The following is a 57,671-nucleotide window of genomic DNA, read 5'->3' as shown; positions in this document are numbered from 1 at the left end:
ATCGACCAGGGCAGGACCGATCTGGATTGCAAGCTTTTTCTTGAAATGCTCGTAGTTGTACGCGGTCTTTGATACTCCGGTACCCAAAGAGACCATAAACACATCATTAATCTGTGTGCTGTTGAATGCTTTTAACACTTCTAGAAGACCACAGATCGAAGGATTCTGCGCAAATACACCACCATCAATGAGCGGATATCGGGTGTTGGATATCGAATATATTTCGGCAACGGGAAAAAAGGTCGGAGCTGCCGAGGTGGCCTTACAGACATCTTTCAGATAGAAATCGCGTGCCTCACCGTGCGTTATGGCCTTTTGCTGTCTGAAAAAATGATTTTTGCGTAATTCAATATTATAAGCCGTTATGATACATGGTTTGATCAGATGGCTCAAGCGTGCATTTTGAAAATATTTGTCTAGAATATTTGATAAAGCCACTGAAGAATACAATTCACTGACCAGACCAAATCCACCCAGAAAACGTCGCCATTTGGAGGTGTGGAAGATCTCTGTCCCGTGATTGACAAATAGGTTTAGAGCGTCGCGCGCTGAAAACTTCGGATGTGTGGGGTTTCCTTCTTCGGGGTAGAGCAAGATGCTTGTCAGGATACCGCCACTGCTCGTGCCGGCGATAAAGTCAAAATAGGAAGCGATCCGTGCATTGGGATCCATTGTCTTTTTTTGTAATTTCTCCTCCAGAGCCACCAGTATCATAGCTGGAATAATTCCCCGAATACCACCACCGTCAAGGGCAAGTATGCTCTTCATACGCTAAAGCCATTTTAATTCAAGATACGTAAATATAGAAAATGTTCTCAATTTAGCACATCCATTTGGAGGCTGGGTTTTTGTAATAAAATCATCATACTATCGAAAGCACGAACTGATATGCAGGTCGGCAGTAAGTTCTTTCTGACTATCATATTAAATGGCGATGACAATTTATTTTTAACCGTCGATGTTGTGTTCTGTACTATTTGGATATGCTGTTTTGAAGGGGATAGATACTATAAACTTGTGGGCTATGGGGAGCTGAAGATCTGCGTAAGTGGTTTAAGAGCCTGGGAGTGAACTGATAGAAAAGTAGCTGATCAAAAAAGGAGTAGGAGCTGTAGGCAAAAAAAAGCGTGTCCGATCTATTTCGGACACGCTCCTGATGGTTATTTCAATTAGTTAAACCAAGCAAGTACTTCATCTTTACTTGGCATTGCTATTTCTAGTTTCAATTTTTTACGCATGCCGCCCAGGTCATTAAAAACTTTATTTGGGTTAGCGTCTTTCAATGCTTCAATGGTTGTAAAGCCCATTTTTTGCAATGCTGGTACCCAGGCTGCCGGAATACCTTGCTCTTCATAATCTTTGACATCAGCAACTTTTGCCACTTTCTCTGGACGCATCTGTGGGAAGAACAATACTTCCTGAATAGAAGCATTATTTGTCAGGAACATAATCAGGCGGTCCATACCTATTCCCAAGCCAGAAGTAGGAGGCATACCATATTCCAATGAACGCAAGAAATCCTGGTCAATGAACATAGCTTCGTCATCACCCTTTTCTGATAGTTTCAACTGGTCTTCAAAACGTTCGCGTTGATCAATTGGGTCATTTAATTCAGAATACGCGTTAGCAATCTCTTTTCCACAGACCATTAACTCGAAACGTTCCGTTAAGTCTGGATTGTCCCGATGTTTCTTTGTCAACGGGGACATTTCTTTTGGATAGTCCGTGATAAATGTGGGTTGGATATAGTTACCCTCACATTTAGTACCGAAAATTTCATCAATCAGCTTACCTTTACCCATTGTTTCATTGACATCGATTCCCATGCCTTTTGCAGCAATGCGGATTTCTTCTTCAGATTTACCTGTAATATCAAATCCTGTAAATTCTTTAATGGAATCGGTCATTGAAATGCGCTTATATGGCGCCCTGAAATCAATCTTATGTTCACCGAAGGTGGCTTCAGTAGTACCGTTTACAGCGAGCGCACAATGTTCCAACAGGCGCTCTGTAAAATCCATCATCCAGTTGTAGTCTTTGTAGGCTACATAGATTTCCATTGCCGTAAATTCGGGATTATGGGTACGGTCCATTCCTTCGTTACGGAAGTTTTTGGAAAATTCGTATACACCATCAAAACCACCTACGATCAGTCTTTTTAAATAAAGTTCGTTTGCAATACGAAGGTATAATGGAATATCCAGCGCATTGTGATGCGTAATAAACGGACGTGCTGCAGCCCCCCCTGGGATTGATTGCAAAACTGGTGTTTCTACTTCCATATAACCCGCGTCATTAAAGAATTGACGCATGGCATTAAAAAGTTTGGTGCGTTTTACAAATATATCTTTGTTGGCCGGGTTCACGATCAGATCCACATAACGCATTCTGTAACGTTGCTCAGGATCCGTAAAAGCATCGAATGTTTTGCCATCAGCGGACTTAACCACAGGAAGTGGACGCAAGGATTTGGATAATACGGTAAGTTCCTCCACGTGTATAGCGATTGCTTCGGTCTGTGTGGTAAAGACATATCCTTTGACACCAACAATATCACCGATATCCAATAGTTTTTTGAAAACAACATTGTAGAGATCTTTATTTTCATCAGGACATACGTCATCACGCTTTATATAGGCCTGGATACGTCCGGTAGAGTCTTGAATTTCAAAAAAAGAGGCACTTCCCATGACACGACGGCTCATGATACGTCCGGCAATGGTGATGTTCTTATAATTCAATTTATCTCTATCGTAGTTTTTTAAAATATCGGCAGCGTGTGCGTTGACGACAAATTCATTTGCTGGAAAAGGCTCGATTCCCATATCCAACAACGATTGCATCGCCTGTCTTCTAAGTTGTTCCTGTTCGGATAATACAGTACTCATTCGGTCTGAATAATATTTAAAATGTGAAAATCATGCAAAAATAGCCATTTTTTTCTATTCTTTTTATTGATTTTTTTTGAAAACCCTGTAGCGAAATACAAACAGGAACCGTTAGGAGAATAAAAATAGTTAAATAGTGATATTAAGCGGGGACATTCGACTATTTGATTTTAAGTTTTATAATTTTATTTTCGTTATTTGAAGCTTAATATTTAAATAGTTTAAGTGGGAATTATTCAGTCATATTTTTATAACAAGAAGCTATCATCTTTACATGATGCCCTGGAGCGTTGCTTGCGAAACCGTGAGGACGGAAAGGCTTTCGTCTATAAAAAATATTATGGCTATCTCATGGCAATCATTATCCGTTATGTCAAACAAGATGTGGATGCGGAGGAGCTTGTGAATGAGAGCTTTGTCCGGATTTTTCGAAAATTGGAATCCTTCAATATGGATATCGATGCGGAGAACCTCGAAAAATCATTTAGGGCCTGGATCGGTCGAATCGCTGCCAATATCTCTATTGATTTTTTGAGGGGTAAAAAACAATTGTATTCTGTTGAGGATATGGCGGAAGGGGATATGCATACGCCGTCGGTTCAATTGGAAAGCCGGTTAGAGGTGAATGAAATCCTGAGCCTGTTGGATCAGCTTCCGGAAATTCAAAAAACTATTTTTAATCTCTATGAAATAGAAGGGTATTCACATGATGAAATTGCCCAGATGCTAAATATACCGGATAGTACTTCGCGTACTTATCTAACGAGGGCAAAACAAAAACTGAGAAAATTATACCTGGACTATACAGGTGTCGTTCAGGAAATAAGATAAATATTGTTGTTACAATGGAAGGCAATAAGAAAAAAGAATTGATAGAAGAAATCATTGGGCAATTAAAAGACCATGAGCTACCATATCGGGAAGGCTCCTGGGAAAAGTTTGCATCAAAGCATGGGGTAGCAGCGCCGCCTTCTTCCGCCTGGAAATATTGGAGTGCGGCAGCCGCTGTACTTTTATGTTTTGGTGTGGGGTATTGGGGTTTGAAAAATAATTCTTCGGTAGCTCCGTCTTCTGCAGTTTTAACACAAAATGATAAAAATAGCGAGGTTCTCGCCGATAATAAAGATTTAAAAGAATCTATTCAACGCTCATTGTCTGCTGTCACTGGAGAGCAGGGGCTAAGTGCACAAGAGCTATTGCGGGATAGACCATTTACTTATTCGAAAGTGGAAAGCCAACCTGCCGATAACGAGCGAGAACAACAGTTTGTCTTATTTGGTGGAAAGGCAGTGCGTGGAAACAAGATCAATGTATCAAATAGTTTCGCCGCTTTGAGTGGGCAGACCATGCAGCTGCGAAATAGCACATTATGCGCACAGATCAATCTGGATGATCCTACAGCGCCTGCTTCGGCAGATATCACGACAGGGACTCAGGCTGCCACGCCAACGCATTCAAATGTGACATCAGCGAACTCAAATACTACGGTTTCTTCTACACAGACCCAGCGTGAAGCTGCACGTCTTGCCGCGCTATATGCTGGACAACAGGGAAATAGGAAGGGGAGTGTGATGGTGAAATCCAACGATGACCATGATAGAAAATGGGAAATGGGCGCATTTGTGTCTCCGGCTTCCACGTCTGAAAGTATCACGCTTGGCGGGGGAGTTGCCCTGGCCTATAATGTTTCAAGCAAGATCAGTATTCGATCAGGGGCTTCCATCCAACATTATGGTGCTGTTTCGGGTAATACACCTATTACACCGGCCATGGCTTCCAATTCTTTTGAAATGAATGCACCAAGTTATCTTTCGCAACCCAGTGGTTTGAGCAATGCTTTTGCGAAGGGTTTAGCCGATGCAAAGGAAGCCAAAAGCAACGAACGTGTCTCGGGTAAAATCTTAACGGTGGATATTCCTGTTGATGTACGTTATGCGATCAACAAGAATTTTTATACTTCTGTTGGGGTTTCTTATGTTGGTGTATTGGATCAGGAACGTGCAACCATTTATGAAACCAATAATACGGAGTATAAGCAAAAATCCACGGAGAAAAATGTGGATGATAAAGGTGTGAATGGTTTTGTGAATTTTTCGGTCGGACGAAAACAGAAAGTTGGGAAGCTTTCCATCTCTGTGGAACCCTATTATAAAATTCCGGTCGGTGGCTTAAGATCGTCGGACCTGAATTATAGTAACGGCGGGGTGAAAATTATCACCAGCTTCTAACAAAAAATTATCCCAGATAGTAGGAATGGAGCCTTTCTGCTGCTACGGCCGAAAAAGGAGGGCACATCAATATAAAAAGCCCACGAATTTTCTATTCGTGGGCTTTTTATATTGTTCGTTGTTTAACTTGTTTATAGTTCATCTACACGCACCCAGCCCATTCCAGCAGCCTTAGCACCTTCAACTCCGGGAATCCCGTCTTCGTAGACCAGGCATTTTTCGGGCGCAATGTTTAACTGTGAAGCAGCCAGTAGGAATGGTTGTGGTGAGGGCTTTCCTTCCGGTGTATCACCGGCACAAACCAGTGTTTCCAGGTCATCCCATACACCAATTGTATTTAGGGTCATCGACAAGGTAGTTCTTGTACCACCTGATACAGCGGCAATATGTTTTTTACCTTTTTGATATTTTAAATGTTCGACAACATAGTCTACAGGTTTTGTTTTAAAGACATATTCATCCCGAAATATGGTAGACTTTAGTGTGGAGAACTCCTGATAGTCAAAGTCCACTTCATAGCGTTTACTGATTTCCTCGGCTACAGCAACTGTCGGCCAACCGGCTGTTTCATCGATAAGATTAACATCCAGCTCAATGCCATAGTGTTTGGCAGCGGCTTTATAGGCTTGTTTATGGGCATCCATGTTGTCGGCTAATGTGCCATCGACATCAAATAATAAGGCGTCATAGGGCTCGGCAAGAAGGTTTAACTGTTCAAATTTACGTTGTGATTCAGGTGACATAGCTATTTAATAGTGTGTGGTAAAATTAAAAATTATAATTGGAAGCACAAAAAACAAGACGCCTTTCCTTGGTCAGAAGGAAAGGCGTCGTATGAAATACAAGATGCTTTTAGCATCTATAACAATTGCTTATTAGCTTAATGTGCACTTAAGTTCTTCGCTTTTTCTTCATCAAAATTAGCTTCCAATTCAGCCAATTTTTTCTTACCATAAGCCATTCGTGTGATCACAACGAATAGAACCGGAACGATAAAGATGGCCAAAAGTGTTGCTGCGGTCATACCACCGAATACCGTCCAGCCGATTGTCTGGCGGGAAATGGCGCCGGCACCGTGTGATAGCATCAGTGGAATAATACCCAGGATGAAGGCAAAAGAGGTCATGATAATCGGACGCAAACGCAATTTTACAGCATCTAACGTTGCCTCATAGAGATTCATCCCGATATCAACCCGCTCTTTGGCGAATTCCACAATCAGGATCGCATTCTTGGCGGCAAGACCAATGATGGTGACCAAACCGATCTGTGCATAAATATTATTATCCAAAGATGGTATCAAAGTTAAGGTCAGGATTGCTCCAAATACCCCTAACGGAACGGATAGCAGGATCGAGAATGGTACCGACCAGCTTTCGTACAATGCTGCCAACAGCAAGAATACAAATAAGATACATAGCGCAAAGATCTGGACAGTCTTTGATCCGGACTGCATTTCTTGCAATGAAAGACCGGAAAACTGATAGTCAAATCCTTCAGGCAATGTTTGTGTAGCAACTTCTTGCAAGGCTTTCAATGCATCTCCGGAAGAATAACCCGGGGCAGAACTACCATTGATCTCGACACTTCTAAAGATATTGTAGTGGTTGATGATTGAAGGCATAGTCATCAATTCATACTTGACCAGGGTACCCATAGGTACAGGGTTTCCTGAAACATTGTTGACATACAGTTTGTTGATGTCTTCAATATTCATGCGGTATGGAATATCAGCTTGTGTCACGACGCGGTAACTACGACCATATTTCGTAAAATCATTCACATAGCTACTACCCAAATAGGATGATATTGTCGAATAAATACTTGAGATAGGCACGCCCATACGTTTTGCCTGTTCACGGTTTACTTCCAATTTGTAGTTTGGAGAGTTGGTGTTAAACAGGGTATAAGCCATTCCAATTTCTGGACGTTGATTGGCAGCCATCAAGAATTTGCCGACTGTCGCTTCGAAATCTTTGATATTTACAGTCTGTAAATCCTGTACCTGCAACGAGAAACCTCCAGATGTACCTAGACCTGGGATTGCCGGTGGCGTTACCGCCAATACTCTTGCTTTGGTATAGCCCTGGTATTTGCCCATAATCATACCAGCGATATCGTTTGCTGTGCGTGTACGGGTTTCCCAAGGTTTAAGAGAAACGAACACTGTTGCGCCATTGGATTTAAATGCGCGGTTCAGGATATTGATACCTGAAATTGCGGTAACATACTTGATTTCGGGAAACGTCTTATGTAGATCGGCCTCAATCTCTTTAAGAACTTCATTTGTACGCGCAGAGGAAGAACCCTCTGGTAAAGTTATCCCTGCAAAAAATGCACCACCATCTTCAGAAGGAATAAATCCTGTTGGTTTGGTTGTAAACATCCAGCCTGTTCCGATAAAAATACATAACAGAATGATCAATACAAGTGGTGCTTTTTTGATGGCCTGTTTTACACCATTCGAGTATCTGATGGTCACCTTTTCAAACCAAATATTAAATTTGTAGAAAAATTTATTCAAACCTTTAGCGCCTTCATGTACTGCTGTCGGCTTTAATAAAATCGAACATAATGCCGGGGTTAAAGAAAGTGCAATAAATGCAGACAACATAACCGACACCGCAATGGTGATTGCAAACTGTTGATACAATTTACCGACCATCCCAGGGATAAAACCAACGGGAACAAATACGGCAGCCAAGATTAATGCAATTGCAATAACCGGAGCGGTGATATCGCCCATGGCACGACGTGTTGCTTCTTTCGCATCCAGTTTATAATGGTCGATATAGTGCTGGACAGCTTCCACCACAACGATGGCATCATCCACCACAATACCAATGGCCAATACAAAGGCAAGCATGGTCAGGTTGTTGACCGAAAAGCCAAACATCAGGAAGAAGATGAAGGTACCGATGATGGATACGGGGATAGCCAGTACAGGGATTAATGTTGCCCGCCAGCTTTGAAGGAAGAAAAATACCACCACTGTTACTAATATCAATGCTTCAACCAAGGTGTGGATAACCGAAGAAATAGAGGCATTTACAACCGACACCGTCTCGTAACTGATCGTATAATCTACATCGGTTGGAAAAGATTTCTTTAATTTTTCCAAAGCATCGACAATACCTTTTGCAGATTCTACGGCATTTCCGCCCGGGGTCTGATTGATCATCATTGCAGACGATGTCATGCCATTTACGGTAGACGATGTACCATAATTGAATTGACCCAATTCAACACGAGCAACATCCTTTAAAAGTACGATAGATCCATCTCTGTTAGTTTTTACAACGATGTTTTCAAAGTCCTCGGGATTAGAAAGGTCACTATCGGTAATGACGGGATATTCAAATACCGTCGAGGACTCTTGTGGACGTCCACCAACGCTACCGCCGGGTATGCGGGAGTTTTGTTCTGCAATTGCTGTGGATACATCGGCAGGAGTCATGCTCAGATTGGCTAATTTGTTTGCATCTAGCCATACACGCATGGAGAAGGGTTGCCCAAAAGCGGTTACATCACCGACGCCTTTAACACGTAACAATGCATCTTTAACGTATAAGTTGTTGTAATTTGCCAAGAAATTTTCACTTCTTGTTCCTTTTGGTGAAGTTAAAGCAACCAACATCAAGATATCGTTATTGGCTTTACGGGTTGTAATTCCTAAACGTCTTACCGCTTCAGGAAGGGCTGGTTCCGCAATTCCTACGCGGTTTTGTACGTCTAAGGTTGCTATATCGATATCCGTTCCTACTTCAAATGTCACAGTAATTGTTGCTTGACCATTTGAAGTACTATTGGACGACATATAAATCATGCCTGGTGTACCATTGATCTGACTCTCAATAAGAGTCGTCACGGTTTGCTCAACCGTCTGTGCATCTGCTCCTGTATAGTTTGCTGTAACTGTAACAGTTGGCGGTGCAATAGAAGGATACTGGCTAATTGGCAACGTAGATACTGCAATGATCCCGATAATTGAAATCAATATCGAAATAACAATTGCGGTAACTGGCCTCTTAATAAATACTTCTGAAATCATGCTATATCTTTTAGATTCTCTTTAAAAAATTAATGCTGTTATTTTCCTTTCGGCGCTCCCTGTGCAGCCTGTTGGGCGGCGGTGGCAGCGTCGACGACTTTAACACCATTCTGGACATTCATGGCACCATCAACAATGATTTTTTCACCGTCTTTGACGCCCTCTTTAATAACGATTTTATCGCCGGCTTTAATGCCTAATTTTACCTGACGGATTTCAGCTTTGCTGCTATCGTTAACGGCATATAAATTGAATACACCCAATTGCTCGAAGACGGCTTTATAAGGAACAACGATTTCCTCTGTTGGTGAAGTTGTCGAGACATTCATGGTGATATTCATACCCGCTCTTAACGCATTGGCGTTATTCGGGAACGTAGCCCGTACTTTAATTGTCCCTGTCGCTGGGTCAACCGCACGGTCAATGGTCGTTATGCTTCCTTTGCCTTCATAGGTAGTACCATCCGGTAATAGGAGCGAAAGGTCCGACGAAGAACGATTGCTTTGCATTTGAACAAATTTGCTGATATCTTTTTCGTTGACCTGAAACTCAATGGCGATCGGGCTCGTCGAAGATAGGGTGTTCAATAGGGTAGATCCTGGATTGACCAAGGCACCTAGACGTACTTGTGATATACCGACAGTTCCGGAGAATGGTGCGCGAATTGTGGAACGGGACAAATTGGTATTTGCTGTCACCAATGCCGCGCGTGCAGACTCTACCTGCGCCTGTGAAGCAGCTACAGCGGATACCGCATTGTCATACACCTGCTTTGCGATCGCGTCCTTGTCAGCCAATACTTGATAACGGGCCAAATCTCTTTTTTGACGGTCGAGGTCAGTCTGTGCAATTTGTAAGCTTGCTTTGGCCTGTTGTACTGCTGCATTATAACGTGTTCCATCAATTTCGTATAAGGCTTGACCTTTAGAGACCACAGCACCGTCTGAAACATATATTTTGGTAATATAACCGCTTACTTCTGCAAATAGGTCTGCTTCGTTCAACGGTTTGACTGTTGAAGGGTAACTAATTGTTCCCGTTACAATCTCATGTGATGCTGTGCCAAAGGTAACGGGTACAACCTTCTCAGCCTGAGCCTGTGCTGCACCTTGCTTTTTTGCATCTTTATTTCCACAAGAGGTCCATACTAAAGCCGTCCCAAGGAAGAAAGCGAATAATAATTGTCTTTTATTCATGATTTGTATTAGTTTCCGTTTGAATTGATTAATTAGTTTGGATCGCCCCAACTGCTTTTTGAACGTCCAGTTTACTTGACAAGAGCGCATAGAGGGCGTTCAGATAATTGAACTGTGTTATTTTCAGATCGTTTTCTGCCGTCATTAAATCCAGGTATTTTGTAATTCCTTCATCGTATTGCAATTTGATCGTTTCATACACCTCTTTGGATAATTCCACATTCTCTTTTGCCGTTTTCCAATCGTTTAAATTGGCATTATAAGCTGCTTTTGCCAAGGAATATTCGGTATTGATCATATTTTCCAAATTCTTGATATCCCAGTCAATCCGCTCTTCCAGTAATCTCGATTTACTGACTTGTTTTTTTCGTTTAAATCCGTCGAAAATAGAAAAAGAAAGATTTAGTCCTGCAACAGATCCAGGGAAATTGTCGCTATAGAGTTTACTGAATTTATCATTCCGATAATTGAATGCATAGTTATAGAAGGCACTTACACTGGGTAAATAGGTCCATTTAAAGTATTGCGTATTCAATTGCTGAATCTTTTTGGATGTTTCCAATTGTTGGAATTCGATCCGATTGGAAACACTTACTGCAGCTGTGGTATCCAATAGAATTTCAGACTCCATATTGCTGTTACCGAAAGACAGTGTTAGATTTTGGCCTTTATCTAAGGCTAGCAATTGTTTTAGATATTCATACTTATATTTTCGCAATTCAACAGTGCGTTTTTCGTCGGCGTTGGAATTGGCCAAAGCGATCTGTGCCCTTTTATAATCCGTTTTGTCTACTATTCCGACCTCATACTGTGATTTTGCGTCTTTCAGTTGTTTTTGGAGCCTGGCAATGTTTTCCCGAACAATTTTTATCTGCTCTTCTGAGGTGAGGATATCATAATATGCTTTACTGACCTCTACAACTGCATCGATTTTTTTGCTTTCGGTATTTTGTTTGTTACCCAGTCTAATCAATGACGCAGCCTTTCTTGCCTGTATTAATTCAGGATTCAACAGTTGCTGGTCAGCTTGTAGTGTCAATGCACTGGCATTATTCTGCCCCATTTTGATATTGTTTCCACCGATATTGACCACAGGGACAATCACATTATAGTTGTAGCTTCCTTTCAAACCTAATTGGGGATACCAACCTGAAAGGGAGATGTCGATATCCTTTTCGCCGATGGCCTCATCCAATTGCGCTTGTTTTACAGAGATTTGATTACGTAAGGCGTAATCAATCAGCTGCTGAAGTGTTGCATTTGCCGGCAAGTTTTCAGATTGCTGTTGTGCAAATCCTGTATTACTCAAAAGCGACAGGGCCGCCAAGGAATAAACGATTTTATTAAACTTCATATATGTAATTAATTATTTTTTTCTCTATTAATAGCTCCATCCCAAATAATTCCGGTCAAATCCTCAATATTCTGTTCAGAAAATTGGAGACCTTTGAATTTGATACTATGAACTGTTGCTAAGGCTACGCCGATATAACTTGCTACTAAAAGATGAACATCGACCTGCTTTAGAATTTTTTGGTCAATGCCTGCTTGTAAAAAGTCCAATACTTTATTTTGTCCACCGACAGGCTCTTGTATTTCAGCTTTATTCTTTTCATGATATGGGGAAGAAAAAAACTGTTCAAAAAAACTGAAGATCGTTTCGTTCTCCAGATAAAACTTGACGAAGTTGCGCCAGACATGAACAAAAGAAGCCCTGTAGTCCAAGTCCTCTGCCATGCCATTAAAAACAAAATCGTTCAATAGAGAGCGGCAGTGTTTGAATAGGGCAAAGATCAGCTCATCTTTAGAAGGAAAATAGTGGTAGATAGTTCCTATTGCTACATCGGATTCCTGCGCAATTTTACTCATTGGTGTCCCGTGGAAACCGTTGCTGTGTATCAGTTTAAGTGTGGCAGCAAAGACAGCTGCAATTTTTTCATTTGTGTGCATCAATCGAACGTTCATTCGGTTGCAAAATTAGTGATTAATTTGAAGTTAAACTGTCAAATTATTGTTATAAATCAATAAATACCAAACTTATTGGAGAATAATAGAATAAGGAAAAAAGATATAAATTGTTTTGGCTTTGGAAGATTATTTTTTTGTTGGCCGAATTTCGCCTGTGTTCCCCGCAATGGAGGACAAAAAAATAAAGGAACTTGATAGAAGTTCCTTTATTTTTATTGACAATTTCTTAATTGTTTTTCCACTTCATCGAGGGGAAATATTTCTTTGCCCTTGTTGATTTTGGTGTTGATATAGGTCAGTACATAAGCGATATCAACTGCCGAAAGATTTGAAGCCGGCATGGTATTATTGAATTTCTTGCCTGCAACTTCGAGTTCTCCTGTTGTTCCATATTTAACAATACAGGCAAGATTTTGCTGATTGTCTTTCAAAAACTTGGTGTCCGTGAGTGGAGGGTAGAGGTTTCCTAATCCTTCTCCTTTTTCGCCATGACAATTCTGACAATGTGTTATATATACTTTTTGACCATTTACGGTATATTGTGCTGTCCGAATATCAATTTCGTTTTGACAGCCGATCAAAGCCAATAATAGGCAGCCAATAATAAAACAGGTCGTTAAGAGGGTACGCATATTAGTTTTTAGCTTCGTTCAGTAGCTTTGGTAGGTCCGCCATTAGTTTTTTTACCTGCTCATCATTCGTACCATCATAAGCGCCACGGATGCGTTTGTCCTTGTCAATCAAGACAAGGTAACCTTGGTGATCATAACCTCCGGGGGCATTCTTATCTTCGGCCGTATACACAAGATATTGGTTGGCAATACCGTATATATCGGCTTTTGTGCCTGAAACAAACTGCCAATGATCATTGCTCACGCCCAGCTTATTTGCATAATCTTTCAATACGTAGGGCTGATCATATTTAAAATCTATGCTATGGGACAAAAAGCGAACAGCATCGTTGTCCTTATATTGGGTATAGATTTTGAGTAAATTACGGTTCATTGTTGGGCAAATGCTCGGACAATGCGTAAAAAAGAAATTTGCAATATATACTTTTCCTTCGAAATTCTTTTCCGAGATCATTACACTATCCTGATTCAAAAACTTAAATGCCGGTATGGTGTGATAAACAGTATCTATCACTTGTTTTCCATCCACTGTTTTTTCAACGGCTTCCCGTTCGCCATAAATTGGCAAATTCGACTGACTTGTGTTTTTACAAGAAAATAAACCAAGCAATACGCCCGTTGCACAACAAAATTTGATTATAGATTTCATCTGTTTCTATTCTTTCATTATGAATTTGCCTTTCGGCCTTTCTGTCCTGCTGTTTGGCAGTTAAGTGTAGCAAAGTTGCCTAGAAATTCTTTAATTTATCTTGGCTTTCTTTGGAAACAGCATCAAATATTTTCTTCATATCCGATACTTTTTGCAGTTCAGCTTCAAAATACTTAATATCGGTGCTGTCGGGTTTGTATTCTTTCATCCAGTCCATCATATGGTCTGTCGCACTTTCCAGATTGGCTTTTAAAATACCAAGTTCTTTTTTTGTAGCTATGGTGTCCAGGTCCGCCTTAGCCGCTTTAAGTGATTTTAGATTATTTAAGATAGAGTCTATTTTAACAGCATCGCGGTCAAAATGAGCGATCTGGGGCATGATTTCATCATGGATTTTGATTGTTGAATCTTGTAAAACTTTTACATTGTTTGTGCCAGTGGTTCCACATGCCGCTATTGCCAAGGATGCGATAGCCATGAAAGCGATTTTGTTCATGTTTCTATTTTTTGGTAATTGGACAAAGATATCAATTTCTTATTGCTCAACCTTTCGATTTCTATCCGGGAATGTAAAATTCAGGTCACGAATGTAGGTTTCGCAATGCACTACAGCACATAGTTCGTCATTTTTATCTTTTATTTCCAGACTTAGGTTTTTGACAATTTTACCTTTCGTACGGATATTCTGGGTACATTCAGCCAACAACTCGTCTGAAAGCTGAACGGCATAGCCCAAACTGGTCTTTCCCGGTTTCTTAAAATCAATCCGGGATGATTTGAGCCAGGCAACAGTCTTTTTAAAACCTGCTTTTTGAAGGTATTGATCAATCAGTATTGGAAATATGGGATCAGCGGCAGCGAAGATTGTACCGCCAAACAAGGTTTTGTTGGTATTGATATTGAATGGGGTTTTGTAAATTTTTACCTCAGCTCCTTTGAAGCCTGGGCTGATCTTTTTGACCCAGATTCCCTGAAATAGAAAAGGTGGGTAAAAGCGCAATAGCCATGTTAATGCACGTGGACTGTATCTCATGATACAAAAATAGAACAATGTGCGGGATTATTTTCCGAAATCTTGGTTTTATTCATTCACTGTGGTATTTTTATGGCATCAAAAAACCTAAAATGTCAACATTAAAAGATAAGCAGACCGAAAACAAAAAAATATGGTTATTGGTGACAATAGCTTCACTGGGATATTTTGTCGATATCTACGACCTTATTATTTTCTCTATTGTCCGTATTCAATCCTTTACAGATATTGGTGTACCGGTAGAGCAGATGCGGGTAAAAGGTGAGTTTGTCCTGAACATGCAAATGGGAGGCTTATTGCTGGGAGGAATTATCTGGGGGATTATCGGTGATAAATACGGGCGCTTAAAAGTCCTGTTCGGTTCTATTCTTCTTTATTCTTTGGCGAATATTGCCAATGGCTTTGTGCAGGATGTGTGGCAATATGGGATTATCCGTTTTATAGCTGGCATCGGATTGGCTGGCGAATTGGGCGCGGGGATCACTTTGGTTTCAGAAAGTATGCATAAATCAAAGCGCGGCTACGGCACGATGTTGGTTGCTAGTGTAGGGGTATTGGGGGCTATTCTTGCCTATTTCGTTTCTGAGGAATTCAATTGGCGTACAGCCTATTTTGTCGGTGGTGGAATGGGCTTATTGTTGTTGCTTTTACGTGTCGGTTCCTTTGAATCGGGTCTTTTTAAAGAGCAGGATAAAAAGGATGTCCCAAAAGGTGATTTTAGGATGCTTTTTACTAATAAAGGTCGATTGAAACGTTATATTAATTGCCTCTGTATTGGTTTGCCAATCTGGTTTGTTGTTGGGGTATTGGTGACACAGGCCCCGGAAATCGGGAAAGCGTTGGGTGCGTCCGAAACCCTAAGTGCCGGGAAAGGGGTGATGTTTGCTTATATCGGAATTTCCATTGGGGATGTGCTGGCGGGTGTCTTTGCACAGCTGTTAAAATCTCGGAAAAAGGTAGTTTTTATCTGTCAGCTGATTATTATCGGTAGTTCACTATGGTATCTTTTGAGTACTGGAATTACGGCCGACAGATTTTTAATTTTAGCTTTTATTATGGGATTAGGAGTAGGGTATTGGGCTACATTTGTGACAATTTCAGCGGAACAATTTGGTACCAATCTTCGGGCAACTGTGGCTACAACAGCACCTAATTTTGTCCGGGGCGCCCTAATACCGTCCACCATGGTTTATGGGCTTTTAGTCGATTCTTTTGGTATCGTCACGGCGGCAATTACGATGATCTTGTTGCTTTCTGGTATTGCGATGTATTCTTTGTCGCAGCTCGAAGAAAGCTTTGACAGGGATCTGAATTATCTCGAAGAGTAAAGCGAGATGGTCGACAGAAACTATTTTTTTCGTCCGGGGCACTTTTTGCAACGTTTCCCTTCTTTGTATTTTTTACAGCATTTTTTGAAACAAACGCAGGAAAAATCAGAAAATGGGTTCATCGCGGCACTTCTGAATTGAAATGGGCTTGCTTTGCCCTCGCTCTCACACTGTTCCACAAAGGATTCAATAACTTCGTTCATAGGGCAAAGTTACGATTTGTTTAAAATAATTCTAAATAAAAATGTTGTTTTTACATTTTCTTGATTAGGTTCTCGATTACTTTCGGGAAATGTTGGTGTTCCAATTGCTGACCTTTGAACTTGATGATATCTAAGGTGTCATCGGCATCTACCTTAAATTTTGCCTGATAAATAATCTCGCCTTCATCAAAGTGTTCATTGGCAAAATGGATGGTAATACCATGTTCCTCTTCTTTGTTGGCCAACACCGCTTTGTGCACATGATCGCCATACATGCCTTTGCCTCCATATTTAGGAAGGAGCGCAGGGTGGATATTGATGATCTGATTGGGATAGGCTTTTAAAAGATTGTTTGGGACAAGCCATAGGAAACCGGCTAGGACAATCAGGTCGATATTCAGATTTTTAAGGATGTTAACGATATTATCCGTGTTGTAAAATTCATTGCGATCAAATATATGGGCAGGGATTTCAAAATTGTCAGCGCGCTGAATAACGTAAGCGTCAGGATTGTTGGAAAGGATCAGCGCAACCTCAGCTTCATCTGAGTATTTGAAATGTTCCATTATTTTTTGAGCATTGGACCCTGAACCTGAAGCAAAAATGGCAATTCGTTTTTTCACGATTAATGAGTATTAATAGATTTGATCGATTTAAAAATTAGTCCAAACTTACGCATTTTTTGTAAAAAAAATAAAATATTGACGAATAGAGCCGCATTTTTAGGTATTATTGATGATAATTAATTGAATATTCATTGTCAGTTTAAAATTCTTTAACATGAAGTTACTCTGTTCCCTATTTTTGGTTTGCACATCTTTTATTTTTCAACCCTTGTTTGCTCAGGCACCCAAAACAATTCCGGCATTTACATTTGATGAGGTCTATCAGTCGGGTAAATTCCATGCTGACAAATTACCCAAGACAGGTTATATTGTGTTGGACTTTTACGATCCGGGCTGTGGTCATTGTCAGAAAATGGGGGCTGGAATCGCGCAGAACTTGCAGAAGCTCAAACATGTAAGCTTGTATTTTATCTCGATGAACGACAAAGCCTATGTAGACGGATTTATTAATATGCATGCCAAAGCACTGAAGAATGCGGCCAATGTGAAATTTTTATTTGATTCCGGAACACAGTTTATTGAAAAATTTAAACCCAGTAATTATCCTTCACTGTATGTTTATGATGCTAAAACGAAAACTTTGCTGCAGCATCTAGATGGAGAGGACGATGTGAAAAAATTGCTGAAAGCGGTTGGGGTTTCGAATTTGAATTGAGTATTAAAATAATAGCAAGGTGATGCAATATGGCCTGCAAAATAAAAGCCCCGCATGATTGGCGGGACTTTTATGCTTATTAAACAGTATATGATTAATTTTCCTGTTTATTGATAAAGACAAATTTTCCATCGAATACATCCAGCCGGATAATGGAATCGCGACTGACTTTGCCAGATAAAATTTCTTTGGAAAGCTCATTCAGAATACGTTTTTGAATGACACGTTTCAACGGTCTGGCACCATAGATCGGATCATAGCCGAGCTGTGCCAGCCAATCCATTGCTTCATCTGAGGCCGTGATAAAGATATTTTGTTCGGCGAGTTGTTTTTGGACATGTGAAAACTGAAGTCGTACAATATCACCGATTTCATCTCTGCTCAAAGGGGTAAACATAATAACTTCATCGATACGGTTCAGAAACTCCGGACGGATAGACTGTTTGAGCAGGTCAAACACTTCCGTACGGGTCTTTGCAATGATCTCCTCTTTATTATCATCATCCAAACGGCTAAAATTCTCCTGAATAATATGCGATCCCGTATTGGAGGTCATGATAATGATGGTGTTCTTAAAGTTTACTGTACGCCCTTTGTTGTCGGTAAGGTGGCCATCATCCAGTACCTGTAGCAAAATATTAAATACATCGGGATGGGCTTTTTCGATTTCGTCCAGTAATACGACCGAATACGGATGTCTGCGTACAGCTTCTGTAAGCTGACCACCTTCATCATAACCCACATATCCCGGAGGCGCACCAATCAAACGGGATACCGCATGTCTTTCCTGATATTCGGACATATCAATACGCACCATGGACTGTTCATCATCGAATAAAAACTCAGCCAGCGCTTTTGCGAGTTCGGTTTTTCCGACTCCGGTTGTACCAAGGAAAATGAAGGAACCAATTGGACGCTTTGCATCATTCAATCCGGCCCTTGAGCGTCGGATTGCATCAGAGATTGCTTCAATGGCCTCATTTTGACCCGCCACCCGTTTGTGAAGTTCTTCTTCCAGGTTCAACAGTTTTTCCCGTTCAGACTGAATCATCTTGCTCACTGGTATTCCAGTCCATTTGGCAACGACATCAGCAATATCTTCGGATGTGACCTCTTCCTTCAGCATACGTTTGCTTTCTTGCTTTTCTGCCAGTTCAGCTTTGAGCTTTTCTACTTTTTCCTGTGCTTCTTTGATTCGTCCGTAACGCAATTCGGCTACTTTGCCATAGTCACCGGAGCGTTCGGCCTGTTCGGCTTCAAGCTTGTAGTTTTCAATGTTTTCAATTTCTTGGTTCACATTGTCCACTAAACTTTTTTCCGCTTGCCAGGAAGCTCTTAAGTTGTCGCGTTCTGCAGATAAGTTGGCAATACTTTCCGAAAGTTCCTGTACCTTTTTGTCATCATTTTCACGTTTCAGTGCCTCGCGTTCAATCTCCAATTGCATAATACGGCGTTCCAACTCATCTACGGCTTCTGGAACAGAATCCATCTCCAGCCGTAATTTGGATGCAGCCTCGTCAATAAGGTCAATTGCTTTATCCGGTAGAAAACGGTCGGCGATATAACGTTGCGATAATTCTACCGCTGCGATGATAGACTCATCTAGGATACGTACTTTATGATGTGTTTCATAACGCTCTTTCAATCCCCGCAGGATGGAAATTGCATCCTGTGTGTCCGGTTCTTCGACCATTACCTTTTGGAATCTGCGTTCCAGCGCTTTGTCTTTTTCAAAGTATTTCTGATACTCATTGAGTGTGGTTGCACCAATGGCCCGTAGCTCACCTCTGGCCAGTGCAGGTTTCAGAATATTTGCGGCATCCATGGCGCCTTCACCACCTCCAGCACCAACCAAGGTGTGAATCTCATCGATAAAGAGGATAATCTCACCATTAGAGTCTGTTACTTCTTTGACAACAGCTTTCAAACGTTCTTCAAATTCACCTTTGTATTTCGCTCCGGCAACCAAAGCTCCCATGTCCAGTGAAAAGACAATCTTGGACTTTAGATTTTCCGGCGCATCACCTTTGATAATCCGATAGGCAATTCCCTCTGCTATAGCGGTCTTACCAACTCCCGGTTCACCCACAAGTATGGGGTTGTTTTTGGTACGACGAGATAGAATCTGCATCACGCGTCTGATCTCCTCGTCACGACCGATAACAGGGTCTAATTTACCAGATTCTGCATATTCATTTAAGTTACGGGCATATTTTCCTAGCGCATTGTAAGTTGCTTCCGCATTTTGGTCGGTGACACGGCTGTTGCCCCGTAATTCTTTAATGGCTGTCTTTAGATCTTTTTCCGTTACCCCTTGTGACTTTAATAAGGAGGATGTTTTGTCTGATGTTGCCAATATTCCCAATAGGAGATGCTCGACGGATACAAATTCGTCGTTAAATTCTTTGAGATATCCCTGCGCTTTTTGTAAGGCGCTATTTGCATCGCTGCTCAGATAGATGTTACTTCCGCTCACTTTGGGGAAGCTTTCGATCTGTTTATCAAGCTCAGTGCCAAGGTAGGAGATGTTGACGTTCAATTTCTTTAATAGGTGACTGACAACATTTTCATCTACAGTAAGTAATGCTTTCAGTATATGTGCTGTTTCGATGGCCTGTTGCTGATTTCCAGCGGCTATCTCCGAAGCTTTTTGTATTGCCTCTTGGGCCTTGATTGTGTAATTGTTAAAGTTCATTCTGTATCGCTTAATTAAAGTTTTGTTGATATGTATGGATATAACAATTGAAATGCCATTCGGGTTTTGCGTGGTATTTCGGAAAAAATGGCATTAATATTTATTGAATCATGACAAATTTTCATTATTTAAAAATAATACGGTTGATTTTTAAATAATTGGCCTAAAAGCAGGTAAAAATTATAGCGCAGGGCTTGCATTTTTGGTTTAGGCTTTCGATATTTGCAGCATCTTAAAACGGAGGTCGTTTTAAGATTGAAAAGAAGTAAAAGCCTCTTTAGCTCAGCTGGTAGAGCAACTGACTTGTAATCAGTAGGTCATTGGTTCGATCCCGATAAGAGGCTCTTTGAGTGACACTCATTAAACTTCTTTAAAAAGCCTCTTTAGCTCAGCTGGTAGAGCAACTGACTTGTAATCAGTAGGTCATTGGTTCGATCCCGATAAGAGGCTCTTTGAGTGACACTCATTAAACTTCTTTAAAAAGCCTCTTTAGCTCAGCTGGTAGAGCAACTGACTTGTAATCAGTAGGTCATTGGTTCGATCCCGATAAGAGGCTCAAAAAAATCCCCAGGAATTTCCTGGGGATTTTTTTGTTTTTAGTCTAAGGTTAGCTTTGCGGCTTGTGCTATTTTCTTTGGTATATCGGTATTATCCATTTTCTGATTGAACAGCTCAGCACCAGCACCAATGGCGTAAACAGGAGCATAGGCTGCTGAATGGTTGTTGGAAGCCCAGGCAATAGAGCCCATACGGTTCAGTATAGCAATACTTAAAGCAGCGATTTTATCATCACTCGCATACAAACTTTTTGCTGTCTCATTCTGATGATCGACGAAACTCCTTTGATAGGCTTCTTTTAGCGATTTGTCATCCGTCTCATTGACTTTTACCTGATCATATAAACCTGTGTTTGTCGAAAGCAGGTTTTTGAGGTCATCCCAAGTGGCGTTTGCTTTGTTTTTGCGGAGGTTGCCGATTTCATTTGAAAGCGCTGCATGTGATAATTTTTGGTTGGCCAGCAACTTTGTTCTTAAAGTAGAACTGCCGTTACCGATGCCCAGTCCGCCAGTTTCATGATCTGCAGTGACGACAATGAGGGTTTCTTTGGGGTGTTTCTTATAGAATTCATAGACAAGTTCTGCCGCTGAATTAAAGTCCAATACTTCCTGAATTGTTGTAGCGGCATCGTTAGCATGGCAGGCCCAATCTATTTTTCCACCTTCAATCATCAAAAAAAAGCCGTTTTTATTGTTCTGTTCCAGGGATTGGATCGCTGCAGCGGTAATATCTGCGAGTTTCAGATCGGATGGTTTTTGGTCTATGGCATATTTTAATGCATCCGTAGCAGTTCCAGCTGTATTCATCAGGATAATTTTGTCAGATTTACTAGGATGTTGCGCATAAGCTTCTTTTCCCTTTAAAATTTTATAGCCTGCTTTTTCAAATAGTGGAAAAAGAGAAGGCGCCGGTTGTTTATCGAAAGTTGTTTCGGGCTTTAGGAAATTGGATCCGCCAAAGAAGTCGAAATTGGAGCTGATGATTTCTTTTCCGATTTCGTAGTACATGTCGCGGTCAGGCTGATGGGCATAAAACGAGGCGGGGGTAGCATGATCTATGCTCACACTTGTGATGATACCGACTTTCTTTCCTTTTTCTTTGGCTGCATAAGCGATACTTTTGTGCGGTACAGTTCCGGTGCTGTCCATTCCTATAACACCATTCTTTGTCTTTTTGCCTACAGCAAGTGCTGTACCGCCGGCGCCAGAATCGGTGACACCGTTAGATTGGGAGTTGGTGGAGGCAAAACCAACGTAGGGAAATTGGGTGAAAACCAAAGGTACTGTGCTGTTTTTTTGTTGGAGTTCCGCACGGTGTATTTCGGTCAGATTGACTTGATTAAGTCCCATTCCGTCACCGATCAGATAAAAGATATACTTCGCTTGTTGGCTAAAAGCTGGAAATACATAAATAAAAGCAAAGAGAAAAAGGAATAAAAAGCGTTTTTTCATTAGTGTGATAAATAAAATAAATGACGGCAAATTAATAAGCCCGGATTAGTTTATTGTTAATTCAATGTTATGAATACTTTTCACGTTACTGTTGGTCGGCAGTTTCTGAAAGCTGTTTGATATCTTCTACTGAAATGATATTAATGCGTTCTTTGCGGTTATGAATGGACTGTATCATTGCCTTGGCGACCGTAGCAACAGGAAGTGCTTCATAGGTCTTAAAAAGGCCGATACGATTAAAAGCGCGTAATGCGTTTATACCAATCTTTTCACCCAAGCGATTTGTATCGGGGCGTATCAAGCCACCTGGCTGTACAATAATAAGTTGACCGAAATCGAGCACTTTAACATGTTGCTCCAGACTTCCTTTCATTCGATTGTAGAAAATTTTTGATCCAGCATCTGCGTTGACTGCTGAAAGTAATACAAAAGAAGGGATTCCATTTTTCTTAGCAAACGCTGCAAATTGCAGATTGAGGTCATGGTCCACTTTCCATTGGGCATCTTTACTACCGGCGTCTTTACGTGTAGTACCCAGGCAAGAAAAGGCAACCTCGCCGCAAATTTCCTGTTCATATTCCTGTAACCTGTCGAAGTCTACGATGATCTGCTTTAATTTGGGCTGTTCCTCAAATGCCTTGCGGCGCAAGAGGAGAACGACCTCGGTGAAATCGGATGATTTTAATAACTCCTGAACAAGTACTTTTCCAGTTGCACCAGAACCACCTATTAAAACTGCTCTCATGTCATTTATTTTTTTGTTTAAAGCAAAAATCTATGGCGCATCCCTGATAATCAGGATGGCAATAGCGGATTGATAAATAGTGTTTTTACGTTAGTATCTCTAATCTTTGTAATTTGGTTTTCCGGGAGTAAAACGTACAATAGACTGGTCCAGGCGTAGGGTCTCTGCCACGGTAATTAGATCTTCCTCGACAATGAAATTTTGATCAATAGAGGTTTTTATCGTTGTAAAATCTTCCTGATCGGCGTCCTGAAAATATAGTAAGGATTGGATGGTCGATACGGCCACAAGTTCGAGTAATTCATCTTCGCCTTCATAACCCACATAGAAAAAATCTGCCATAATTATACAATTTGGTTTTATACGAATATACTTTATTTAATCCTAAAATCAGTGATTTCAATGCGAAAACTTATCAGGGAAAGGTTGTTTTTCTATAAAATGTTGAATTTAAATTTTCTTATGCGGAGACTTATTTCCCTCGCAAAAATGCCTTATATTTGAGGGAGTCGTTATTAAATAAGTATTAACAATAAGATCATATATAGATGGATAAAGAGCAGATACAAAATTGGTTGGATAGTGGATACGATATATTGCATCATGGTAGACCGGTTAAAGTTGAGGGCAATCTATGGGATTATATCGATGGATTGGGAAGTTATGAAAATGTGTTTGTATTGCGGGAGCTGATTTATTGGACAGAGGAGGAGCTGGCAAATATTGGAAAACAATAGCGCGATCCTGAATCCCCTGTTGCCTGTTGGAGATTCAAGGCCGCTTTGTATTTGCTATTGTGTTGTTAAAGAATAATATTACGTTTAAAGGCACATCCCAATTCGATCAGTGAATCGGTCTTTGCAATGCCTGGAATGTTATCGATTTTTTCATAGAGCAACTGGCGCATATGTTCGTGGTTCCGGGCAATAATCTTGACATATAAGGTGTAGTTCCCAGTGATGTAATAACATTCGGTAACTTCAGGGATCTTTTTCAGTTCTGCAATGATGCGGCTTGAATCATGATCTTTTTCCAGACTAAGGCCAGTAAAGGCCCCCCAATCATAACCTAATCTTTTTTCATCCAATACAGGTTTTATACCTGTTAATATCCCTTGCTCCATGAGACGACTGATACGTTGATGGATCATGGTATTGGATACGCCTAATGCCGTTGCGATAGCAGAATATGCCATTCGGCCATCCGCATCCAGGTATTTTAAAATTTTAAGGTCAAATTCGTCTATGCCGTTCATTGTTATGTAGGTTTAAAAGTTAATTTTAATATTTCAACGCTAATTTAATGTTAAATTCTATTATTTTACCTTAAAAATAGTAAAAATTGTATATTTGTTATTATTTGAAATAAAATCCAAATTATGAGTATGGTATCTACACAAGGAAACGGAGCGGCATTTATTGCCAAGGAAGAGAAATATGGAGCACACAACTATCATCCCTTGCCAGTTGTGTTGGAGCGCGCAGAAGGAGTGATGGTATGGGATGTTGATGGAAAATCTTATTTTGATTTCCTTTCGGCATATTCTGCAGTCAATCAGGGGCATTGTCACCCACGTATCATTGCTGCGTTGACCGACCAAGCTCAAAAGTTGACGTTGACTTCTCGTGCTTTCTATAATAACAAACTTGGTGACTTTGAGGAAATGATCTGTAAACTATTCGGCTTCGATAAGGCTTTGGTCATGAATTCAGGGGTAGAGGCTGTTGAAACAGCTATGAAGCTCTGCCGTAAATGGGCCTATCAAGTCAAAGGTATTGCAGCGAATCAAGCTAAAATAGTTTTTGCCAAAGACAATTTTCATGGACGCACCATTTCGGTGATATCTGCTTCAAATGATACAACAGCAACCAATGATTTTGGCCCTTTTGTGGAAGGAATTACATTGGTACCCTACAATGATATTGAAGCATTGGAACTTTTGTTCAAAGAGGATAAAAATATTGCCGGTTTTATTGTTGAGCCGATTCAGGGGGAAGCAGGAATTGTTGTTCCGGATGTAGACTATTTGAAACGCGTACGTCAATTGTGTACAGCCTATAATGTGCTCTTTATTGCGGATGAAATCCAGACAGGTATCGCAAGAACCGGAAGTATGTTGGCTTCCTACGCCATTAATGATGTGGACAGTGCGAGTAAACCGGATGTATTGATATTGGGTAAGGCGCTATCCGGTGGTGTATTACCTGTTTCAGCGGTATTGGCAGACGATGCTATTATGTTATGTATCAAACCGGGTGAGCATGGTTCTACCTACGGTGGTAATCCACTGGCTTGTGCAGTAGCAACGGAGGCGCTACAGGTTGTACTGGATGAAGATCTGGTCAATAATGCCCGTAAAATGGGGAATCTATTTTTGGAGGGACTGCGAAAAATAGCGGCTAAATCGGATATGATCACCGAAGTCAGGGGCAAAGGTTTATTGACTGCCATTGTGATCAACGCGAGTGAAGAAAGTGATTTGGCTTGGAATATTTGCTTGAAATTTAAAGAAAATGGTCTTTTGGCCAAACCTACGCACGGCAACAAGATTCGCTTAGCGCCACCTTTAGTCATTACAGAAAGTCAGATTGACAGTTGTCTGGAGATAATCGAACGATCGTTGACTAATATGATTGCATCATGAAGAAAATGATTGAATTGATCAAAAACAGATCAGATATCGGTGCGGGCACGAGAGGTTCCGACTTAGGCATAGATGCGATTGAGATTGCAGCGATCAACAAGGGAAGTCAGTATTTCATTAATTATCCCTTTGTGGATGTGCCTACACGAAATAGCTCCATTTATCAAAATGACAACCATCCTTTCGGTAAACATATCCAGCAGATTTACGAACAATGTAAGCAGGTGGCCTCTACAGTGGAGGATAGCCTTTCTGCGGGTAATTTTCCTTTGGTGTTTTCGGGTGACCATTCCTCAGCGATGGGAACGATCAGTGGCATAAAATCGGCTTATCCGGATAAAAAACTGGGCGTGATTTGGGTTGATGCACATGCAGATATTCATTCACCTTATACGACACCTTCGGGCAATATGCATGGTATGCCTTTGGCGGCCATGTTGAATGAAGACAACCTAGCCTGTAAAATTAATGAAATTGATCAGTCAACGCAGGAATTTTGGAATAAACTGAAGCGTATTGCCGGTCCGGCAGAAAAGATACAACCAACGAGTTTAATTTATTTTGGAGTTAGGGATACTGAGGAACCCGAGGACCTTTTGATTGAGCGTTTGGGCATAAAAAATTATCGGGTCGAAGAAATTCGCCAACGGGGGATTGATGACTGTGTAGCCGAAGCCTTGCTCGGTTTGCAGGACTGCGATATGATTTATATTTCTTTTGACGTGGATAGCATGGATAGTGAATTGATTTCAGACGGTACGGGTACACCTGTTCCCAAAGGCTTTATGCCAAAGGAAATCGTTTTGATATTGGAAGAAATTATACGATCTGGAAAAGTAAGCTGCCTGGAAATCGTCGAAGTAAACCCTTTGTTGGACAAAAAAGGTAATAAGATGGCGGAAGTTGCCTTTGATATTTTGGAACGCATAACACCGCTGATCGAACTCAAATCTGGTGATTGATCGGTACCGGTCCAAGTTGGTTTAGGCTTAGGGATGTTGCCCATAGGCGCGCAGCAATCGCAATCTGTTTTATTTGAGCAATTATTTAATAAATCAATATGTAGACAGGGGTGTCCGGTCATTAAATCGGACACCTTTTTCTTTATTCCCTTTTTTGGGGCAACCCGTTTGTATATGGATTGTTCTTTGGATAATTACCACCTTTCTTCGGATCATATTCGGACCATATTCGCTAACAGCCAGACAGGTGGCTGAGTCGGAACAGACCTGAGGCAGATTCGATGCAGAAATTGTTTGGGCAAAACCTGCAACCGATCCGCAGCAATATTGATCAGTATCCCAGACAATCCGAAGAAGCTCTGAAGACAATAGGAAGAAAAGCCCCGTGTCCTATACTTGTGTTTTATACTAAAATAGGTTTACAGCACTGGGCTTAAAAAAGATTCACTCAATCTATATTAAGTTTAATCTGATTTAATATTCTCTTAACATGTTAAGAAGTAATTTTACGCAGCGATTATTTACTGCAAAATGAAGATTTCTTACACTATTATATTTTCGATCAGCTTCCTGACATTGCTATTTTTGCCGCAGCTGACTGCTGCACAAGCTGATTCATTTAAAGAGATCCGGGTATTAAGCCAAAATTATCCGGATTCAGCGATCGTCCAGGTAAAAAAACGGTATGCAAAGGCTGTCAATGACCACGATCTGCTCCTACAGGGAAATTGTTTACAGGCCATCGGTTGGTTATGTGTGAATCAGGGGCATTACGCTCAAGCACAGGACTATTATTTCCAGGCGGATCGAATCTATACGCAACTTGAAGCGAAACAAGCATTGGGATCCAACTGGAGCGATATCGGAGAACTCAATATTTTCAATAAGCAACACCAATTGGCGAAGGAATACTTTAACAAGGCTCTCTACACATTCAAAGCTGAAAATAATCGTAATGGTGAAGCTTCTGTGCTAGGGAATATAGGCCATCTTTTCGAAAAAGAGGGGCGTTATGATTCGGCATTTGTTTATCAAAAGCAGGCTTTGATGATCTATCGTGAACAAGCCAACCATAACGGCGAAGCCAAGATCCTAGAAAATTTGGGTAGCATTTATGAAGATCTTGGGAGATATGATAGTGCTTACGCCCATTTTGCAAAGGCTAGGGATTTATACCAGGAAACGCAGGATAACTATGGAAAGATTGTGGTGATCAATAATATGGGTGATATTTTTAGAAAAACCAATAAATATCCTGAAAGTATTCAATTGACCCAACTGGCTTTTCGCTTGGCGGAAAGCCTTGGAGATGTCTATCAAATGGCGTCAACAACAAAAGATCTCAGTAAAACATATGCGCTAAATGGGCAGATGGATAGTGCCTACTTCTATGCTGAGCGGAGCCGAAAACTGGTATTAGAGCTTTATAGTGTAGATGGAGCACGACACACGGCTTTCTTTCAGGCGCTATATGATATGAACAAAAAAACGGAGGAGATCGAAAAATTACAGACAAACAAACGGATAAATTCGATCTTATTACTTGGTACGATTGTAGTACTGGTCCTTTTGAGTATACTTTCCTATGTACTTTATAGCCGACAGAAAATAAGAATCAAAACACAAATTGCCGAATCGCGAAAGCAGGAGGTGGAGCGTGAACTGGCCGAAATTGCACTTAAAAATCAACTGTTGGAAGACAGACAACTCAAGCAGGAGTTAGCATTGAAGGAAAAAGAACTCACCTCCCATACACTCAACCTCATCCGTAGTAATCAATTTCTGGAAGAACTTCGCGACGAATTGAAAGTCCTGGTCAAAGACGATCGACGGGATCAAAAGAAAGCCATGCAACGGCTGGTCCAACAGATCAGTGAACATATTACCCAAGGCATCCATTGGAAAGAATTTATGGGGACATTTGAGCGCGTACATCATAGTTTTTTTGAAAAACTGATCAGGCTGTTTCCAGATCTTACTGCCGCCGATATGCGCCTGATCGCATTGCTAAAAATCAATCTCAACAATACAGATATCGCGATCCTGTTGGGGATATCACAAGACAGCCTTCGGGTGGCCCGGCATCGGTTAAGGAAAAAACTAAAATTGGAACAGGGCGAGGACCTCGCAGGATATCTGATAGGTATTTCATAATTTTTTAACACAAGGGTAACCTAACTTTAATGGCGTTTATTTTATTAGTAATGAGCTTTAATTCAGTCGGTTGTAGTTTTGTGTTTCCCTTTCGTATAGGACAGGTTTTGGTTTGTTTCCATCTTGTAACGCCAGATATTTTGTGAATCTGTCAGCTGCTGTCATATTTGCAGCAACAATCAGAGATTCATAATAATCTATTAAAAATGAAAAACGTTTTAACGGTATTGCTTGCTTCCAGTATTTCAATCAGCGCCGCTTATGCGACCAAGATTAAGGGAAAAGTCCTGGATGCACAAACAGGGGAAGCCATCGTTGGTGCTACCGTCTTGCTCGAACAAAATGGCTTGTCGACCAAGACACAATTGGATGGTTCATTTGAATTCAAGGGACTGGCTGCAGGTACAGCTAGAATTCATATTCGGCATGTGGCCTACGCCGAATTGATCAGCGAAATTGAGATTAAAAAGGAAAATACACCTCATTTCACTTTTCAGCTTAGTTCGAGTGAACAGACCCTAATGGAGGTGACTGTCAAAGGCAAGCGTAATGGCGGTGATGATGATCCCAGTGCCCGTCGATTAGAAAAGAATGCCTCACAAATTATGAATGTGGTATCGGCGCGGGCGATTGAGATCTCGCCAGATATTACAGTAGCGAACGTTGTGCAACGTGTGTCAGGTGTTTCCATCGAACGGAATTCAAATGGTGAGGGGCAGTACGCGATTTTAAGGGGAATGGACAAACGTTATAATACCACATTGGTCAATGGCGTGAAAGTCCCTAGTCCTGACAATAAATACCGCTATGTGCCCTTGGATCTATTCCCATCGGATATGTTGGAACGATTGGAAATCTACAAATCCCTGACGCCAAATATGGAGGCTGATGCCATTGGTGGTGTCGTGAATATGGTCATGAAATCTGCTCCAAGCAAATTATTGTTTCAGGCCAATTTGGCTACAGGTTATGGCCAACGGTATTTTAATCGGGATTTTGGTAGTTTTTCCACCAGCGGGGTTTCGTCAAAATCTCCTTACGAACTGCATGGGAAAAATTATAATGCTACTTCCGCTGATTTTGATAAGGGAACGTTGGATTATACGTATAAAAAACCATCCCCAGATCTTATCGGTAACCTAACGATTGGCAATCGCTATTTAGATGATAAGTTGGGAGTCATACTAGGAGCAAGTTATCAAAACCTCCATCGCGGCAGTCATTCTATTTTCTACAAATCATCTGTCGTTGATGTCAATCCCAATGCGGTCATTACTGAACAGGGTGACAGACAATATGATGAACAGCAACAACGCTTGGGACTGCATAACAAAATTGATTATCGATTCAACCCAAACCATCGGCTGAGTTTTTATCAGATGTATGTAAATTTGAGCAACGTCCAATTACGGGATGCGGTCAATACAATTTACAATGGACAATACGATCCGAGTATCGGTAAGTCAGAACTGACCTATGTGACCCGTAGCAGGAAGACACAACAACAGATCTACACTGGTAATGTTCAAGGCGAACATCATTTTTTGGATAATCGCTTGAGTTTTCGCTGGTCGGGAGTGTTTTCCTCCGCTCGTAATGAGCTGCCACAAAATACCAGCATTAGTTTGGATGGAGTAGAAGAGAATTTCATTCGTCGACGAACTTCTCTCGTAAACAAGTCACCGGTGACTTACCGTTGGGAACGCAATACCGATGAGGATCGGGCCGGTTATTGGGACCTTGCTTATAAAGTGCCGATGGCTGAAAACAAACTGGAGATTTCCACAGGTGGTTTATATCGTGACAAACAGCGGAGCAGCTTCTATAATAATTATAACCTTTCTCCAATCGCTGATGAGGCGAAGTATAAATATGGTGTTGATTTTCAGAAGTATACTGATCTTCAATTGACAGTCAGTAATGCTACTGGGGCTGTTGCTAACGCATTGACCTACGATGCTGATGAAAAAACGACGGCGGTATACGGTATGTTCAATTATGAGAATGACAAGCTCCAAATGATCGGAGGTATACGTTTGGAACATACGAATCAGGGGTATAAATTATTATTCCCAGCTGGAGAAAAGAGACCTGAGGGATCCCAGATCTATACCGAATGGTTGCCGAGTTTAACAATTAAATACCATTTGGACAAAAAGCAACAACTTCATGCAGCCTACTATCGGGCATTAAACCGCCCAGGTTTTTACGAAATTGTTCCATCTAGTGTTGTCAATGAGGAATTTATGGAGCGAGGGAACCCAGATCTGAAACATGCGCTGGCCGATAATTTCGATTTACGTTACGAATTATTCCCAGAAGCCTCATCACAATTTCTTGTGGGTATGTTTTATAAAAAGATTAAAAACCCCATCGAGTACACTTTTCAGCCTGATGAGGTACGCAGGCAGGACGTATACTACACACCTGGAAATTTTGGGACAGCTAAAAACTTCGGCTTAGAGGTTGATTATATCAAGTATATCCAAAAATTTGGCGTTAAGGCAAATTATACCTATACGCATTCGCGCATCACGACCACTAAAATGAGCCGTAAGACGAACGAGGTCACACAGGATCCTGATCCTATATTTTTGGATCAAACCCGTCCTCTTTATGGACAGGCAGCACATATAGCCAATTTATCCCTACTGTATAAAGACACCAATAAGGGCTGGGAAGGACAGCTTGCAGGATCTTATACGGGATCCCGGATCAATACAGTTTCCCAGTTTTTGAATAATGATTTATGGCAAAAGGGATTTATTCAGCTTGATGCTTCTGTGGAAAAGAAATTCAGTCGCGGATGGGCAATCTTTGCCAAAGCGAATAATATCTTAAATACAGCGATGGAACTCTATGTGAAAGGGACAAATCCTGAAAATGATAAGATTATGGAAAAATTGGTGCAAGGGGACAATACGCTTATCCGTAAGGATCTATATGGTCAGAATTATGTGCTCGGTCTACGCTATAATCTGAATAAATAGGTTTTTAAAGCATTTAGCATATTATAATCAAATAAATCGAGCGTATGCTCATCATAAAATATACTGATGAAAAATAACATTATTTTATTGTTGATATCACTTTCAGTTGCATTGTTCGGCAGCTGTGAAAAGGCGAATATTGATGTGGATACTTCGGATGCCAATGGTAGTGCTATTGGTGAAGTTTCCGGCGTTTGGAGTAAGGGGAGTATCCAGCATATTAAAGGCGATATTATTATTCCAGAAGGAAAATCATTGACTATCGAAGAGGGTGTGACTGTACTAATGGACTCCGTTGGTAAAGCTGAAATTGTGGTATTGGGTAATCTGTATTCCTTGGGTACAGCTGAAAATCCCGTGAAATTTACCGTAGAAGATAAATACAAATCTAAAACCAATGAATTTGGAAAGCTTTGGGGCGGTATTTTAGCGGCACCCAGTTGTCAGGAGTTAGTTTTAGACCATACCATCATCGAATATGGGGGAGCAGTTACTTCAGATGCTTCAATGTCTGTAAAAATGGGATTGTATAAAAAGGCCGCGGGCGAAGCACTGCCGGCATTATGGTTCTCCAATATCGATGGGAAGTTGATCGTTCAAAATAGTACAATCAGCCATTTTCATGAAGATTGCACCTATATAGAGGGTGGCAAAATTATCTTTGCCAATAATCGTTTTTTCTCGAACGGTGTGACTGGGGGAGAAGCAATGAACTTTAAATCGGGGAGCCTCGCTGATGTAGCCTACAATCTGGTCTACAGTGTTAATACCAATGCCTTAAAGCTGTCCAATTCAGGAGACCGGATACCACAGGCGCATATCATCGTTTATAACAATACCATGCTGAATACGGGCTGGCGCCGGCCGACAGCAAAAGGTGGTTCGGTTTGGTTAGAGGCTTCTGTTAAAGCGGAAGTGTACAATAATCTGTTCGCCAATACGCGATTCGGGGTCAAACGCGATCCCAAAAAGCCCGAAGATAAGCGCTCGGTTTCAAGCAACAATTGGTATTATGGCTATGACCAATTGACGGTGGATCAATTTCAGGTCGGAAAGAATGATATCGTTGAGGGTACCAATGATGTCAAGGGCAAATTGGCAGGGGAGAACAACCCTAAATTTGTGAATTATCCATTAGAAACTCCCGGTGATAACTATGTGTTTAATGCAGCCTGGGATTTCCACCTACAAGGAAATTCACCCGCTTTGAAAGCTGGTACGTTAGCATTCAAACCACATTTTATAGACGGATTGACACTATCAAATGGTTTATCTTACAGCTCTCCACAACCTGCAACTTATGTTGGTGCTTTTGGTGCCAAATTTTAATTAATTCAACATGAAAACAACGTTAAAAACAATACTATTTTTTGGCTTGACAGCATCGGCATTACTGCAAGTCTCCTGTAATAACCCAAAAACGAATACGTCCGCAACGGAATCTATTAAACCTGTTTTTGTTACTGATGCGGTACGTTACGATTCCGATGATCCTGCGATCTGGGTCAATAAAACCGATCCCAGCAAAAGTCTGGTCATCGCAACCGACAAAGATGCGGATGGTGCTTTATTTGTGTACGATTTACAAGGTAAAATTGTTAAAGATAAGGTAGTCTCAAATTTGAAACGCCCAAATAATGTGGATATCGCCTATGGTTTGACCATCGGAGGGAAACCCGTCGATATCGCTGTGACAACAGAACGTATGACACATAAACTACGCGTATTCTCGTTGCCAGATATGAAACCAATCGATCAGGGTGGATTGGATATGTTTGTAGGGGAGGCCGAACCTGATTTCAGGGATCTGATGGGAATAGCACTTTATACTTCACCGAAAGGAGAGATCTATGCCATTGTGGGAAGAAAAAATGGTCCCAAAGAAGGTTACTTGGGTCAATATCTCTTGACGGATAATGGTGCCGGCGCTGTGAAGGCCACCTTAGTCCGTAAGTTTGGTTCATTTAGTGGAAAGAAAGAAATTGAAGCCATCGCTGTAGACAATGAACTGGGTTATATCTACTACTCGGACGAACAAATGGGAGTGAAGCAGTATTATGCAGATCCTGCGAAGGGAAATCAACAATTGGCCTTGTTTGCGACCGAAGGTTTCACAGAAGACCATGAGGGTATTTCAATTTATAAATTGACGGATAGTACGGGGTATATTTTGGTGTCCGATCAAGGAGCTAACCGCTTTCAGATCTTTAGCCGTGAAGGTACAAAGACAAATCCATTCGAACATGTCCATTTGAAGACTGTACCGGTTATGGCCACGCAAAGTGATGGCTCAGATGTGGTATCTTCGTACCTAAACGATACATTTAAGCACGGTTTATTTGTTGCCATGAGCGATGACAAGACCTTTCATTATTACCGTTGGGAAGATATCGCTGGGCAGGAGCTAAAAAAGAAATAGTCTTTAGAGAAGACTGATAAAGTATAAGGCAACAGTTGTATAATTGACGTACAGCTGTTGCTTTTTTAAGGAATAATGCCCTTACTGCTATTGTTTTTTAAGATCCTGGATGTCCGTGCAGTGATAATACAAGTTAAGTCTTCATCAATCCTTTTCGTACATTTTATACGCTACAGCTGATTCCTGTTGGTGATAGCGAATCAAGCTCTCAGAAAGAAATATGGTCTTTTTCAGTGCAAGCAAAGCATTAATCAATCCTGTTTAGAGGTTTTATGCGTTGCGGTTACAGGTAATTCACGACAACGGATAGGGACTTTAAACCAGAATGTCGAACCTTCGCCGAATGCGCTGTCCACACCAATTTCTCCCTGATGTTTTTGGATAATTTCACGACAGATAAACAGGCCGATGCCGAATCCAGAGGCGTAACTATCTGTTGAATCATTCACCCGATAGAATTTGTTAAAAATCTGCTTTTGATGCTTGTCACTGATGCCTCTTCCCTGATCGCTGACTTTTACACTGAAATAATCATGATCCACCAGGACATCCATGATAATGGTCGAATTGGTGGGAGCGTATTTAATGGCGTTGTCGATAAAATTAATGATCACCTGTTCAATCTTATCACGATCAGCAACAATTTCCTGTTTGGAATCTGTTGCTCCGGTATAATGAATAAAATGCTTGATGGGTTTTAGCGAATAGATGTTACGGATATAATCTATTAGTGTGCAGATACGAAATGTATTTTTGTGGAGCAATAATTTCCCCTCATTGAGCTGGGATACATTCAGGAAACCCTCGATTAATCCACGCATACGTGTAGCCTGCTCATTTGACTGATGGAGATATTGTAGCCGTTTTTCCGAACTGAGTGTCTGTTCCCTTGCAAGTAACAGCTGTATGTAGGCAATAAGTGAAGTCAAAGGAGTCTTCAATTCATGGCTTGCGATACTGATAAAGTCCAATTTTTTTCTTTCCTCTTCTTTGTCGTTGGTGGTATCGAATATTGCGCCGTATATGATTTGTCGGTTTGAATCGGTAGATAATTGTCCACCACCAACAGATCGAAGCCATTTTATTTTGCCTGTTTTTTTATCTTCTATTTCACATTGACAGTCAAAGGGGGATTGTTTGGATACCACTTCTTGAAAGATATGGCGTATCTTATCCCGGTATTGCGGTAGGATCTGCGTAAAAAAATCAACTTCCTGTATTTCTCGTTGGTGATCAAAGCCAAAAAGCTCACGACATTGATCATTGAGTTCCATTTTCCTGGATTCTAGGTCAATGGAAAAGATGCCAATTCCGGCAGCCTCCACGATCATTCTAAACTCTTGGTCTTTCTTTGCGATCAAGGTATTAATGGCCTCCAGTTGTTTACGCTCTGCATGCTGTTGTGTAATATCCAATGTGGTGCCGGCAAACCATTCCGGCTGTTGGTCCTGATCAAAATACATTTTTCCCTTGCAATGGAGCCAGCGTAACTTTTGATCCTTGGCACCAATGGTACGAAACTGTACATCATAAACACCCTTATTTTGATAACTCAATGATTTTTTGACTTCCCGATCTATTCTGTTCCTATCTTCGGGATGTATATAGCGTAAAACTTCGCTGTAAGGAACAGTCTCACCCTTGGCAAAGCCAAAGAGCTCACGTGTACGTTCATCCCAATGTACAATGTAGCTCTTACAGTTTAGATTCCAAGTCCCCATTTCGGCAGATTGTAGTGCGAAATGATAATGCTCTTCGCTTTCAATGATTTTCTTTAGTGCTACTTTTAGTTTCTGGTTTAAATTTTTGGTTTCCCGGTCCGGTAATGGATATTTATTTAAGCTGGTGACTGCATGAATGTTTCCTTCCAGACTGTATTTTGGGGTTAGTAGATCTTCAAGAAGTTTTTGCTCAATGTTATTCTTTTCATCCGACTGTTGGGCGATCGGCATATGATGGGGAATAATATTTATTTCTTGATATATACCATACATTTCTCCTGCTGCATTGATAAGGGGCTGGTATTTTATGCTGCAGTTATACCTGTCGGATTGCCCTTCCAGACCAAGTCTGATTGATACATTTTCTTCTAGCAGGGTTTTCTGGCTAAACCATACCTGTTTTAATTTGGAGATACGAGCATGGAGATCATTCTGTATAATACAATCTTCCAGCCGCTGACCAAGGACAGTTTCATCACAATTCCACAGCTGAAGCATTTTTGCACTGGCATAGGATATATGAAATTCAGGGCTGTCGTAAATGGCGCAGGCGCCCGATGCGGTGCTGAGTACGGTTAAAATATCTTTGTCGGAACGGATCATAAAGTTTCAAAAAAATAAAATGCTATATAGTTTAAAACAAATATTGTTCCCTTTCTAATTCCTTTGGATACTTTCTATAGCATTTAAGCACCAATGACTTCCTATTTCTGCCATGAGTTCCAAAGGAATTCCTTATAAAATCAATTAAATGAATAGAATTTTGTACCTTTATTCAGCTTGTGCCGGCTTTGGACAGCTGATGGAGTGAAGTGGGAGGTACAATTGGTTTCTGGATCTTTAAAACATAAAAATGCAACTGTACTCCATAGTGGCATACTATTCAGCTAAAAGAAGAAAGATAAATTTTTATTAAAAACAGCAAATGATGGGTAAGATTAAAATACTATTGGTTGAAGACCATATGGTCGTACGTAATGGTATTAAATTGTTATTGGAATCTCAGGCGGATTTTGTTGTCATTGGAGAGGCTTCCGATGGAAATGAGGCGTTACAGCTCCTAAACAATGGATTGCTGCCTGATATTATTTTAACGGATATCAGTATGGATCATATGGACGGTATGGAATTGCTGCGGGTGATCAAAGTGAAGTATCCGTCTATTAAGGTTGTGATCCTTTCGATGTTGAATCAGATTTATTATGTGGTAGAAGGGTTTGAGCATGGACTTTCAGGTTATCTGCTTAAAAATGTGGGCTATAACGAGCTTCTCTTTGGTCTTAACCATGTGGCTAATGGTGGTAGATATATGAGTGAAGAGATCAGTATGGCGCTGCTTGATCAGGTGGTTTCCGGTGAAAATTATACAGATCTATCAAACCGCTCGCTACCGGACTTTGATATCAGTGAGCGCGAACTGGAAGTGTTGAAATTGATCGCTGATGGTTTTACAAATGTGGAAATTGCCGACAAAATCTTTTTAAGTAAACGTACCATAGAAGGACATCGACAAAGTTTGATCGAAAAAATGAATGTAAAAAATACGGCTGAACTTGTTAAGGTTGCCTTTCAGGCCGGTATCTTAAAATAAGTTGTTTCATGTAATCTTTACTGCTTTTTTCTGTTGTTGATGATAAGTAGGGTAGAGCCGATCAGGATAAAAGGGATACTAAGCAGTTGTCCCATATTAAGGAACATTGAATTTTCAAAATCTTCCTGATTGATTTTTAGAAATTCATCCAGAAATCGAAAGGAAAACAATAGGGGCAATAATAAGGCAAAGCAATTTCCAATGTTGTTTTTTAGGATTGGTTTTGTCCAAAGATACCGCAGTAATAGAAATAATATAATACAGAATAATGCTTCATACAATTGGGCCGGATGTCGCGGGGATTGGTCAATAGAAGTAAAGATAAAAGCCCAGGGTAGGTTTGTCTTCGTGCCGATCATTTCCGAGTTCATCAGGTTGCCCAGACGGATACAGGCTCCGGCGATAGGTATCACCAGCGCAATTCGATCTGCCACCCAAAGGAAGGGAAGCTTCTGTTTTTTTGCAAATAAAAATATACCAAGCAAAATACCAATTCCACCGCCATGACTGGCCAGACCGCCTTCCCATATCGCGAATATCTTTAGAGGATTGCTGAGATAATAAGATGGATCGTAAAATATGATATGGCCTAAACGTGAACCTATAATTGTGCCTAAGACAATATAGATGCTCAGCTGATCCAAAAATTCGATGGGTCGGCCTTCTTTTTTTAGCATTGTCCATAATACCTTGTAGGATAGGACAATTCCCAGCAGCCAAAATATGCCATACCAACGGACAGGGTGATTGATGATTGGTATGGTAAAGATGTCTTTATTGACATTCCAAGTGATGAAATTCAATATTAAGCTACTCGTCATTATGCCTTAAAATATTTAGTGTATGGTATTAGTATAAAAAGATGGTCTTTTGTTACATTAAATCATGAAAATAAGTTCAAAGTTGCTCTGTTGGTTCGAAAACTAGATCATTCAATACAAATATTGATGCTGCCCGTACGATTGTTAAAATACCTGATTTATCTTTTTCCGATCCTGTATATTTGTTTGTTAATAAGACCGCATGACGAAGTTTTTTGTTATAAACAACTTGATTTAAAGATGGTGGACCTACCTGCTAAAGGATGAATCTTAGGTAGCATACTTCTGTGTATCTTTATCCATTATGAGTCTACTTAAATATCAGGAAAGTTAAATATTTTTGAACTCAGGTATATTGTTTTGTTGGGAATATTCCGATATTCGATTACTTATTGACGGAACTCTGATGAGCGTTATACCTTAACGTTTAAAATATCGTACTCATCATAGTGGCATTATTATTTTAAATTACAGAAGGACTACGTATACCTTTGGAGAAGAACAAAAGTGAATTAATAAATATTCTGATGAAATTACATAGAACTGGAGCGTTTTACTGTCTTATCGTGATTTTACTGCTCGCCCAGCTATTTTCATGTCATCAAAATAAAATTCAAGATTCGAATAGAAAGGCCAAAGTCGCGAATGATTCACTTGAGTTGAGTTATGAAAATGTGCTATTGACCTACCTTTCTACACAGGATTTCAAGAGTGCAACTGTTGTGAAGAAGAAAAGAAATGAGCTATTGAAAGATGGCTATTTTGAACATTCACCTTACAATTCAATGCTGTTGGCCTACGAGTATTTACTGGATGATAATATAGATTCCGTCGAAATTGCTTTAAAAAATCTGGAAGGACAAAAATTATCTCCAGATGCAACTGTTTTAAAAGATTATTTGGGGATCCGTGCCAACTTCAGTTTTAATGAGGTAACTAGCGGAACGATGATGGCTCAGATTATTGATGCAAAAGAGTATGCTCTAGAACAGAAAAGTGTATTCACTTTTCTATTTTACAATCTATTGGCCAATGCGGAATACCGGCAGGCAAACTACCGAGAAGCTCTGAAAGATGTTGAATCCTGGTACCATTATCATCCCAATAAATCCAATGCACATGTTTCTCAAGCTTATCAGGAAATGAAATTTATGCAATACATGGCCCTGCATGATTTTGAGAAATTAAAAGGTACCTTGGATAGTTGTAAATATTATGCGAATGCAACGAAAGACTCAGCCATTATCATGCGTATGTATGACTTACAGTCGCAGTATTATTTTAGTATCGATAACAACTCAAAAGCGGTAGAAGCTTCCAAAAAGTATTTCAATTATTTACGGGCAACCAATACTCTGAATGCTTATGTATATGCCAATTTAGGCAGAAATTTTCTGAACAATAAGCAGGTGGATTCGGCTATATTTTATTTTAATAGTGGTCTTCGGTTTATCAAAAAGCATAAGATCAAACATAATAAAATATTTTATTATAACAATCTGCAGCTAGCTTATGCATTAAAAGGAGATTATGAGCGGGCCTATTTTGCATTGGATTCCACTTTTCAAGATTATAAACTGAGTACAAAACGGATCGAAGCTGAGAAGATCAACGAAATCAATACAAAATACCAAACGGAGAAAAAGGATCAGGCGATTACGCTATTACGGACAACAAATGCATTCAATCATAAGATATTGTTGCAACAACGCTGGATATTTGTAATCCTGTTGGCACTGGTATTCAGTATTGCATTTTTTATCTATTTCAGGAACAAACAGAAATTGCTAAAAAATATCAATCAACGTATTCTCGCAGAGAATAAGCAGCTTATTTTGGAACAAAAAACACGGCAAAATCAACTGAATCCGCATTTTATATATAATGCAATTGCCAATCTACAGGGATTGATCAGCAGTGAGCAAAAAGCAAAGGCTAATCAATATCTGCTCTTATTGTCACGTCAGATCCGTGATATTCTTGAACTGAATAGGGAAGAATATATTTCATTGGATCAGGAAATTAAATCGTTAAATAATTATATACTTTTACAGCAGATGCGTTATCAGGATGTGTTTGATTTTCAGATAGAGACTGACGATCTGGATCTGGATGATGTGATGATTCCACCCATGATCATACAACCATTTGTTGAAAATGCCATTGAGCATGCATTTAAGAATTTACCTTATATGGGACAACTGGATATTTCTTTCCGTACACATGAAAACCAATTGCATGTCAGCATCTGTGACAATGGTTGGGGGATGCAGGTACATAAGGAACAGGTTTCACACAAGACCTCCTTATCGCAGGTCATTACAAAGGAGCGCCTAGAACTTTTGTTTGCGGATGCTGAACCGGAAGCACGGATTGAAATAACACCAAACTATAGAGATGATCAGCGTGGTTATAAAGTCGAAATTTATATTCCACTTGTTTTATATTTTAACTAACAAATCAATATTATGAAAGTTTATATTCTTGAAGATGAGTATAATATATACTTGTATATAAAGTCGCTCCTGGATAGTATTCCCTATGTGCAGATTGTGGGGTATAGCCCTTCCATTGCACAGGCCGAGCGGGAGCTGTTGGCGTCGAATCCCGACCTGATCCTAGCTGATATTCAGCTGAAAGATGGTTCGAGCTTATCCTTTCTCTCTGAACTTAAATTGGATATCAATACAATTTTTATCACAGCATTCAATCAGTATGCCATTGAGGCACTTAATATCGGTGCTATTGCTTATCTGTTGAAACCTTTGGTGCCCGAGCAATTTATAGAAGCGATCGAAAAATGTTATAAAAAGAATACAGAATATCGGTTCAATAGCATGCAGCTAAATATGGCGGAGAGTTACCTGAAGGCGCCTAATAAACCTAAAAAAATAGCCCTGCGTACCTTTGAATATACGCAGATTGTGAATATTGATGATGTGTTTTATTGCCATGGAGACAAGGGATATACGACATTTTATATCAAAGATAGCAAACCGATGATGGTCTCTAAAGTACTGAAACACTTCGAAACCATGCTGCCCGAAACAGAGTTTATCCGCTGTCACCAATCTTATCTGATCAATGCAAACTATATTAAAAAATATTTTAAGGATGGTCAATTGGAGATGGCAGATGGCAAAATGATTCCTGTAGCAACGAGAAAGAAGGATGTTATTCAGCAATTTCTGAATGATTTCTAATGGAAATGTAAGTTCTTTTGGCATCGGAAACATGATGTATCCTTATTTATAAAAATGTAAAAAAACTAAAAAATATAGCAACTTTGTTTTAATACTAAAATTATTAGTATTAAATTTGCTTAAACTTTAAGACGGAGGTGGCTATGTTATTAACAGAAAAAAAAGCTTTAATTGGCCAATTGAAAAAGGACCTGTTGGTATGGCAGGGAGTACCACAAAAATCGGCTGATGTACTTCCGATGGGCCTTGGTCCATTGGAAGAGGCTTTCCCCAATGGAATTTTTCCAAGGGGAGTAATTCACGAATTTGTTAGTTTTGATCGGGTAGGAGGAGCTGTTTCCTGTGGATTTATCAGTGGACTGTTGGGTAAGCTGATGTGTAATGGTGGGATCTGTATTTGGATAAGCTGTTTTCATACCCTATTTCCCACCGCCCTGAAATCGTTTGGTGTTGTTCCTGAACATGTCATTTTCGTCCGTATGGAACGGGAAAAAGATGTTTTATGGGCGATGGAAGAGGCTTTGAAATGCGAGGGGATAACGGCTGTATTGGCGGAGATACATCATTTGGACTTTGTACAGTCGCGGCGCTTGCAGTTGGCCGTGGAGAAAAGTGCAGTGACGGGATTTATCCTACAGCATAACCCGAAGTTACTGGGTGCCACAGCCTGTGCCGCACGATGGAAAATTAGTTCGCGGCCGAGTCAATTGGAAGATGGATTGCCGGGAATTGGCTATCCAAGTTGGGATATTTCCTTGTTGAAAGTCAGGAACGGAAATCCGGGGTGCTGGCAGATGACATGGACTGCCGAGGGTTTTGAGCCTGTTACTAAAACAAGGCAAGAGCCCTCAGACTGGGCACAATCTTATCTTAACCAGGGATTGGCATGAAAAAGCGATTTGCATCCCTGTGGTTTCGCCATCTAAAAACTGATTGGATGGCTGTTGGGCATCCCCAGCTCAAGGGAATACCTTTTGTATTGGCGATTCCTAACCATGGAAAGCTGATCGTCAATGCCAGTAATCATTTGGCTGAACAGGAAGGGGTGTATCCTGGCTTGGCCATTGCGGATGCAAAAGCATTTTTACCCTCCTTAAAAGTGATCAATGAACGTCCCGGATTAACGGAAAAATTGCTCCACAGCATTGCGCATTGGTGTATCCGGTATACACCTGTTGTAGCGATAGACCCACCCGAAGGAATCATTTTGGATATCAGTGGTTGTGCCCACCTCTGGGGAGGAGAGGAATCTTATATCCGGCATATCGTGCAGAGATTTCAGCAGCATGGCTACGATGTACAGATAAGTATTGCAGATACCATCGGTGCGGCTTGGGCAATAGCCCGATTCGGTAAGGAAAACAGCATTGTAAAGGCAAATATGCAGTTTGATACCTTATTGACTTTACCTGCACAGTCACTTCGCCTGGAAACTTCTGTACTGGAAAGATTGCAAAGCCTTGGTTTAAAAACTATTGGAAGTTTTGCGACCATGCCACGTACTGCGCTTCGCAGACGTTTTGGAAATCATTTGCTTTTCCGCTTGGATCAGGCTATTGGGCATGAGGATGAATTTATTGTTTCCATAAAACCTATCCTTCCCTATGAAGAACGTTTACCCTGTATGGAACCGATCCGTACAGCTGAAGGTATTGAGCTTGCGCTGCAGCAACTTTTACAAGCAATCTGTAAACGCCTGATCGGGGAAGGTAAAGGTGTACGGGAGGCGGTATTACAATGTCACCGTGTTGACGGAAAAATCGAACAGATCAACATCGGAACTAATCGGGCGACAGCGCATGAACAGCACTTGTTTCAGTTATTTGCCTTGAAGATCGCACAGATAGAACCTGCATTGGGTATTGAATTGTTTATCTTGAAGGTACCCCAGGTTGAAGAGGCCGATCCTGTTCAGGAGAACTTATGGGGTAATCGCATAGGATTAGATAATCCCAAGGTCACTGAATTATTGGATCGTCTGAAAAGCAGAGACCCTGCCTGTGAAATTTCCCGTTTTCTGCCCGCAGCACATTATTGGCCTGAGCGGTCCATGAAAACTGCTGATTCAGTCCGGGAAGTAGCCACTGTTGACTGGCAAATTGAAAGACCCCGGCCTACACGTTTATTGCGCATACCAGAACCTATTCTGGTTACAGCACCTATTCCGGATTATCCACCACTGTTATTTCGCTACAAAGGGGAAATCTATACCATTAAAAAGGCGGATGGGCCGGAGCGTATTGAACGGGAGTGGTGGATAGAAAAAGGTGAACATCGTGATTATTATGCCGTTGAGGATGAGAAAGGCCAGCGATATTGGCTTTACCGTTCGGGGCATTACGACGACAGTTTGTCCAATCAATGGTTTTTACATGGATTTTTTGCATAATGATGGGTTATTGTGAATTACAGGTAACGAGCAATTTTAGTTTTCTGGAAGGGGCTTCCCATCCGGAAGAATTGATGAAACGTGCAGCACAATTGGGATACCGCAAAATTGCGGTTACTGACCGGAATAGTTTTGCGGGTATAGTTCGCGCCCATACTGCCGCGAAGAAGCACGGTATAACCCTTATCCCAGCTTGTCGCCTAGACTTACAGGATGGCCCGAGTTTATTGGCCTACCCAACCGATAAAGAAGCTTATGGACGGCTGTCATCCTTATTGACAGTCGGTAATCTGCGCGCTGAGAAAGGGAAATGTCAGCTGTACCGCTCGGATGTATATCAGTATAGGGAAGGAATTCGATTTATCGTTTGTCCTCCCACTCGGTTAACAGCCAAATTTGAACTGGAAGCCGATTTTATCGCTTTTGTAACGGAATATAAGCAGCAACTGGGCGTAGCCCTATATTTGGGTATCAAACGGCTATACCGTGGTGACGATGCAAAGCTCTTGTTCCGTATGCAACAATTGGGCGATAGTCTTGCTATTCCCCTTGTGGCTTTGGGTGATGTATATTATCATGTCCCCGAACGGCGGGAACTACAGGATGTTTTAACCTGCATCCGTGAGAAATGCACCATTCAAAATGCAGGATTTAAATTGTACCCCAATGCCGAACGGTATCTGAAACCTATAGCAGAGATGGAGCGCCTCTTTAGCCCCTATCCTGATGCTATTGCAAGGACAATGGAAATAGCAACAGCATGCAGCTTCTCCCTGGATGACCTCAAATATGTTTATCCAGATGAACTGTCTTCGAATGGGCGTACCGCGCAGGAAGAATTGGTCTATTTGACATGGAAAGGGGCGAAAGATAGGTTTGGCGATCAAATCCCTGATGCTATCCGGGATACCATCCAGATGGAACTTGATTTTATCGAACGGAAAAATTACGCTTCTTATTTTCTGACCGTTTATGATTATGTGCGTTTTGCAAAAGAACAGGGCATCTTATGTCAAGGTCGTGGCTCGGCTGCCAATTCGACGATTTGTTATTGCCTAGGTATTACCTCAGTCAATCCTGCGGAATTCCGCTTGCTCTTCGCACGGTTTATGTCCGATGCGCGGGATGAACCACCCGACATCGATGTTGATTTTGAACACGAACGCCGCGAAGAGGTGATCCAGTACATTTATGAGAAGTATGGTCGCAACCGCGCGGCTATTGTGGCCACGGTGACACAGGTACGCGCCAAAGGGGCTGTACGTGATGTGGGGAAAGCAATGGGGCTATCCATGGATACTGTCGGCCGTCTAGCCGGCGTGGTCAGCAGCCATTGGGATGATTATATTGACCTGGAGCGCTTGATAGAGCAGGGCCTTAATCCCGACGATCCACATTTGCGTAAGGTGCTCGAACTGACCCATCAGTATATCGGTTTTCCAAGGCAGCTGGGACAACATACCGGTGGTTTTGTTATTACACAGGGCAATCTGCATGAACTCTGTCCATTGGTAAATGCCCGCATGGATAACCGGACCAATCTGGAGTGGAACAAAGATGATCTGGAAGCGCTGGGTTTCCTGAAAGTAGATGTACTGGCATTGGGAATGTTGACCTGTATCCGGAAGGCTTTTGATCTTGCCAAAAGGCATTATGGGCTGGACCTGACATTGGCCAATATTGGAGAAGTTGAGGATCCAAAGGTATATGATATGATCTGTCATGCCGATACCCTGGGGGTATTTCAGATTGAGAGCAGGGCGCAGATGTCCATGTTGCCACGACTAAAACCGAGGGAATTTTATGATCTGGTTATCGAGGTGGCCATTGTACGTCCGGGGCCGATACAGGGGGATATGGTGCATCCGTACCTGCGGCGGCGTAATGAGGAAGAGGCTGTTGACTATCCTAAGGAAGAAATTAAGGCGATTCTGGAAAAAACCTTGGGTGTTCCGCTGTTTCAGGAACAGGCCATGGAGATTGCGATTGTTGCGGCCGGATTTACACCGGCCGAGGCAGATGAACTGCGGCGTAGTATGGCGACCTTTAAAGCGAAAGGGCAGGTGTCGGTCTTCAAGCAAAAGATGATCGACGGTATGGTGAAGAAAGATTATACCGTAGAATTTGCTGAACGGGTTTTTCGACAGCTGGAAGGATTCGGGAGTTATGGTTTTCCGGAAAGCCATGCGGCTTCTTTTGCGCTGCTGGTCTATGTTTCATCCTGGATAAAATGTCATTACCCCGATATTTTTGCGGCATCTTTGCTCAATAGCCAGCCTATGGGATTTTATCAGCCTGCGCAGATCGTTATTGATGCGAAACGTCATGGGGTGAAAATTCTCCCAATAGATATCAATCATTCCTTTTGGGATAATACCCTGGAAGGGGAAATGGGGCGCCCGCATGCCCTGCGCTTGGGCTTACGTCAGATCAAGGGATTTTCGGAAGAAGAAGCGCTGTTACTGACCTCGGGGCGACAACATGGATATTCGGCGATCACAAGGATGATGGAAGTTGGCTTATCCCTATCAGGACTGGAACGCCTAGCTGCGGCAGATGCTTTCCGTTCATTAGGATTCGATCGGCGGAGAGCTCTGTGGGAAATCTCAGCCTTGGGAGATCGCTCCATTGGATTATTTGAAGGAAAACCTTCTCCACAAAGCATAGAAGGGCAGATTGAGCTACCTTTGTTGCGTCCCAGTCAACATGTCGTAGCTGATTATGCAAGAACCGGGTTATCCATCAAAGCGCATCCCGTAAGTTTCCTGCGTGACAAATTAGATCTTCTGCATATCGTACCAACCGAAAAATTAAGCCTGATCAAAAATAATATGCCCGTAAAGGTATGTGGATTGATTACCGTACGGCAGCGCCCAGGCACTTCCAAAGGCGTGCTATTTGTGACCATTGAGGATGATACCGGATTTGCAAATGTGGTTATCTGGAGTAAAATATTCGAAAAATACCGAAAGGAGATCCTTCGGGCTAAATTGTTTATGGTTGCCGGAAAAGTACAGGTAGAGGGAGAAGTGATCCATATCATTGCCGAACGCTGTTTTGATATGTCCGGTTTATTAAAAAATCTGGCAGAGGAGGATGAGCCGGTGAATGATGTTTTTTATAAAGGACGGAATTTTCATTGATCTTCCATTTATTAATCTCATTTTTGAATATCATAAAGAACATAATATAACAGGAATCAACTGAAAGAAGATACAAGCAGATGAACAAAACTATTCTCGTCAACAATGTCGAAATCGATAAAGAAATAATTATAGATTTAATTAAGCAAGACAATTACGATGATGCTATTAAACTGATCGCCAATCGCGCAAATGTAAAATTGAAAACGGCCCAAGATATTATCCAAATGTTCGAAGATGGACATATTGATCTTTTCGATGGTAAAGACCTATTTTTAGTTGATTATGACGAGGTTCCTCACAGCAATTCCACTGCTCGTCAAGAGCCTGTCCCATCTTCTTTTTTGGAAGTAGAAAAAGACAAAAGCAAAGGGGAAGGGAGTAAAAAGGGCTTAATAATAGGCTTATCTGTACTTGTGATAGGTTTTGTTTTTTTACATTATGTTGTTGGTTTTAACCATATCGGACATCATTTGTCGGAACTAGCTCAGGTATTTGGTAAAAATGATGGTGGTTCAGCGGCGTTGGATGCTGATACAGCATCACGGGGATCTTCCTTAGAACCCGGTGCCACCCGTGTAACTGATGTGGAGGACTTTCGTCCTGTCGATACCAATCTTCTTGCCCCAGAATTTAAATCAGCAGAAATGGCAAAGATTAAAAATGCGCAATTTGACAAACTGATACCTGCCAGGAAGTCTCCCACAGATGAAGATGCACAATTGGCTTTAATCTATCTCACGAATAGACGATTGACAGATGTTATTATTGAACAAAAGCTGAATATCAAAATTGGTAAATGTTATGAAAACCCCAAGAAAGAGGGGAACGAACACTGTGTAAGCTGCATGATATTACTCTATAATAGAGAAAAAAAACACTGGCAGGAAGCTCCTGATGGGGAGAATTTCCTTGACAATGCTTATGACTTTTATCTTCCCGAAGGTGGAGATACATGGGAGGCCAAGTCTTTAAGTATGCACATCCCATATGACTACGCGTTGTTTAAAAAATACGAACCAAAAGATTAATTCAATACTTCATCGGCATACTTATACTTCACGGTCATACTGCTGCTGAGCGTTAATAAAGTTCTCCTTCGGTTTCCGAATTGTCGGTAAGCAGACAATGCAAAAGGCCACTAGAATAAGTAACAGCATAGATACCGTAGTCGCATAACCATAAGCAGCAGTAATATGACGCAGTTGGAAAAAGCTGTCTCCATTTTGATGTAAGAACAAGCCGACAACAAACGCGATACCTAGACAGATAGATAGTTGTTGTATAGTGAGATAGATGGCGGACCCTACACCGATTAATTCCTTGTTGACATCTTTTAATGCAAGTGTCATTAGGGAGGGTAGCACACTACCACAGCCAAGCCCATAAAAGAAGAAGAGCAGATGAAGCTGATCAGTCGTGACAGTCACTTTGTTGAGAACGAGCAAATGAAAGAACAGACCTATAACCATTGTGCCCAATCCGGCCAGGACTACTGCTTTCCCATAGCGCTGAATCAACCTGCTCACCATCAGGCTGGCAACAACGTAGCCTACACCCTGATAAACAAATGCAATACCTGTCATTGTTGCGGTATAACTTTTGTGATTCTGTAAATAATTGGAATTAATAATAAAATAGGCATCTTGGACCATGTAGTAGGCCAGTGCAGCGATTAACCCGAGGTTGAAGACCTTGCTGCGAAAGAGTGAGAAATTAAAAAGTGCCTGTTGCCCCGTTTGGTCGAATTGCTTCTGTTTTTTCAGGAACAACAGTGTTAAGATGATGGCAGTCCCTAACAATAATATACACCAGATGGGCCAATGCAATTCAGGTCCCATGATCAAAGGGTATATCATTCCTATCATGAGTATAAATAAAGTCAGCATCGGTATAAACGAAATTGTGGATTTGGGCTTTGCCTTATCGCTAGGGACATAGTGATAAGCGGCAATGCAGGCAAGGGCACCAATAGGGATATTGATGAGGAAAATAAGGCGCCAGCTTTCCTGTATCCAGGATTGATCCGGAAGCAAACCACCGAGTAGCTGGCCGATAACAGAAGCAATACCCGCAATACTGCCATATACCCCCAAGGCCATCGATCGTTTTGCCGCATCTTCAAAAAGTAAGGTAATTAATGCGATACCCTGAGGTACCATCATACCTGAACTAATTCCCTGGAGCAGCCTGCCGAGTAATAAGAAATAGATATTGGTTGCCATTCCGCATAATATCGATGCAACCGTAAAACCGGCCATACCCAGTAAGTATAATTTCTTTTTGCCAAAATAATCTCCGGCATTACCCGCATTGATCAGCAGGCTAGCATATCCAATGATATATAGAATAATAATCCATTGCGTTGCACTATTACTCAGGTCCAACGCATGTTGTATGGTCGGTAAGGAAACATTGATAATGAATAAATCAATGACGAACAAAAAGATGCCAATGGATAGGATAGAAATATGAAGCAAATCTTTAATTTGGAAGCGCATATAGAAAGTTTTTGATAATTTTATAGTCAAAAATAGTTTGGAAATTTTTTGTGATCAAGTAGTTATAAATGATGTACTTAGTATGGTTTTATGAACTAATGGTCAGTATGAGGTGATTATGGACGAAAAAAAAAGTGAGTTTTTTGGCAGTTGCTGCGATGTCAATGGTATCTTTAAGATTATAGGTGGAAAATGGAAGGTTTTACTGATCAAAGCCATTGCAAAAGAGTGCCCTAAGCGGTTTGGGGAATTGCGAAGAGAAATGGATGATATGGCGCAGACTACATTAACTGTTCAATTGCGTGAACTGGAGCGCGATGGCATCCTGTGCCGACAGATTTATGCAGAATCACCACCGCGTGTCGAATATAAACTGAGTGAAATAGGCAAGACTTTGCTTCCGATTATCGAGCAACTGGATGAATGGTGGTTAAGCTATAAGCAAGAATTAAGAGATCAGTAGCAAATCAAATGGTATCATTTGATCCCGTATGATACGTTGATTTATGCCTGTAATGCTGCTTTCATTTTTTCGATGACCTGTGTTGAAAGATCAAGGTTTTGCTTCTTCTTTTTTCGATGTTCCCAATAAGACAATAGTCAGAATAATACATGCAGTACCCATCCAGTCGGTAAAGGCAAATGGGGTGTTAAGCCATAATACCGCCAGTAATGCCGCTGATAAAGGTTCTGCAGAAGCGAGCAGGCTAGTTTTTTGACCGCCAATTAACTTGACTGCTGTGAGGTATGCGTAAAAAGGAATGAGGGTTCCAAAAAAAACGATAAACGATGTATAAGAATAGGTTTGCATATCCCAGACACCGGCAACATCCCAGGGAGCCCTGACAAAACAAAATGCAATTCCGCCGATGAGCATTCCCCAGCCAATGACAACTGTTGATTTATACTTATTGAGGAGATGAACAGGTTGTAAGGTATAAAAGGCTAGCGTTACTGCCGACACTAATCCAAAGAACAGCGCAATGCCAGAGATGGACAATGTTCCTATTTTACCATGGGTGACCAGCAAAAACGTCCCTAATACGGCCAGTAAAATTGCCAGGCATGTTTTGCCATTGGGAAATTTCCGCTCTTTTAACGCAATATAGATCGCGATCATAACCGGGCCAGTATATTGCATCACCGTTGCCGTAGCAGCGTTGGAATAATTGATCGCAGCAAAATAGGAATATTGAACAGCAAGTACGCCAACAATGCTAAATAAAAGCAGATCAATGGCATCTTTACGGTTGTGCCAGATAGACCATAGATCCCTGCGGTTATTTGCTCCTGCTAAAATGAGCAGGACAGCACCCGTTACCAACATTCGAATGGTAATCAGCCATTCGACATTGAGGCCTCGTTGTTGAAAAAGAAATTGACCAAAAGTTCCGGAAACACCCCAAAGTATGGCTGCGCTAACAGCCAATAAAAAGCCTTTTAAAACTTTATTGTTCTTTGTATTATTCATGTTAAAAATTAATGATCTCTTCGGTGTGATGTTATATTAGTACTTCATTGTCTGTCGTTCCTGTGTTCAAGAGGTCAGCAATACTTTTTAATGTTCGTTGAGAAATTTGAGTGAGTGCTTCTGTTGTGAAAAAAGCCTGATGTGCGGTTACTAAAACGTTCGGAAAACTCATTAATAACTGGATGGTGTCATCTTCTATGATCGTTGTGGACAGATCTTTAAAAAACAGTTTCTCTTCCTGTTCATAGACATCAATCCCCAATAATCCTATTTTATGCTCTTTTAATGCATTAATGGCATCATTTGTATGGATAAGATTGCCTCGGCTTGTATTGATAATGGTCACACCAGCCTTCATTTTTGCCAGTGACTCTTTATTGATGAGGTAATGGTTATCTGCTGTAAGCGGACAATGCAAGGAGATAATATCTGATTCCTTAAATAATTGATCAAGATTGGTGTATTGGACTCCGGCATTGGCCAGATCCTGGTCAGGATATAAATCGTAGGCAATGACCTGTGCACCAAATCCTAGTGCGATACGGATAAATGCCTTTCCAATTTTTCCGGTTCCAATTACTCCAATCTTTTTTTGATGGATATTGAAGCCCAATAAACCGTTTAAGGCAAAGTTTTGTTCGCGGACACGGTTATAGGCTTTGTGGGTTTTTCTATTGAGTGTCAATAACATGGCCATCGTATGTTCAGCAACAGCTTCCGGGGAATAGGCTGGAACACGACAGACCTGAATACCAAATTCTTTTGCAGCTTCCAGATCAACGTTGTTGAAACCCGCACATCGCAAAGCAATCAGCTTTATACCTTTATGTGCAAGAACTTCGATTACCTGCCGGTTTAATTTATCATTTACAAAAACGCAGACAACTTTCTCGTTTTCAATTGTATTGACAATATGAGGGCCAAGGTGGGTTTCATAAAAATTGAATTGAAAACCATAATGTTCATTTTCCCGTTCAAAAAAGACTTTATCGTAAGGTTTTGTCGAAAAGAAAGCTATTTTCATAAAATTATTTTTCCTATGTAAATATACAGTATTAATTTTTTATGCGCTTTAAATTTTATCGAATAAACTACGCTAACACCAACGCCAAAAATTGTCATGGAGATCAACGCGGAACCTGATCCATGAAGTTTAAAATTTTAATACTAGTAAATCGGATTAACTGACACCTTGCTTTTATAATAAGGTCATTTTTTTGTCATTTTGTGAAATAAATTGTATAAAAGTTGGTTTTAAACCGTTTAAAACGGTTTGTAGTGCTTATACTACAAACTCTTTCCTTTTTTTTCTTGAGCTTTGCTTCACTATGAAAAACTAATTGATACTATTATGTGGAACGAAAAGAAAAGGATCCTTGTTATCGAAGATAATGAGATTCTATTGAGTACCATGCAATTTGTCCTACTACGTGAAGGCTATGACTTGTTGCTTGCTAAATCGGGGAAAGAAGCACTAGCACTTGTTTCCGATGAGACGATTGATTTAGTGATTACCGATCTGGCTTTACCCTTCGCCAACGGGTATGAAATCATCGACCGTATTCGGAAAAGTAGCATTAACAATGAAGTTCCTGTAATCATTATTTCAGGTTATCGTGATGACAACAGCATTGTTGAAGGTTTTGAGGTTGGGGCAAATGATTACATTAAAAAACCCATATCACCTTCTGAACTTATTTCCCGTGTCCGTTTAAGAATAGGTCATGCTTAGCATATTTAACGATATCATCCATGTTGTCCGCACTTTCTTTGAAGGCAGGGGATGGCCATTATTGGTTACTGTAGCGCTGATATTGAGTGTATTGTTCTGGACATGTTGCCTTATCGGAATCGCAATATTTTACTATCGCGACTATCGGTATCGGATTTGTTATTCACGAATTTATCCAATTTTAAGGGATTTTATCTATGAGCAGGTCCTGGTGAAAAATAACGTTAGCCATTTTCCAATAGACAAGCTAGGACTGAATTTAGAGAAGAGATTAGAGGTTAAAGTTGTACGCGATATTTTACATGAATTTATCAGGACCATTGGTGGGGAAAAAGGGCGCAGTATGCGGAATTTATTTAACGAACTGGGTTATGATAAGGAAGCACAATATGAAATCAGGCATGCAGCAAAACATATGGCTCCTATAGTCCGATCTTTAAATGATTTGGCACTGATGAAAGTTGTTGTACAGGAAAATGTGTTGGACAAATTATTAGCGAGCCCAAAGATTGAAATTCGCGTTGCAGCTTTTCGGTATTTATTACAGGTGCAAGGGGAACAAGCTTTTGACCGGGTGTTTAGCCAGCTTGAGGGAATCAATGAATTGCACGCTGTTGATATCTATCAAACTATCGTGCTGACAGATTTTTTTGGAACGTATTCTTTTTCGCAATGGTTGGATGAATCCAAAACATTTGCGGTAAACAAACTCTTAATGGATCTGATGGTATATTATCAAGAACTGGAGGCTAGTCAATTATGGAAATTAATTGTAGCTAATAAAGATATGAATACGATTATAAAGGCTGTAAACTCATTGGGAAAATTGCTTGCAAGAGAGAGCGAGGATCAACTACGCGATTTATATGATCAGCATCAGAGTCTACATATCCGAATTGAAATCTTAAAGGCCATTGGTCGATTGGGGCAAGGGAAGTCGCTCGATTTTTTAGCTAATATTTTTGAGAATTCAGAACTGCCGGTCAAATTGCGTAAACATGCGTATCGATCTTTGATCACTCAAAGACCTTACAGTACAATGTATTTGCGGAGAATAAATGATAAAGCGGATGCTATGACCGATAGGCTTATACGCTATATAACGAATCCGATGGTTCATTATATTTAATTGTTCTTTTGACCATTTAAAAGAAGCATCTTATGAAAGATTTTATTTCATCCATAGAATTTATATTTGGTTTCTATTGCCTTCTGCTTTTGATTGTGTACGTTTTGTTGTTCCGAATGTCCTCGATCTCAATCCGAAAAAATTTACGCACGCGAAATTCAAGATCTGTGCAAACCCTGATGGAATCAGAAATTGCTCCAGGTGTGAGTATTGTTGCACCAGCTTATAATGAGTCGGTTACAATTGTCAATAATGTGCGCTCGTTGATGACACTTTTCTACTCGCGTTACGAGGTTGTCATCGTGAACGATGGTAGCAAGGATGATACTTTGGAAAAATTAATTCATGAATTTGACCTCGTGCAGATAGATTTCCTGGTAGATTATTTAGTTCCTTGTCAGGAGATCAAAGCTATTTATAAATCAAGGGATATTTCCCACAAAAGACTGACCGTTATTGATAAGGTCAATGGTGGGAGTAAGGCTGATGCTGTTAACGCGGGCATAAATGTTGCCGCTTTTCCGTACATCCTAAATACAGACGTTGATTGCGTGCTTGCCAATGATACACTAGTTCAGTTGATGGAGGCTGTATTGGATTCAAAGGAACGTGTTATAGCGGTTGGTGCAACATTAAGAATGTCTAACTCAAGTTATGTAGATGCGGGCATGCTCGTCGAAGCTGCTTTGCCCAAAGCTATTCTTGCACGATTCCAGGAAATGGAGTATATACGGTCTTACCTGCTTGGTAAAATGGGATGGAATTATCTAAATTGTATTCCCAATGTATCTGGAGGTCTTGGATTATTTGATAAAGAGATCCTTATTGCTGCAGGAGGTTATGACTCACATTCTTTAGGAGAGGATATGGAAATGGTGACAAGAATGTGCATGGTTATGTGTGATAACCATCAAAAATATACGATTAAATATATCCCCCAAACCTTATGCTGGACAGAAGGTCCTGATAGTCTAAAGATGCTAACGCGTCAGCGCATTCGCTGGGCACGCGGATTAATGCAGATAATGCGGGCCCATCGCAAAGCTTTCTTTAATCCAAAATATAGACAGTTTGGCCTGATCGTATTTCCCTATAATGCCATTTTCGAATTTTTCGCTCCCATAATGGAGATTTTGGGCATTGTTTTTTACATCTACCTTATTGCAACAAATGGAATCAACTGGCCCATGGCGATATTACTGTTGATATTTGTGTATATGTTTTCTGTTTTCTTAACCAGCTTTTCGATTTTATTGGATAATTATGTTTACAAGTATTATAAAAGGCGACAGGATATTATTCGTTTATGCCTGACCGCATTTATAGAACCTTTTGTATACCATCCTATTATAGTGTACAGTTCAATGAAAGGCTATATACAAGAGTTGTTCGGCAAGAAGCATGCCTGGGGCGACATGAAGCGTAAAGGAACACTATCCCCCGAACCGTCAATTGAGACAAAAAAATAGAAAAATGGACAAGTTATTATATATCCTCATTTTTTTCCAGATAGCTTGGATAGCACCTCTTGAGGCACAGGTAATTTGGAATAATAAAAAATATGATGTGGACAGTTTGGTTCCTCAGGCGATACGTTACCTACATGAAGGCAAGCTGGATCAGTCTATTATGTTGAGCCGTACAGTACTGGCGACCTATCCAGATTATACCGACTTTACTTATATACTAGGATTGAGCTATCAAAAAATGGGAAAGGTTGATTGGGCTATTCCAAATTTTGAATCTGTATTAGCCAAGGATGCGAATTACAAGGATAGTTATTTGCCCCTAGCATTATCATACGAGAGTGTGGGCGATTGGTTTCGTGCTAAGCAGGTATGGCAGCGGGCTTTGCAGCGTTTTCCGCAAGATACAGCAATTACAGAGGCCTATCGGGAATTTAAAACTAGGGAGGCTCTTTATATAAGTAGCTATCACATGGATGATTGGTACAAAAAAGGACGTAAAGGTATCGCTAGTGGGGATACTAGTAAAGTTTTCTCTTATGCGGATAGTATGGAAAATTTAATTCCGAACGACAATCGTTCATTGTATTTACGCTCCGCCGCCTTTATGTTAAATAAGGAATATAGTAAGGCTAAGTCTACGTATGAATCATTGTGGAGCAGAGGGGATAGCAGTGTATTTGTCCGTGAGCAGCTGTCAAATATTGCTGCAATAAACAAAGATTATGCTTTGGCTCTGGCCTATATCGAACCGCTTCGAAGGCAATTCCCTGACCATAATCATTATGAACGGCTATCCAGGGTATACCGGGAGAATTTGCCTTATCATTTCTATCTTGGTTTAAATCATATGCAGAGTGCACAAGATAGGCCGAATGGTCATTTTTTTATTTCGGGACTAGAATATGGTCAACGGCTCAATAAAAAGGATGTCCTTATCGGTCAGTTTAATTACGGAAACAGACGCGGTGATAAAGGTTACCAGGCGGGATTGGATGCCTGGATAAATTATGGACCAAGTCTTTATGCTTATCACCACATTGCCTGGGCCGATGGAGCGGTATTTCCCACCTGGAGGGCTGCTTATAGTATTTATCGTGAAGCAGGCAGCTGGCTTTTTGATGTTGGTGGGCGCTATGTCAGGTCAGCGGATCGTATCAACAACTATGGGATGGTAGCTTCAGCCGGTCGATATATCGGTCCAACTTTCATTTACTTAAGGGGATTTTTATTGCATGACTCGAAACGGTGGAATCAAGCGTATTCATTGAGCCTAAGACATTATTATAATTCCGAGAAACCGGATTCGTATGTAACGATAATTGGCAATATCGGAACCTCGCCTGATGATCCGTCCCGTTATCAATTCTTGAATAACAGTTATGGCTTTTTGTCCAGGTCAATTAATGCAGGTTGGCAGCATCGTATAGATAGCTGGGGATTTACGTTGATGGGCGGATGGAGCTATTATAAGGTGGCTGAAGGCACATTTATGAATCAGTATGATCTGAATCTTTCCCTGAAGAAATATTTTTAAAATGTGGAAGTATATGTTAAGCTTGCTTTTTTGTGCATCAGTAGCCTATGGAAAAGAGCGAATTCAATTGGTAAAAGATGGTGTAGCCCAATATGTTATTTATGCTGATCAGCAAAATGCCTTCTTGTCGCATGCAGCTGCAGTGATTAATGATTATACAGAACAGAGTACGGGTACAAGCTTTGATTTTAAGGATTCTGATCAAAGTAAACCTGCAATCATATTAGAGCAGGTCGCTATCGACAGCGTATATCCCGAAGACAGCTATTCCATACAGTTTAGCCAAAATAATTTGTACATTAAAGGCAGCGGTCGCGGGGTAATTTATGCTGCTTATCGCTATGTACGGGAAATCCTTGGTGGTCGCAAATGGTATGCTGGAAAGGAAAATACCAGTATACCTAAGCTGCAAACAGTGTCGGTTGATGCTGACTTGCATCTTTTTGCTAAACCGCGCTTTGCATATCGGGAGATATATTTCCCGGTGGAACTGGATCAGTCATATCTCGATTGGTATGGTTTACATAATCTGGAAGAAAAATGGGGCGATTGGGGGCATACCTTTAATAAAATCCTACCACCCGATAAATTTTTTAAAACACATCCGGAATATTACTCCCTATATCACGGCCGTCGTCAACCCACTCAGCTTTGTCTTTCTAATGAAGCTGTTTTCGAACATACAGTCCACTATTTTAAAGAAAAAATGCGTGAAAATCCGTCAGCGACCTATTGGTCGATTGCCGCAAATGATGATTTAGGGAGCTGTACATGTGACCGATGCCAAGCTGTAGATAAGCTTGAAGGGGGGGCGCAAGGCTCCTTGATACGTTTCGTAAATAAGGTAGCTGCGGTATTTCCGGACAAGAAGTTTACCACATTGGCGTATTTA

46 protein-coding genes and 3 tRNA genes (2 of these 49 running past the window's edge) are annotated in these 57,671 nt (G+C 40.8%); 27 read left to right on the top strand and 22 right to left on the bottom strand.

All coding sequences use genetic code 11. The annotated features are described in order from the left end of the window. Nucleotides 1-768 carry the 5' portion of a patatin-like phospholipase family protein gene (locus tag ACK8HY_RS21445; RefSeq protein WP_077434228.1) on the bottom strand. Its footprint begins 288 nt before the window's first position, so 768 of the gene's 1,056 nt are visible here — the first part of the coding sequence; it begins with the start codon at nt 766-768; the stop codon falls past the left edge of the window. 401 nt (nt 769-1,169) lie between these two features. Further along, nucleotides 1,170-2,888, bottom strand: coding sequence for a lysine--tRNA ligase (lysS, locus tag ACK8HY_RS21440; protein WP_416134763.1), 1,719 nt, complete (start codon nt 2,886-2,888; stop codon nt 1,170-1,172). Between the two features lie 225 nt (nt 2,889-3,113). Here lysS and ACK8HY_RS21435 point away from each other — a divergent pair, with 225 nt between their 5' ends. Next, the gene (locus ACK8HY_RS21435) at nt 3,114-3,719 is read left to right on the top strand and encodes an RNA polymerase sigma factor (protein ID WP_077434224.1); all 606 of its coding nucleotides are present in this window, start codon (nt 3,114-3,116) and stop codon (nt 3,717-3,719) included. A 14-nt stretch (nt 3,720-3,733) separates the two neighbouring features. Further along, complete coding sequence (locus ACK8HY_RS21430; protein ID WP_416134762.1) at nt 3,734-5,116, top strand: hypothetical protein; 1,383 nt, start codon at nt 3,734-3,736, stop codon at nt 5,114-5,116. A 131-nt stretch (nt 5,117-5,247) separates the two neighbouring features. Here ACK8HY_RS21430 and ACK8HY_RS21425 read toward each other — a convergent pair whose 3' ends face one another. From ACK8HY_RS21425 to ACK8HY_RS21385, 9 genes are all read right to left on the bottom strand, one after another. Beyond that, the gene (locus ACK8HY_RS21425; RefSeq protein WP_416134761.1) at nt 5,248-5,859 is read right to left on the bottom strand and encodes an HAD family hydrolase; all 612 of its coding nucleotides are present in this window, start codon (nt 5,857-5,859) and stop codon (nt 5,248-5,250) included. A gap of 137 nt (nt 5,860-5,996) precedes the next feature. Further along, nucleotides 5,997-9,167 (bottom strand): efflux RND transporter permease subunit, encoded by a 3,171-nt coding sequence (locus ACK8HY_RS21420; protein ID WP_416134760.1) that lies wholly within the window; start codon nt 9,165-9,167, stop codon nt 5,997-5,999. 38 nt (nt 9,168-9,205) lie between these two features. Continuing rightward, nucleotides 9,206-10,363, bottom strand: coding sequence for an efflux RND transporter periplasmic adaptor subunit (locus ACK8HY_RS21415; RefSeq protein ID WP_416134759.1), 1,158 nt, complete (start codon nt 10,361-10,363; stop codon nt 9,206-9,208). Between the two features lie 28 nt (nt 10,364-10,391). Then, a complete protein-coding gene (locus tag ACK8HY_RS21410) occupies nt 10,392-11,717 on the bottom strand; it encodes a TolC family protein (protein WP_077434214.1) in 1,326 nt (441 codons plus the stop codon). 8 nt (nt 11,718-11,725) lie between these two features. Beyond that, nucleotides 11,726-12,313 (bottom strand): TetR/AcrR family transcriptional regulator, encoded by a 588-nt coding sequence (locus ACK8HY_RS21405; protein ID WP_416134758.1) that lies wholly within the window; start codon nt 12,311-12,313, stop codon nt 11,726-11,728. A gap of 230 nt (nt 12,314-12,543) precedes the next feature. Next, entirely contained in the window at nt 12,544-12,963 is a 420-nt protein-coding gene (locus ACK8HY_RS21400) for a c-type cytochrome (protein ID WP_416134757.1), read from the bottom strand. A gap of 1 nt (nt 12,964) precedes the next feature. Further along, nucleotides 12,965-13,612: an SCO family protein gene (locus ACK8HY_RS21395; protein WP_416134756.1), complete on the bottom strand. Its 648-nt coding sequence runs from the start codon at nt 13,610-13,612 to the stop codon at nt 12,965-12,967. Nucleotides 13,613-13,691: 79 nt separating this feature from the next. Then, nucleotides 13,692-14,108 carry a hypothetical protein gene (locus ACK8HY_RS21390; protein WP_077434206.1) on the bottom strand — a complete coding sequence of 139 codons (417 nt, stop codon included), beginning with the start codon at nt 14,106-14,108 and terminating at the stop codon, nt 13,692-13,694. Nucleotides 14,109-14,147: 39 nt separating this feature from the next. After that, on the bottom strand, nt 14,148-14,645 hold the full coding sequence (locus ACK8HY_RS21385) for a PaaI family thioesterase (protein ID WP_077434204.1): 498 nt from the start codon (nt 14,643-14,645) through the stop codon (nt 14,148-14,150). A 92-nt stretch (nt 14,646-14,737) separates the two neighbouring features. On the opposite strand from ACK8HY_RS21385, the gene ACK8HY_RS21380 reads away from it, so the two are divergent. After that, complete coding sequence (locus tag ACK8HY_RS21380; RefSeq protein ID WP_416134755.1) at nt 14,738-15,973, top strand: MFS transporter; 1,236 nt, start codon at nt 14,738-14,740, stop codon at nt 15,971-15,973. Nucleotides 15,974-16,226: 253 nt separating this feature from the next. Here the strand turns inward: ACK8HY_RS21380 and purN are convergent, their stop codons facing one another. Continuing rightward, entirely contained in the window at nt 16,227-16,799 is a 573-nt protein-coding gene (gene purN / locus ACK8HY_RS21375) for a phosphoribosylglycinamide formyltransferase (RefSeq protein ID WP_077434198.1), read from the bottom strand. Between the two features lie 157 nt (nt 16,800-16,956). On the opposite strand from purN, the gene ACK8HY_RS21370 reads away from it, so the two are divergent. Next, nucleotides 16,957-17,457, top strand: coding sequence for a peroxiredoxin family protein (locus ACK8HY_RS21370; RefSeq protein ID WP_416134754.1), 501 nt, complete (start codon nt 16,957-16,959; stop codon nt 17,455-17,457). A gap of 94 nt (nt 17,458-17,551) precedes the next feature. On the opposite strand, the gene clpB is transcribed toward ACK8HY_RS21370, so the two are convergent. Continuing rightward, nucleotides 17,552-20,152 (bottom strand): ATP-dependent chaperone ClpB, encoded by a 2,601-nt coding sequence (gene clpB, locus ACK8HY_RS21365; protein WP_077434194.1) that lies wholly within the window; start codon nt 20,150-20,152, stop codon nt 17,552-17,554. A 271-nt stretch (nt 20,153-20,423) separates the two neighbouring features. On the opposite strand from clpB, the gene ACK8HY_RS21360 reads away from it, so the two are divergent. The 3 genes from ACK8HY_RS21360 to ACK8HY_RS21350 all read left to right on the top strand — a co-directional run bounded on the left by ACK8HY_RS21360 (nt 20,424) and on the right by ACK8HY_RS21350 (nt 20,708). Next, nucleotides 20,424-20,496 (top strand) — tRNA-Thr (locus ACK8HY_RS21360). A 33-nt stretch (nt 20,497-20,529) separates the two neighbouring features. Next, nucleotides 20,530-20,602, top strand: a tRNA-Thr gene (locus tag ACK8HY_RS21355). Between the two features lie 33 nt (nt 20,603-20,635). Next, a tRNA-Thr gene (locus ACK8HY_RS21350) sits at nt 20,636-20,708 on the top strand. Nucleotides 20,709-20,748: 40 nt separating this feature from the next. Here the strand turns inward: ACK8HY_RS21350 and ACK8HY_RS21345 are convergent. From ACK8HY_RS21345 to ACK8HY_RS21335, 3 genes are all read right to left on the bottom strand, one after another. Then, nucleotides 20,749-22,161 carry an alkaline phosphatase gene (locus ACK8HY_RS21345; protein ID WP_416134753.1) on the bottom strand — a complete coding sequence of 471 codons (1,413 nt, stop codon included), beginning with the start codon at nt 22,159-22,161 and terminating at the stop codon, nt 20,749-20,751. 85 nt (nt 22,162-22,246) lie between these two features. After that, nucleotides 22,247-22,906, bottom strand: a complete 660-nt coding sequence (locus tag ACK8HY_RS21340) for an NAD(P)H-binding protein (protein WP_416134752.1) — start codon at nt 22,904-22,906, stop codon at nt 22,247-22,249. A gap of 99 nt (nt 22,907-23,005) precedes the next feature. Beyond that, nucleotides 23,006-23,248, bottom strand: coding sequence for a hypothetical protein (locus tag ACK8HY_RS21335; protein WP_077434188.1), 243 nt, complete (start codon nt 23,246-23,248; stop codon nt 23,006-23,008). A 206-nt stretch (nt 23,249-23,454) separates the two neighbouring features. Here ACK8HY_RS21335 and ACK8HY_RS21330 point away from each other — a divergent pair, with 206 nt between their 5' ends. Next, entirely contained in the window at nt 23,455-23,643 is a 189-nt protein-coding gene (locus tag ACK8HY_RS21330; protein WP_077434186.1) for a hypothetical protein, read from the top strand. Between the two features lie 65 nt (nt 23,644-23,708). Here the strand turns inward: ACK8HY_RS21330 and ACK8HY_RS21325 are convergent, their stop codons facing one another. Then, nucleotides 23,709-24,161, bottom strand: coding sequence for an Lrp/AsnC family transcriptional regulator (locus tag ACK8HY_RS21325; protein WP_077434184.1), 453 nt, complete (start codon nt 24,159-24,161; stop codon nt 23,709-23,711). Between the two features lie 123 nt (nt 24,162-24,284). On the opposite strand from ACK8HY_RS21325, the gene rocD reads away from it, so the two are divergent. The 6 genes from rocD to ACK8HY_RS21295 all read left to right on the top strand — a co-directional run bounded on the left by rocD (nt 24,285) and on the right by ACK8HY_RS21295 (nt 34,075). Next, a complete protein-coding gene (gene rocD / locus ACK8HY_RS21320; protein ID WP_416134751.1) occupies nt 24,285-25,550 on the top strand; it encodes an ornithine--oxo-acid transaminase in 1,266 nt (421 codons plus the stop codon). Beyond that, entirely contained in the window at nt 25,547-26,512 is a 966-nt protein-coding gene (gene rocF, locus ACK8HY_RS21315; protein ID WP_077434182.1) for an arginase, read from the top strand. Before rocD ends, rocF begins: the two co-directional genes overlap by 4 nt. A 531-nt stretch (nt 26,513-27,043) precedes the next feature. Further along, nucleotides 27,044-28,666 carry a tetratricopeptide repeat protein gene (locus ACK8HY_RS21310; protein ID WP_077434180.1) on the top strand — a complete coding sequence of 541 codons (1,623 nt, stop codon included), beginning with the start codon at nt 27,044-27,046 and terminating at the stop codon, nt 28,664-28,666. 206 nt (nt 28,667-28,872) lie between these two features. Further along, complete coding sequence (locus ACK8HY_RS21305) at nt 28,873-31,656, top strand: TonB-dependent receptor domain-containing protein (protein WP_416134750.1); 2,784 nt, start codon at nt 28,873-28,875, stop codon at nt 31,654-31,656. A 66-nt stretch (nt 31,657-31,722) separates the two neighbouring features. Further along, nucleotides 31,723-32,985 (top strand): hypothetical protein, encoded by a 1,263-nt coding sequence (locus tag ACK8HY_RS21300; RefSeq protein ID WP_077434176.1) that lies wholly within the window; start codon nt 31,723-31,725, stop codon nt 32,983-32,985. Between the two features lie 10 nt (nt 32,986-32,995). Continuing rightward, nucleotides 32,996-34,075 carry a phytase gene (locus ACK8HY_RS21295; RefSeq protein ID WP_077434174.1) on the top strand — a complete coding sequence of 360 codons (1,080 nt, stop codon included), beginning with the start codon at nt 32,996-32,998 and terminating at the stop codon, nt 34,073-34,075. 251 nt (nt 34,076-34,326) lie between these two features. Here ACK8HY_RS21295 and ACK8HY_RS21290 read toward each other — a convergent pair whose 3' ends face one another. Beyond that, complete coding sequence (locus tag ACK8HY_RS21290) at nt 34,327-36,399, bottom strand: ATP-binding protein (protein WP_416134749.1); 2,073 nt, start codon at nt 36,397-36,399, stop codon at nt 34,327-34,329. 322 nt (nt 36,400-36,721) lie between these two features. Between ACK8HY_RS21290 and ACK8HY_RS21285 the strand changes: the two genes are divergently transcribed. Continuing rightward, nucleotides 36,722-37,387 (top strand): response regulator, encoded by a 666-nt coding sequence (locus ACK8HY_RS21285; RefSeq protein WP_416134748.1) that lies wholly within the window; start codon nt 36,722-36,724, stop codon nt 37,385-37,387. A gap of 17 nt (nt 37,388-37,404) precedes the next feature. On the opposite strand, the gene lgt is transcribed toward ACK8HY_RS21285, so the two are convergent. Then, nucleotides 37,405-38,208 (bottom strand): prolipoprotein diacylglyceryl transferase, encoded by an 804-nt coding sequence (lgt, locus tag ACK8HY_RS21280; protein ID WP_416134747.1) that lies wholly within the window; start codon nt 38,206-38,208, stop codon nt 37,405-37,407. Between the two features lie 527 nt (nt 38,209-38,735). Here lgt and ACK8HY_RS21275 point away from each other — a divergent pair. The 6 genes from ACK8HY_RS21275 to ACK8HY_RS21250 all read left to right on the top strand — a co-directional run bounded on the left by ACK8HY_RS21275 (nt 38,736) and on the right by ACK8HY_RS21250 (nt 47,974). Next, nucleotides 38,736-40,664: a sensor histidine kinase gene (locus ACK8HY_RS21275; RefSeq protein ID WP_416134746.1), complete on the top strand. Its 1,929-nt coding sequence runs from the start codon at nt 38,736-38,738 to the stop codon at nt 40,662-40,664. 12 nt (nt 40,665-40,676) lie between these two features. Further along, nucleotides 40,677-41,411 carry a LytR/AlgR family response regulator transcription factor gene (locus ACK8HY_RS21270; protein ID WP_416134745.1) on the top strand — a complete coding sequence of 245 codons (735 nt, stop codon included), beginning with the start codon at nt 40,677-40,679 and terminating at the stop codon, nt 41,409-41,411. Between the two features lie 143 nt (nt 41,412-41,554). Then, entirely contained in the window at nt 41,555-42,301 is a 747-nt protein-coding gene (locus tag ACK8HY_RS21265) for an ImuA family protein (RefSeq protein WP_077434164.1), read from the top strand. Continuing rightward, entirely contained in the window at nt 42,298-43,800 is a 1,503-nt protein-coding gene (locus ACK8HY_RS21260) for a Y-family DNA polymerase (RefSeq protein WP_416134744.1), read from the top strand. Before ACK8HY_RS21265 ends, ACK8HY_RS21260 begins: the two co-directional genes overlap by 4 nt. Further along, the gene (locus tag ACK8HY_RS21255) at nt 43,800-46,943 is read left to right on the top strand and encodes an error-prone DNA polymerase (protein WP_416134743.1); all 3,144 of its coding nucleotides are present in this window, start codon (nt 43,800-43,802) and stop codon (nt 46,941-46,943) included. The genes ACK8HY_RS21260 and ACK8HY_RS21255 overlap by 1 nt, the downstream gene beginning before the upstream one ends. Nucleotides 46,944-47,023: 80 nt before the next feature. Then, nucleotides 47,024-47,974, top strand: coding sequence for a hypothetical protein (locus ACK8HY_RS21250; RefSeq protein ID WP_416134742.1), 951 nt, complete (start codon nt 47,024-47,026; stop codon nt 47,972-47,974). A gap of 21 nt (nt 47,975-47,995) precedes the next feature. On the opposite strand, the gene ACK8HY_RS21245 is transcribed toward ACK8HY_RS21250, so the two are convergent. Further along, the gene (locus tag ACK8HY_RS21245) at nt 47,996-49,444 is read right to left on the bottom strand and encodes an MFS transporter (protein ID WP_416134741.1); all 1,449 of its coding nucleotides are present in this window, start codon (nt 49,442-49,444) and stop codon (nt 47,996-47,998) included. A 118-nt stretch (nt 49,445-49,562) separates the two neighbouring features. Between ACK8HY_RS21245 and ACK8HY_RS21240 the strand changes: the two genes are divergently transcribed. After that, nucleotides 49,563-49,907, top strand: a complete 345-nt coding sequence (locus ACK8HY_RS21240) for a winged helix-turn-helix transcriptional regulator (RefSeq protein WP_077434156.1) — start codon at nt 49,563-49,565, stop codon at nt 49,905-49,907. A 90-nt stretch (nt 49,908-49,997) separates the two neighbouring features. On the opposite strand, the gene ACK8HY_RS21235 is transcribed toward ACK8HY_RS21240, so the two are convergent. Then, nucleotides 49,998-50,915 carry a DMT family transporter gene (locus ACK8HY_RS21235; protein ID WP_416134740.1) on the bottom strand — a complete coding sequence of 306 codons (918 nt, stop codon included), beginning with the start codon at nt 50,913-50,915 and terminating at the stop codon, nt 49,998-50,000. A 31-nt stretch (nt 50,916-50,946) separates the two neighbouring features. Continuing rightward, nucleotides 50,947-51,939 carry a 2-hydroxyacid dehydrogenase gene (locus tag ACK8HY_RS21230; RefSeq protein WP_416134739.1) on the bottom strand — a complete coding sequence of 331 codons (993 nt, stop codon included), beginning with the start codon at nt 51,937-51,939 and terminating at the stop codon, nt 50,947-50,949. Nucleotides 51,940-52,266: 327 nt separating this feature from the next. Here ACK8HY_RS21230 and ACK8HY_RS21225 point away from each other — a divergent pair, with 327 nt between their 5' ends. From ACK8HY_RS21225 to ACK8HY_RS21205, 5 genes are all read left to right on the top strand, one after another. After that, on the top strand, nt 52,267-52,647 hold the full coding sequence (locus tag ACK8HY_RS21225) for a response regulator (protein WP_077434150.1): 381 nt from the start codon (nt 52,267-52,269) through the stop codon (nt 52,645-52,647). Then, complete coding sequence (locus ACK8HY_RS21220) at nt 52,640-53,776, top strand: HEAT repeat domain-containing protein (protein ID WP_416134738.1); 1,137 nt, start codon at nt 52,640-52,642, stop codon at nt 53,774-53,776. The genes ACK8HY_RS21225 and ACK8HY_RS21220 overlap by 8 nt, the downstream gene beginning before the upstream one ends. 179 nt (nt 53,777-53,955) lie before the next feature. Continuing rightward, nucleotides 53,956-55,245: a glycosyltransferase family 2 protein gene (locus tag ACK8HY_RS21215; protein ID WP_416134737.1), complete on the top strand. Its 1,290-nt coding sequence runs from the start codon at nt 53,956-53,958 to the stop codon at nt 55,243-55,245. Nucleotides 55,246-55,249: 4 nt separating this feature from the next. Beyond that, on the top strand, nt 55,250-56,779 hold the full coding sequence (locus tag ACK8HY_RS21210; RefSeq protein WP_416134736.1) for a YaiO family outer membrane beta-barrel protein: 1,530 nt from the start codon (nt 55,250-55,252) through the stop codon (nt 56,777-56,779). Nucleotides 56,780-56,792: 13 nt separating this feature from the next. Further along, nucleotides 56,793-57,671, top strand: the 5' portion of a protein-coding gene (locus ACK8HY_RS21205) for a DUF4838 domain-containing protein (RefSeq protein ID WP_416134735.1). The gene runs 1,320 nt beyond the window's last position; the window shows 879 of its 2,199 coding nt (coding positions 1-879); it begins with the start codon at nt 56,793-56,795; its stop codon lies beyond the right edge, outside the window.

This window comes from Sphingobacterium sp. NGMCC 1.201703, assembly GCF_047784615.1.
Classification (GTDB): domain Bacteria; phylum Bacteroidota; class Bacteroidia; order Sphingobacteriales; family Sphingobacteriaceae; genus Sphingobacterium.
The sequence above is the reverse complement of the archived record's forward strand: the minus strand, read 5'-3'. Positions and strand labels throughout refer to the sequence as shown.

Excerpts from the sequence above, each read along its gene's own strand:
- ACK8HY_RS21385 (WP_077434204.1), bottom strand. The coding sequence starts at position 14,645 with ATGAGATACAGTCCACGTGCATTAACATGGCTATTGCGCTTTTACCCA.
- ACK8HY_RS21300 (WP_077434176.1), top strand. The coding sequence starts at position 31,723 with ATGAAAAATAACATTATTTTATTGTTGATATCACTTTCAGTTGCATTG.
- ACK8HY_RS21270 (WP_416134745.1), top strand. The coding sequence starts at position 40,677 with ATGAAAGTTTATATTCTTGAAGATGAGTATAATATATACTTGTATATA.
- ACK8HY_RS21260 (WP_416134744.1), top strand. The coding sequence starts at position 42,298 with ATGAAAAAGCGATTTGCATCCCTGTGGTTTCGCCATCTAAAAACTGAT.
- lysS (WP_416134763.1), bottom strand. The coding sequence starts at position 2,888 with ATGAGTACTGTATTATCCGAACAGGAACAACTTAGAAGACAGGCGATG.
- lgt (WP_416134747.1), bottom strand. The coding sequence starts at position 38,208 with ATGACGAGTAGCTTAATATTGAATTTCATCACTTGGAATGTCAATAAA.
- ACK8HY_RS21275 (WP_416134746.1), top strand. The coding sequence starts at position 38,736 with ATGAAATTACATAGAACTGGAGCGTTTTACTGTCTTATCGTGATTTTA.
- ACK8HY_RS21265 (WP_077434164.1), top strand. The coding sequence starts at position 41,555 with ATGTTATTAACAGAAAAAAAAGCTTTAATTGGCCAATTGAAAAAGGAC.
- ACK8HY_RS21405 (WP_416134758.1), bottom strand. The coding sequence starts at position 12,313 with ATGCACACAAATGAAAAAATTGCAGCTGTCTTTGCTGCCACACTTAAA.
- ACK8HY_RS21230 (WP_416134739.1), bottom strand. The coding sequence starts at position 51,939 with ATGAAAATAGCTTTCTTTTCGACAAAACCTTACGATAAAGTCTTTTTT.
- ACK8HY_RS21250 (WP_416134742.1), top strand. The coding sequence starts at position 47,024 with ATGAACAAAACTATTCTCGTCAACAATGTCGAAATCGATAAAGAAATA.
- ACK8HY_RS21415 (WP_416134759.1), bottom strand. The coding sequence starts at position 10,363 with ATGAATAAAAGACAATTATTATTCGCTTTCTTCCTTGGGACGGCTTTA.
- ACK8HY_RS21285 (WP_416134748.1), top strand. The coding sequence starts at position 36,722 with ATGATGGGTAAGATTAAAATACTATTGGTTGAAGACCATATGGTCGTA.
- ACK8HY_RS21305 (WP_416134750.1), top strand. The coding sequence starts at position 28,873 with ATGAAAAACGTTTTAACGGTATTGCTTGCTTCCAGTATTTCAATCAGC.
- ACK8HY_RS21225 (WP_077434150.1), top strand. The coding sequence starts at position 52,267 with ATGTGGAACGAAAAGAAAAGGATCCTTGTTATCGAAGATAATGAGATT.
- ACK8HY_RS21420 (WP_416134760.1), bottom strand. The coding sequence starts at position 9,167 with ATGATTTCAGAAGTATTTATTAAGAGGCCAGTTACCGCAATTGTTATT.
- ACK8HY_RS21335 (WP_077434188.1), bottom strand. The coding sequence starts at position 23,248 with ATGGCAGATTTTTTCTATGTGGGTTATGAAGGCGAAGATGAATTACTC.
- ACK8HY_RS21340 (WP_416134752.1), bottom strand. The coding sequence starts at position 22,906 with ATGAGAGCAGTTTTAATAGGTGGTTCTGGTGCAACTGGAAAAGTACTT.
- ACK8HY_RS21330 (WP_077434186.1), top strand. The coding sequence starts at position 23,455 with ATGGATAAAGAGCAGATACAAAATTGGTTGGATAGTGGATACGATATA.
- ACK8HY_RS21370 (WP_416134754.1), top strand. The coding sequence starts at position 16,957 with ATGAAGTTACTCTGTTCCCTATTTTTGGTTTGCACATCTTTTATTTTT.
- ACK8HY_RS21430 (WP_416134762.1), top strand. The coding sequence starts at position 3,734 with ATGGAAGGCAATAAGAAAAAAGAATTGATAGAAGAAATCATTGGGCAA.
- ACK8HY_RS21380 (WP_416134755.1), top strand. The coding sequence starts at position 14,738 with ATGTCAACATTAAAAGATAAGCAGACCGAAAACAAAAAAATATGGTTA.
- ACK8HY_RS21215 (WP_416134737.1), top strand. The coding sequence starts at position 53,956 with ATGGAATCAGAAATTGCTCCAGGTGTGAGTATTGTTGCACCAGCTTAT.
- ACK8HY_RS21235 (WP_416134740.1), bottom strand. The coding sequence starts at position 50,915 with ATGAATAATACAAAGAACAATAAAGTTTTAAAAGGCTTTTTATTGGCT.
- ACK8HY_RS21255 (WP_416134743.1), top strand. The coding sequence starts at position 43,800 with ATGATGGGTTATTGTGAATTACAGGTAACGAGCAATTTTAGTTTTCTG.
- ACK8HY_RS21295 (WP_077434174.1), top strand. The coding sequence starts at position 32,996 with ATGAAAACAACGTTAAAAACAATACTATTTTTTGGCTTGACAGCATCG.
- ACK8HY_RS21410 (WP_077434214.1), bottom strand. The coding sequence starts at position 11,717 with ATGAAGTTTAATAAAATCGTTTATTCCTTGGCGGCCCTGTCGCTTTTG.
- ACK8HY_RS21390 (WP_077434206.1), bottom strand. The coding sequence starts at position 14,108 with ATGAACAAAATCGCTTTCATGGCTATCGCATCCTTGGCAATAGCGGCA.
- ACK8HY_RS21395 (WP_416134756.1), bottom strand. The coding sequence starts at position 13,612 with ATGAAATCTATAATCAAATTTTGTTGTGCAACGGGCGTATTGCTTGGT.
- clpB (WP_077434194.1), bottom strand. The coding sequence starts at position 20,152 with ATGAACTTTAACAATTACACAATCAAGGCCCAAGAGGCAATACAAAAA.
- ACK8HY_RS21325 (WP_077434184.1), bottom strand. The coding sequence starts at position 24,161 with ATGAACGGCATAGACGAATTTGACCTTAAAATTTTAAAATACCTGGAT.
- rocD (WP_416134751.1), top strand. The coding sequence starts at position 24,285 with ATGAGTATGGTATCTACACAAGGAAACGGAGCGGCATTTATTGCCAAG.
- ACK8HY_RS21400 (WP_416134757.1), bottom strand. The coding sequence starts at position 12,963 with ATGCGTACCCTCTTAACGACCTGTTTTATTATTGGCTGCCTATTATTG.
- ACK8HY_RS21220 (WP_416134738.1), top strand. The coding sequence starts at position 52,640 with ATGCTTAGCATATTTAACGATATCATCCATGTTGTCCGCACTTTCTTT.
- ACK8HY_RS21425 (WP_416134761.1), bottom strand. The coding sequence starts at position 5,859 with ATGTCACCTGAATCACAACGTAAATTTGAACAGTTAAACCTTCTTGCC.
- ACK8HY_RS21240 (WP_077434156.1), top strand. The coding sequence starts at position 49,563 with ATGGACGAAAAAAAAAGTGAGTTTTTTGGCAGTTGCTGCGATGTCAAT.
- ACK8HY_RS21345 (WP_416134753.1), bottom strand. The coding sequence starts at position 22,161 with ATGAAAAAACGCTTTTTATTCCTTTTTCTCTTTGCTTTTATTTATGTA.
- ACK8HY_RS21245 (WP_416134741.1), bottom strand. The coding sequence starts at position 49,444 with ATGCGCTTCCAAATTAAAGATTTGCTTCATATTTCTATCCTATCCATT.
- rocF (WP_077434182.1), top strand. The coding sequence starts at position 25,547 with ATGAAGAAAATGATTGAATTGATCAAAAACAGATCAGATATCGGTGCG.
- ACK8HY_RS21310 (WP_077434180.1), top strand. The coding sequence starts at position 27,044 with ATGAAGATTTCTTACACTATTATATTTTCGATCAGCTTCCTGACATTG.
- ACK8HY_RS21290 (WP_416134749.1), bottom strand. The coding sequence starts at position 36,399 with ATGATCCGTTCCGACAAAGATATTTTAACCGTACTCAGCACCGCATCG.
- ACK8HY_RS21210 (WP_416134736.1), top strand. The coding sequence starts at position 55,250 with ATGGACAAGTTATTATATATCCTCATTTTTTTCCAGATAGCTTGGATA.